Source organism: Vibrio sp. 378 (assembly GCF_033339435.1).
On sequence record NZ_JAWOUO010000011.1, the window covers coordinates 57,672 to 115,342 of the forward strand.

Annotated in this window: 44 protein-coding genes, 1 pseudogene and 1 other annotated feature (2 of these 46 cut by a window edge); of the genes and pseudogenes, 20 read left to right on the plus strand and 25 right to left on the minus strand. The window is 44.8% G+C overall.

Annotated features, from left to right (window positions below; genetic code table 11):
* Positions 1–480, plus strand: partial view of a flavodoxin FldB gene (gene fldB, locus R7Q48_RS18480; RefSeq protein WP_005381790.1) — the 3' portion only. The gene continues 39 nt to the left of window position 1, outside the view; only the last 480 of its 519 coding nucleotides appear in the window; the start codon falls outside the window, past its left edge; it ends in the stop codon at positions 478–480.
* Between the two features lie 85 nt (positions 481–565).
* Here fldB and brnQ read toward each other — a convergent pair whose 3' ends face one another.
* Positions 566–1,876, minus strand: coding sequence for a branched-chain amino acid transport system II carrier protein (gene brnQ, locus R7Q48_RS18485; protein WP_005381792.1), 1,311 nt, complete (start codon positions 1,874–1,876; stop codon positions 566–568).
* Between the two features lie 330 nt (positions 1,877–2,206).
* Here brnQ and R7Q48_RS18490 point away from each other — a divergent pair, with 330 nt between their 5' ends.
* Together R7Q48_RS18490 and srmB are read left to right on the plus strand one after the other, a co-directional pair.
* Positions 2,207–2,926, plus strand: coding sequence for a tRNA1(Val) (adenine(37)-N6)-methyltransferase (locus tag R7Q48_RS18490; RefSeq protein ID WP_017635070.1), 720 nt, complete (start codon positions 2,207–2,209; stop codon positions 2,924–2,926).
* Between the two features lie 107 nt (positions 2,927–3,033).
* Complete coding sequence (srmB, locus tag R7Q48_RS18495; protein ID WP_005381797.1) at positions 3,034–4,257, plus strand: ATP-dependent RNA helicase SrmB; 1,224 nt, start codon at positions 3,034–3,036, stop codon at positions 4,255–4,257.
* Between the two features lie 109 nt (positions 4,258–4,366).
* Here the strand turns inward: srmB and yaaA are convergent, their stop codons facing one another.
* Both yaaA and R7Q48_RS18505 read right to left on the minus strand, forming a co-directional pair.
* Positions 4,367–5,143: a peroxide stress protein YaaA gene (gene yaaA / locus R7Q48_RS18500; protein ID WP_017821506.1), complete on the minus strand. Its 777-nt coding sequence runs from the start codon at positions 5,141–5,143 to the stop codon at positions 4,367–4,369.
* Positions 5,144–5,253: 110 nt separating this feature from the next.
* Complete coding sequence (locus tag R7Q48_RS18505; RefSeq protein WP_005381800.1) at positions 5,254–6,687, minus strand: alanine/glycine:cation symporter family protein; 1,434 nt, start codon at positions 6,685–6,687, stop codon at positions 5,254–5,256.
* A 721-nt stretch (positions 6,688–7,408) separates the two neighbouring features.
* Here R7Q48_RS18505 and R7Q48_RS18510 point away from each other — a divergent pair.
* Positions 7,409–7,594, plus strand: coding sequence for a DUF3545 family protein (locus tag R7Q48_RS18510; protein WP_005381805.1), 186 nt, complete (start codon positions 7,409–7,411; stop codon positions 7,592–7,594).
* A gap of 236 nt (positions 7,595–7,830) precedes the next feature.
* Here R7Q48_RS18510 and R7Q48_RS18515 read toward each other — a convergent pair whose 3' ends face one another.
* From R7Q48_RS18515 to nfo, 3 genes are all read right to left on the minus strand, one after another.
* Positions 7,831–8,382: a hemerythrin domain-containing protein gene (locus R7Q48_RS18515; protein WP_017821507.1), complete on the minus strand. Its 552-nt coding sequence runs from the start codon at positions 8,380–8,382 to the stop codon at positions 7,831–7,833.
* A gap of 113 nt (positions 8,383–8,495) precedes the next feature.
* The gene (gene ung, locus R7Q48_RS18520; RefSeq protein ID WP_005382846.1) at positions 8,496–9,176 is read right to left on the minus strand and encodes a uracil-DNA glycosylase; all 681 of its coding nucleotides are present in this window, start codon (positions 9,174–9,176) and stop codon (positions 8,496–8,498) included.
* A gap of 289 nt (positions 9,177–9,465) precedes the next feature.
* Positions 9,466–10,350, minus strand: a complete 885-nt coding sequence (nfo, locus tag R7Q48_RS18525; RefSeq protein WP_017821508.1) for a deoxyribonuclease IV — start codon at positions 10,348–10,350, stop codon at positions 9,466–9,468.
* A 326-nt stretch (positions 10,351–10,676) separates the two neighbouring features.
* Here nfo and grcA point away from each other — a divergent pair, with 326 nt between their 5' ends.
* Positions 10,677–11,054 (plus strand): autonomous glycyl radical cofactor GrcA, encoded by a 378-nt coding sequence (gene grcA, locus R7Q48_RS18530; protein ID WP_005381814.1) that lies wholly within the window; start codon positions 10,677–10,679, stop codon positions 11,052–11,054.
* A 111-nt stretch (positions 11,055–11,165) separates the two neighbouring features.
* On the opposite strand, the gene R7Q48_RS18535 is transcribed toward grcA, so the two are convergent.
* The 5 genes from R7Q48_RS18535 to thrL all read right to left on the minus strand — a co-directional run bounded on the left by R7Q48_RS18535 (position 11,166) and on the right by thrL (position 16,864).
* The gene (locus R7Q48_RS18535; RefSeq protein ID WP_053350217.1) at positions 11,166–11,825 is read right to left on the minus strand and encodes an NADPH-dependent FMN reductase; all 660 of its coding nucleotides are present in this window, start codon (positions 11,823–11,825) and stop codon (positions 11,166–11,168) included.
* 139 nt (positions 11,826–11,964) lie between these two features.
* Positions 11,965–13,245 (minus strand): threonine synthase, encoded by a 1,281-nt coding sequence (gene thrC, locus R7Q48_RS18540; protein ID WP_005381818.1) that lies wholly within the window; start codon positions 13,243–13,245, stop codon positions 11,965–11,967.
* Positions 13,242–14,198 (minus strand): homoserine kinase, encoded by a 957-nt coding sequence (gene thrB, locus R7Q48_RS18545; protein ID WP_017635074.1) that lies wholly within the window; start codon positions 14,196–14,198, stop codon positions 13,242–13,244. The genes thrC and thrB overlap by 4 nt, the downstream gene beginning before the upstream one ends.
* Before the next feature lie 20 nt (positions 14,199–14,218).
* A complete protein-coding gene (thrA, locus tag R7Q48_RS18550) occupies positions 14,219–16,678 on the minus strand; it encodes a bifunctional aspartate kinase/homoserine dehydrogenase I (RefSeq protein WP_017821509.1) in 2,460 nt (819 codons plus the stop codon).
* Between the two features lie 53 nt (positions 16,679–16,731).
* Positions 16,732–16,851: a sequence feature (Thr leader region), on the minus strand.
* The gene (gene thrL / locus R7Q48_RS18555) at positions 16,787–16,864 is read right to left on the minus strand and encodes a thr operon leader peptide (RefSeq protein WP_074192076.1); all 78 of its coding nucleotides are present in this window, start codon (positions 16,862–16,864) and stop codon (positions 16,787–16,789) included. It overlaps the preceding feature by 65 nt.
* A gap of 423 nt (positions 16,865–17,287) precedes the next feature.
* On the opposite strand from thrL, the gene R7Q48_RS18560 reads away from it, so the two are divergent.
* A complete protein-coding gene (locus R7Q48_RS18560; RefSeq protein ID WP_017821468.1) occupies positions 17,288–17,758 on the plus strand; it encodes a hypothetical protein in 471 nt (156 codons plus the stop codon).
* Here R7Q48_RS18560 and R7Q48_RS18565 read toward each other — a convergent pair.
* On the minus strand, positions 17,755–18,237 hold the full coding sequence (locus tag R7Q48_RS18565; protein ID WP_005381822.1) for a putative 4-hydroxy-4-methyl-2-oxoglutarate aldolase: 483 nt from the start codon (positions 18,235–18,237) through the stop codon (positions 17,755–17,757). The two genes, R7Q48_RS18560 and R7Q48_RS18565, sit on opposite strands and share 4 nt — an antisense overlap.
* 64 nt (positions 18,238–18,301) lie before the next feature.
* On the minus strand, positions 18,302–18,709 hold the full coding sequence (locus tag R7Q48_RS18570; RefSeq protein WP_005381823.1) for a DUF3293 domain-containing protein: 408 nt from the start codon (positions 18,707–18,709) through the stop codon (positions 18,302–18,304).
* A gap of 361 nt (positions 18,710–19,070) precedes the next feature.
* Between R7Q48_RS18570 and arcA the strand changes: the two genes are divergently transcribed.
* Positions 19,071–19,787 carry a two-component system response regulator ArcA gene (gene arcA / locus R7Q48_RS18575; protein ID WP_005381824.1) on the plus strand — a complete coding sequence of 239 codons (717 nt, stop codon included), beginning with the start codon at positions 19,071–19,073 and terminating at the stop codon, positions 19,785–19,787.
* A gap of 85 nt (positions 19,788–19,872) precedes the next feature.
* Here the strand turns inward: arcA and R7Q48_RS18580 are convergent, their stop codons facing one another.
* The 4 genes from R7Q48_RS18580 to R7Q48_RS18595 all read right to left on the minus strand — a co-directional run bounded on the left by R7Q48_RS18580 (position 19,873) and on the right by R7Q48_RS18595 (position 25,656).
* Positions 19,873–20,322, minus strand: coding sequence for a hypothetical protein (locus R7Q48_RS18580; protein ID WP_005381825.1), 450 nt, complete (start codon positions 20,320–20,322; stop codon positions 19,873–19,875).
* A gap of 1 nt (position 20,323) precedes the next feature.
* Positions 20,324–22,678 (minus strand): aerobic respiration two-component sensor histidine kinase ArcB, encoded by a 2,355-nt coding sequence (gene arcB / locus R7Q48_RS18585; protein WP_005381826.1) that lies wholly within the window; start codon positions 22,676–22,678, stop codon positions 20,324–20,326.
* A 237-nt stretch (positions 22,679–22,915) separates the two neighbouring features.
* A complete protein-coding gene (locus R7Q48_RS18590) occupies positions 22,916–24,661 on the minus strand; it encodes a GGDEF domain-containing protein (RefSeq protein WP_033906101.1) in 1,746 nt (581 codons plus the stop codon).
* Positions 24,662–24,696: 35 nt separating this feature from the next.
* Positions 24,697–25,656, minus strand: a complete 960-nt coding sequence (locus R7Q48_RS18595) for a TIGR01212 family radical SAM protein (protein WP_017633631.1) — start codon at positions 25,654–25,656, stop codon at positions 24,697–24,699.
* A gap of 551 nt (positions 25,657–26,207) precedes the next feature.
* Between R7Q48_RS18595 and gltB (R7Q48_RS18600) the strand changes: the two genes are divergently transcribed.
* The 10 genes from gltB (R7Q48_RS18600) to R7Q48_RS18645 all read left to right on the plus strand — a co-directional run bounded on the left by gltB (R7Q48_RS18600) (position 26,208) and on the right by R7Q48_RS18645 (position 43,310).
* On the plus strand, positions 26,208–30,758 hold the full coding sequence (gltB, locus tag R7Q48_RS18600) for a glutamate synthase large subunit (protein WP_025768421.1): 4,551 nt from the start codon (positions 26,208–26,210) through the stop codon (positions 30,756–30,758).
* Positions 30,758–32,227, plus strand: coding sequence for a glutamate synthase subunit beta (locus tag R7Q48_RS18605; RefSeq protein WP_025768420.1), 1,470 nt, complete (start codon positions 30,758–30,760; stop codon positions 32,225–32,227). Before gltB (R7Q48_RS18600) ends, R7Q48_RS18605 begins: the two co-directional genes overlap by 1 nt.
* Before the next feature lie 448 nt (positions 32,228–32,675).
* Positions 32,676–37,139, plus strand: a complete 4,464-nt coding sequence (gltB, locus tag R7Q48_RS18610; protein ID WP_025768419.1) for a glutamate synthase large subunit — start codon at positions 32,676–32,678, stop codon at positions 37,137–37,139.
* A gap of 20 nt (positions 37,140–37,159) precedes the next feature.
* Positions 37,160–38,572, plus strand: coding sequence for an FAD-dependent oxidoreductase (locus R7Q48_RS18615; RefSeq protein WP_005381833.1), 1,413 nt, complete (start codon positions 37,160–37,162; stop codon positions 38,570–38,572).
* A gap of 91 nt (positions 38,573–38,663) precedes the next feature.
* On the plus strand, positions 38,664–39,092 hold the full coding sequence (locus R7Q48_RS18620; protein WP_025768418.1) for a DUF1499 domain-containing protein: 429 nt from the start codon (positions 38,664–38,666) through the stop codon (positions 39,090–39,092).
* A 63-nt stretch (positions 39,093–39,155) separates the two neighbouring features.
* Positions 39,156–39,851: a 5'-methylthioadenosine/S-adenosylhomocysteine nucleosidase gene (gene mtnN, locus R7Q48_RS18625; RefSeq protein WP_005381837.1), complete on the plus strand. Its 696-nt coding sequence runs from the start codon at positions 39,156–39,158 to the stop codon at positions 39,849–39,851.
* Positions 39,852–39,862: 11 nt separating this feature from the next.
* The gene (locus tag R7Q48_RS18630) at positions 39,863–40,816 is read left to right on the plus strand and encodes a cobalamin biosynthesis family protein (protein WP_025768417.1); all 954 of its coding nucleotides are present in this window, start codon (positions 39,863–39,865) and stop codon (positions 40,814–40,816) included.
* Positions 40,816–41,637 carry a vitamin B12 ABC transporter substrate-binding protein BtuF gene (gene btuF / locus R7Q48_RS18635; RefSeq protein WP_025768416.1) on the plus strand — a complete coding sequence of 274 codons (822 nt, stop codon included), beginning with the start codon at positions 40,816–40,818 and terminating at the stop codon, positions 41,635–41,637. The genes R7Q48_RS18630 and btuF overlap by 1 nt, the downstream gene beginning before the upstream one ends.
* Before the next feature lie 69 nt (positions 41,638–41,706).
* On the plus strand, positions 41,707–42,327 hold the full coding sequence (locus tag R7Q48_RS18640) for a TRIC cation channel family protein (RefSeq protein ID WP_005387377.1): 621 nt from the start codon (positions 41,707–41,709) through the stop codon (positions 42,325–42,327).
* A gap of 128 nt (positions 42,328–42,455) precedes the next feature.
* Positions 42,456–43,310, plus strand: coding sequence for a LysR family transcriptional regulator (locus R7Q48_RS18645; protein ID WP_064368983.1), 855 nt, complete (start codon positions 42,456–42,458; stop codon positions 43,308–43,310).
* On the opposite strand, the gene R7Q48_RS18650 is transcribed toward R7Q48_RS18645, so the two are convergent.
* The gene (locus R7Q48_RS18650; RefSeq protein WP_017821480.1) at positions 43,252–44,031 is read right to left on the minus strand and encodes a TSUP family transporter; all 780 of its coding nucleotides are present in this window, start codon (positions 44,029–44,031) and stop codon (positions 43,252–43,254) included. The two genes, R7Q48_RS18645 and R7Q48_RS18650, sit on opposite strands and share 59 nt — an antisense overlap.
* 249 nt (positions 44,032–44,280) lie before the next feature.
* Here R7Q48_RS18650 and R7Q48_RS18655 point away from each other — a divergent pair.
* Both R7Q48_RS18655 and R7Q48_RS18660 read left to right on the plus strand, forming a co-directional pair.
* A pseudogene (locus R7Q48_RS18655) lies at positions 44,281–45,196 on the plus strand (hypothetical protein).
* Positions 45,186–45,605, plus strand: a complete 420-nt coding sequence (locus tag R7Q48_RS18660; RefSeq protein ID WP_175413425.1) for a hypothetical protein — start codon at positions 45,186–45,188, stop codon at positions 45,603–45,605. Before R7Q48_RS18655 ends, R7Q48_RS18660 begins: the two are co-directional and overlap by 11 nt.
* Before the next feature lie 75 nt (positions 45,606–45,680).
* Here R7Q48_RS18660 and carB read toward each other — a convergent pair whose 3' ends face one another.
* From carB to secA, 5 genes are all read right to left on the minus strand, one after another.
* The gene (carB, locus tag R7Q48_RS18665) at positions 45,681–48,914 is read right to left on the minus strand and encodes a carbamoyl-phosphate synthase large subunit (RefSeq protein ID WP_256903131.1); all 3,234 of its coding nucleotides are present in this window, start codon (positions 48,912–48,914) and stop codon (positions 45,681–45,683) included.
* A gap of 16 nt (positions 48,915–48,930) precedes the next feature.
* Complete coding sequence (carA, locus tag R7Q48_RS18670; RefSeq protein ID WP_017821483.1) at positions 48,931–50,070, minus strand: glutamine-hydrolyzing carbamoyl-phosphate synthase small subunit; 1,140 nt, start codon at positions 50,068–50,070, stop codon at positions 48,931–48,933.
* Between the two features lie 481 nt (positions 50,071–50,551).
* The gene (dapB, locus tag R7Q48_RS18675; RefSeq protein WP_005381860.1) at positions 50,552–51,361 is read right to left on the minus strand and encodes a 4-hydroxy-tetrahydrodipicolinate reductase; all 810 of its coding nucleotides are present in this window, start codon (positions 51,359–51,361) and stop codon (positions 50,552–50,554) included.
* A 110-nt stretch (positions 51,362–51,471) separates the two neighbouring features.
* Positions 51,472–51,870, minus strand: coding sequence for an 8-oxo-dGTP diphosphatase MutT (mutT, locus tag R7Q48_RS18680; RefSeq protein WP_005387387.1), 399 nt, complete (start codon positions 51,868–51,870; stop codon positions 51,472–51,474).
* A gap of 156 nt (positions 51,871–52,026) precedes the next feature.
* Positions 52,027–54,756, minus strand: coding sequence for a preprotein translocase subunit SecA (gene secA, locus R7Q48_RS18685; protein ID WP_005387389.1), 2,730 nt, complete (start codon positions 54,754–54,756; stop codon positions 52,027–52,029).
* A gap of 407 nt (positions 54,757–55,163) precedes the next feature.
* Between secA and R7Q48_RS18690 the strand changes: the two genes are divergently transcribed.
* Positions 55,164–55,622 (plus strand): DUF721 domain-containing protein, encoded by a 459-nt coding sequence (locus R7Q48_RS18690; protein ID WP_005381869.1) that lies wholly within the window; start codon positions 55,164–55,166, stop codon positions 55,620–55,622.
* Between the two features lie 113 nt (positions 55,623–55,735).
* Here R7Q48_RS18690 and lpxC read toward each other — a convergent pair whose 3' ends face one another.
* Together lpxC and ftsZ are read right to left on the minus strand one after the other, a co-directional pair.
* Entirely contained in the window at positions 55,736–56,653 is a 918-nt protein-coding gene (lpxC, locus tag R7Q48_RS18695; RefSeq protein WP_005381871.1) for a UDP-3-O-acyl-N-acetylglucosamine deacetylase, read from the minus strand.
* Positions 56,654–56,754: 101 nt separating this feature from the next.
* Positions 56,755–57,671, minus strand: the 3' portion of a protein-coding gene (gene ftsZ / locus R7Q48_RS18700; RefSeq protein ID WP_005387391.1) for a cell division protein FtsZ. It continues 322 nt past the right edge of the window; 917 of the gene's 1,239 nt are visible here — the last part of the coding sequence; its start codon lies beyond the right edge, outside the window; it ends in the stop codon at positions 56,755–56,757.

Below are 57,671 nucleotides of genomic sequence, written 5' to 3' on the forward strand. Positions count from 1 at the left end.
ACAGAAATGGCAGCAGAGAAAATTCGTACCCTTATTGGTGAAGACCTTGTCGACATTCACAATGTGAAAGAGACACCGTTATCACTAATGGCGGACTACGACTTATTACTCCTTGGCATCTCAACTTGGGATTTTGGTGAAATTCAAGAAGATTGGAACGCGATTTGGCAAGACATCGCGACCACACCACTGAAAGGCAAAGTTGTAGCGCTGTTTGGTCTGGGTGACCAAGAAGGTTACGGAGAGTGGTATTTAGATGCGATGGGCTTACTTCACGATGAATTACAAGCCACAGGCGCAACCTTTATCGGTTACTGGCCAAATGAAGGCTACGAATTTGAAGCATCGAAAGCACTGATCGAAGATGGCAGCAAGTTTGTTGGACTTGCGTTAGATGAAGACTCACAGTACGAACTGAGTGATGAACGCATCGAAAAATGGTGTGAACAAGTTCTTGTGGAATTCCACGACACGCTTTAATAGCGCAAACACGTCATCATTAAAAAGTAAAAAGCCCGATGAAGTAATTCATCGGGCTTTTTATTATCTTGATAACGCGAAGTGATTACGCGGTTTCTTGTGCTAGTTCTGGGCGAGGTTTCGCGATGAAGAACATGCACACGATAGCCGCAAATGTTGGAAGCACCCAACCCATGCCGACTTCGAATAGTGGCAACATGTTAAACGCAGAAACATCAATACCCGATACTTTTGCCGCATCAACCAACGCAAACAACAGAGATACAAGCAGTACCGCGCGGTAAGCAAAACGTGGATTTGGCAGTTTGCTGCGCACAAATGTTAGTGCAACCAACGCAATCGCCACAGGGTACAGCGCAAACAATACTGGCACTGACAGAGAAATCAGCTGTGCAAGACCAACGTTTGCAACCAATGCACAAACAGAACCATTAATCAGTACCCATTGCTTGTATGACAGTGGTGTTTTCGAGCTGAAGAAATCTGAACACGCAGAAATCAAGCCAATCGCGGTTGTCAGACACGCTAGCAATACGATGACAGACAGAACGATTTGACCGTATGGACCAAACAACGCTTGAACGTATTGGCTAAGCACTAGGCCACCATTATCAGCACCAGCAGCAACCGTTGCACTCGTCGCACCTAAGTAAAATAGTGAGATGTAAACAAACGCAAGACCAGCAGCAGCAATACAACCTGCATAGATCAGATATTTAGTAGTTGCAGAGCGCTCAGTAATGCCTTTACCGCGCAGTGCATCAACCATCAGCATACCAAACATCAATGACGCGAACGTATCCATTGTGTTGTAGCCTTCTAAGAAGCCTTTGGTCAGAGGCTGCGTTAGGTATTCACCGTGCGCGCCAATCATATCGCCCTGAGGATCAAGGAAGACAGCGACAGCAAGAATGATCAAACCAACGAACAATGCTGGTGTCAGTACTTTACCGATAAGATCGATCAAACGGCCTTGGAACCATGAGAACATCATCGCTGCGATAAAAAAGATCACTGAGAACGCTGTCAGATGCGTTTGTGATGCCTCAAGGAAGAAAGGTTTCACCGCCATCTCGTAAGCCACTAGGCCAGTACGAGGCGCTGCAAACGCAGGACCAATGATGATGAAAATCAGTGCAGCCATAAGAACTGCCGCTTTTTTCGGAAGATCTTGCGTCAAGTGATCCCAAGAACCACCAGCAACAGCAATAGCAACGATAGTAATAAGAGGTAGACCTACCGCTGTTAGCAAGAAACCAAACATAGCTGGCATTAAGTTTTCACCCGCTAACTGACCCGCTAGAGGTGGAAAGATAATATTGCCCGCACCTAAAAAGAACGCAAATAGCATAAAGCCTACTGCGATAATATCTGTTAGTTTTAACGTCTGCTTCACAGATAACCCTTGTCTTTTAATTAATGAATGTTGTGTATGCTTAGACCACTTTTTGTATACCTAAAGTCAATAAGTACACGTGGTTCAATCTATAAAATTTTCGCCGCATAATGACGAAATACTCATCATTTGGCAACCTTTAAGAAAAAAACACCATATTAATTTAGTTTTCAAACTTAAAAGCAGTGGATATAACCAGATCCAAATAACAGACCAGTTCTTTATCTCGATCAATTAACAATACAATTTAATAACCAACAAAACAACAATCTATACAATTAATAAACAATAGAGCAATCCACTTAATTATTGAGCAAATATAAAACAATCATGAAGAACAAAAAACTGAAAACTAAAGGCTTCAATTTTAAGCAATTTTGTATTGAGGGCGGCGAGAGTGGTATGCCAGTCAGCACAGATGGGGTAATGCTTGGTGCTTGGATTCAAAGCCCTAACGACGCTAAAATTCTCGATATTGGCACTGGCACTGGCCTGCTTGCCCTGATGTGTGCTCAACGCTTTACAGAAGCTCAAATAACCGCGGTCGATATCGAATTAACAGCCGTTGCTGCCGCGCAAAAAAATATGGCCCAGTCTCCTTGGTCAGATCGTGTAAGTGTGCATCACACCGACATACTGCACTTTACGCCGACACATCCATTCCAACGCATCATTTGTAACCCGCCCTACTTCAACAGCGGCGAGCAATCGAAACACAGTCAACGTGCAACCGCGAGGCACACTGATACGCTAGGCCATAACGCATTGCTACAGCGTTGCTATCATTTGCTTGATGACGAAGGGAGAGCTAGTTTTGTGTTGCCAATCACCGAAGGCGAGCAGTTCATTGAGCTAGCATTAAACCAAAGTTGGTATCTATCGCGGATCTGTCGTGTGCAACCATCAGAAAAGAAACCAGTACACCGACTGTTATTTGAACTGTCAAAACGACCTTGCGATTTGCAGACGTCACATTTAATTATCCGTTCAAATGACGGCTATAGTGATGATTTCATACAGTTAACTCGCGAGTTTTATCTTAAGATGTGAAATAACATGTGATCCTTATCACCAATCACTTTATAATGTGCGACCTTTTTGTATTCTATGCTGTTGTGGCGAACCATTAACCAAGCTTTGCTTGTGGAGAACTCATTGTGATCAGAACCTTTGCTGAACTTGATCTAGACCAAAACCTACTTGAAGCCATTGAAGAGATGGGTTACGAACGCCCAACAAAAATTCAGGCAGAAGCGATTCCACAAGCGTTGGACGGTCGTGACATTCTAGCGTCAGCGCCAACAGGAACTGGTAAAACGGCCGCCTTCGTCCTGCCAGCATTGCAATACTTGCAAGACTTCCCTCGTCGTAAGCCTGGGCCTGCGCGTATTTTGATCCTAACGCCTACTCGCGAACTGGCGATGCAAATTGCCGATCAAGCACGTGCTTTGGCAAAAAATACCAAACTCAACATTTTCACCATCACTGGTGGTGTTCAGTACCAAGAGCACGCCGACATCCTTGCAACAACACAAGACATTGTGGTTGCGACACCTGGCCGTTTAAAAGAATACATTGATGCAGAACGTTTTGATTGTCGTGCAATCGAATGGTTAATCCTTGATGAAGCAGACCGCATGCTAGATATGGGTTTTGCTCCTACTGTCGATCGCCTATCTAACGAATGTCGCTGGCGTAAGCAAACCCTTCTGTTCTCAGCAACGTTAGAAGGGAAAGGCGTAGAAGGCTTTACCGCTGATCTGTTGAATGACCCAGCAGAGATTGATGCAAAATCGCCGCTGCGTGAGCGTAAGAAAATTGCTCAGTGGTACCACCGAGCTGATGATGCTGAACACAAACTGGAATTACTAAAACACATTATTACTCAACAAGCTGAGCGCACTATCGTCTTTTTAAAGACTCGTGAGCGTTTGGCTGAGCTACGAGCGCAGCTTGAAAGTGCACAGATTCCATGTTCTTGGATTCAAGGTGAAATGCCGCAAGATCGTCGTAACAATGCGATTTCTCGCTTCCGCGATGGAACTGTGAACGTGCTGCTCGCGACGGACGTTGCTGCGCGTGGTATCGATCTTCCGGATGTATCACACGTTATCAACTACGACATGCCGCGCACGGCTGATGTTTACCTTCACCGTATCGGCCGTACGGCTCGCGCAGGTAAGAAAGGTAACGCTATCTCAATCGTAGAAGCACACGACCAACCAATGATGGATCGCGTTGCACGTTATGTGAAAGAAGACATCAAAGAGCGTTTCGTGAAAGAGATGCGTCCTAAACACAAAAAGCCTGTGTTTAAGAAGAAAAAGAAAAAAGACGACAAGAAAAAAGTAGCGAAAAAGAAAACCGCTAAGAAGAAGTAATCTTGTTGGGGCCAAGTAGCTCAAGCTAGAAAATAACAAAGGGTTGGCAATGCCAACCCTTTTTCGTTTGTGCTGATAGAGATTAACGTAGACTACGTCTCAATCAGCTTTATTTTTGCTCTTCGCGTTTAAATACTAACTCTGTTGGCGTCGATTCATCTTCCACAAAGTAGTAACCCACCGTATCAAACTTAGTCAGGTCTGCAACGCTCTCAACACGGTTTTCAATGATGTAACGCGCCATCATACCGCGCGCTTTCTTCGCGTAAAAACTGATGACCTTGTATTGACCATTCTTACAATCTTTGAATACTGGCGTGATCACTTGCGCATCTAAATTCTTTGGCTTAACCGCTTTAAAGTATTCATTTGATGCAAGGTTGATAAGGACATTATCACCTTGAGCAGAAATCGCTTCGTTAAGCTTGTCCGTAATAACATTGCCCCAAAACTGGTACAAGTTCGTACCTTTGTCGTTTGCAAGCTTGGTACCCATTTCAAGACGGTATGGCTGCATCAAATCAAGTGGTTTTAGTAAACCATAAAGACCCGATAGCATACGCAGATGATCTTGAGCATATTCGAAGTCCGCTTCAGATAAACTTTCGGCGTCTAGCCCTGTGTAAACGTCACCTTTAAATGCAAGAATGGCTTGTCGTGAGTTTTCAGTGGTAAACGTTTCACTCCACTCTTGGAATCGACCTACATTTAAATCGGCAATCTTGTCGCTCACTTTCATTAAAGAGGCAACATCAGCAGGAGTCAGTTTGCGGCAAACATCGATAAGCTCTTTTGAGTATTCGACCAACTCAGGTTGAGTAAATTTTTCTGTCGCTAACGGAGACTCGTAATCAAGAGTCTTCGCTGGAGAAACTACGATAAGCATGACTTTCCCTTCTCTAATTTTGTTTTTAATAGGGTACAAAAAAAGCCATGCATTGTCTGCATGGCTTTTTACATCGTACTAATAGCTTTCAACTATGAGTGATAGCTCACTTAGTCTTTTTTATCGTTGTACCAAATGCCTTCTTCAAGCTGAGATTTCAGCTCTGGGAAATCATTCGCATCAAATGTTGGCACTTTGCCTTCACCAAGCTGGCGATTGTAATCTTTGGCCAGTTTAATCACGATGCCAGATAGCAAGATGATCGCCACCAAGTTGACTATCGCCATCAGACCCATAGAGACGTCAGCAAGCGACCATACGACTGGTAACGAAGCTAGTGCACCAAACATCACCATACCAAGAACAATAACGCGGAAAATGCTTAAGCCCGCTTTATGATTGTGCTCTAGGAAGATTAAGTTCGTTTCAGCGTACGAGTAGTTTGCAATGATTGAAGTAAACGCAAAGAAGAAGATTGCCACAGCAACAAAGATGCCGCCCCAATCGCCAACTTGTGAGCTCAATGCACGCTGAGTTAGCTCGATACCCGTCACTTCTGTTGCTTGACCGACATACTCACCAGACATCAGGATGATAGCCACTGTTGCAGAACAGATAACGATCGTATCCATGAACACGCCTAGCATCTGTACGTAACCTTGAGACGCTGGGTGTGGTGGGTAAGGTGTTGCTGAAGCTGCCGCGTTAGGTGCAGAACCCATACCTGCTTCATTCGAGAATAGACCGCGCTTGATACCGTTAATCATTGCCTGTGCAATTGCGTAGCCAAGACCACCTGCTGCTGCTTCTTGCAGACCAAATGCACTCTTAAAGATAAGCATCAATACATCAGGTAATTTCTCTAGGTTAGAGAACATGATGAACAGCGCTAGAGCTAGATAAAGTAGTGCCATGATCGGAACGATCATCTCAGCAACTCTTGCGATACGCTTGATGCCACCAAAAATAACAATTGCAGACAGTAAAACAACGGCAATACCGACATACAGGTTATTCCAACCAAATGCGTTGCTCATTGCATTGGCAATTGAGTTAGCTTGTACGGCGTTGAATACCAAACCAAAAGCGATGATTAGGAAAACTGAGAACAACACGCCCATCCAACGCATGCCCAGGCCTTTTTCCATGTAGTAGGCAGGGCCACCACGGTAGTTGCCATCATCATCTTTGGTTTTGTATAGCTGCGCCAGTGTGCTCTCAGCAAACGATGTTGCCATACCAAGCATTGCAATCAGCCACATCCAGAAGATCGCACCAGGACCACCCGCAGTCAATGCAACTGCAACGCCCGCCATGTTACCTGTACCAACACGTGCAGCAAGACTAGTACAAAGCGCTTGGAAAGAGGAAATACCAGCTTTGTCTGCTTTACGGCTGTTCTTAAGAACAGAGAACATGTGGCCGAAATGGCGGAACTGAATGAACCCTAATCGAACGGTGAAGTAAATACCAACACCAACAAGAAGATAAACCAGAATCGAGCCCCAGAGGAGATCGTTCATCAAATTGATTAAGTCTGTCATGTGTACCTCAAAGTGAGTTGCGCCAGTCTATGCGTCCTAGCCATCCACCAAATTGCCTGCTAAGTGTCAAAGTGTGCTTAGCTTTTTAAGTAATGTTTATGGGCAATCTAGAATCGTAAACGTCGCTTCATGCATCCATTTTACGTACCAGCGTATTTTTTGACGGGCGGATAATGCAACCTAGGAGCGCAAAAATCAATATGCAACAACAAGAATAACATTGTTATTTTTCACTATAAAGTCACCAAAAAATAACATAAATAGAAGACTTAACACTCAAACTGCGCAACATTTCAATTACCAAACGCCAACATAAATAATTATTCTTCATTAAATGGAATGGTAAACCGTATAAACAAGAACAAGCTAGTATTCACAAGGTGTTACATAAATTTACGCTAGTGACTTACCATCTAATTGAACACTATTTCATCAAACTGATTTTATGCAACTTTAACCTTTGCGCAGTGCACCCATTCATCAAATCGAATTAACATAGAAAATCTCTCTATTTAATCGTTTTCTTGAGATCGTTTGTGCATTTTTTATCCACATAGTTGCAATAAAAAGTGTGATTTTGAGAATATTTTTGCACGAAAATGTCATGCTACCGACACAAATGCGAAATATATCATGGTTATTCTCACGGCTATTGTGGTACTTAAAAAACTCCACAAGGACTGGTTACAACAGTTTAGCTTAAGAAAGGTAAAGGTGGCTTATGGAAGGCTTTCAACTAGATGACATTTTTAATCTGGATACTACCTCAACAACCAAATCTCGTGCCAAACCAGTAAAGCGAAAGTGGCGTGAAATAGAAGAGATGAACGACAGACGCAATTTGCTTAAAGAGCTGCGCGAACTTGATGTCTGTACCGATTATAACTTGGAAGACATTAAACTCTAATTCAAACAAAAGGCACCTTACGGGTGCCTTTTGTTTTTTGTTTACAGTGAAAGTAAACACCGTGAGTTTATGTACCAAGGTTTAAGTATGAATACCATTATTACTCAATGAGAATCTTCCGTACTTTTTGCCGAGAAATATGCACACGAAATTTTCGTTTGATTCCCAATAAATAAGAAGTGTATCTCACAAACCCGAGAGACGACTTTCGCTCGCTCAGGTTTCATCATTCAGTCTTAAACATACTCAGTATCACTTTGACGAACACGTTCGGCCAACTGCTTATAACGATCAGCAATCGTGTCACCAAATACAGGGTCATCCTCACTGACGCTCCATAAGCTCTCGACATGCTGCCAATCTTCTGTGGTAAATAACTCTTCAATGAGAGGCAAAATTTTTCGCTCTTCTAGCTCCAAGTGGCGCCTTTGCGATTCAATGAAATCTTCTAGGTGAGCGACGAACATGTCTTGTGGCACAACAGCATCCTGAAGGATCATCTCTATCACGGATGAAAACTCTCTGGTTTTACTCGCTAACTCTAGATGTTCTTTCTCTAAATTTTCCATGGTTTGTTGCTTACCATAGTGTTCAAGAAAGTGGTGATAGAGGATATCTTCTTTCGGGTGGTGTACTTTCTCCGAATGATTAGAGAGGTAATCAACAATCTCGCTTACTAACGCATAGTTGATTACACGTTCTTTTTTTATCTCATTAAGCTTATGGCGCAGTATCGCCAACAGACGAACCATATAACCATGTTCGCGTCGAATTCTTTCGATCATCATAGCGTCTCTCCTTAACACCTACTTTTAGTAAGTGTACATGAGAAATTTACTATCAGCCTCGAGCGTGCTCAAAAAAACAGCGATCATAGCATCCATGATCGCTGTCTCTTCATTTATACAGTTAATGGCAAATGCCAGTTAATTGGTGCTTTTTCTTGTGATGTAAGCAACTGGTTTGCTTGAGAGAAATGCTTACAACCGAAAAAGCCTCGATGTGCAGAAAGTGGCGATGGGTGTGGGGCAGCTAACACATGGTGCTTGTTGCGATCGATAAAGCGCCCTTTCTTCTGCGCGTGTGACCCCCACAGCAAGAACACTACACCTTCTTGATGCTGATTAATGGCTTCAATCACTCGGTCAGTAAACGTTTCCCAACCTGTCTTTGAATGTGAATGCGCTTTACCTTGCTCCACCGTTAATACCGTATTGAGTAACAATACGCCTTGTTCAGCCCAGCTTTGCAAAAAACCATGCTGAGGGATTTGGAAACCTTCAATATCTTGCGCCAGCTCTTTATACATATTAACCAGTGACGGTGGCGTTTTAATGCCAGGAAGTACAGAGAAACACAGGCCATGCGCCTGATTTGGGCCGTGGTATGGGTCTTGTCCTAGAATCACGACCTTAACGTCTTTGAACTCGGTAAAACGAAACGCGTTAAAGACATCTTTTGCGGGAGGAAAAATAGCTTTGCCTGCGGCGCGTTCGGCTTCAACAAAATTCAAGGTGTCTACAAAGTAGCTCTGCTTTTTCTCTTCGCCGATCACATCGTGCCAAGTGGGTGACTGATTCATGGAAAGTTCCTGTCCTAAATTTTGCTTCTATTCTAACGAGCGAAACTCAAACAAACAAAAACTTACCACGAACTTGAGACAAGTAATAAAAGACTAATGCTTCTGTGGCGTTCGAAAATGCCCCTGTCCGGTAATGTGACGATTAGGCATCGGTAAGCGAAGCACACGACGAGTGTAAGTATAAGGAGTAAAAGAGAATGGTCGAGACATGTTGGCATCCTTCTTTGCTAATTCAGAGATTGATGTTCAATGACTAAGAAAGAAAGGTGCCAACTTTGTGGTTACGCCATTAACTGTCAATGGCCGCTAAATGGAATTGACGCAACGTGTTGATCTCTTGCTGCCAAATATCTGGATCAATTGTTTCCAAAATCAGAGGGATACCATCAAAACGAGGGTCTTTCGCGATGTACTCAAAGCAATCCCACCCGATCTCTCCTTTACCTAGAGAATGGTGGCGATCTACTTTGCTGGCAAACTCTACTTTTGAATCATTTAGATGCATTGCTCTTAAATAGTGCATACCTACGATACGGTCGAACTCTGCAAAGGTGCGCTCGCAATCTTCTTTTGTACGTAAGTCATAACCAGCCGTAAAGGTATGGCAGGTATCAATACAAACGCCGACACGATCTTTATCTTCCACTTGCTCGATGATTTCAGCTAGGTGCTCAAACTTCCAGCCTAAGTTAGTGCCTTGACCTGCCGTATTCTCGATAACAGCGATCACATTCGGCACCGCTTTATGCGCAAGATTGATCGACTCGGCGATCGTCGCGAGACACTCCTGTTCAGAGACTTTCTTTAGGTGACTGCCCGGATGGAAGTTAAGCAAAGTCAGCCCCAACTGATTACAACGCTCCATTTCATCAATAAATGCCGCGCGGGATTTATTCAGCTTTTCTTCTTCCGGCGCACCCAAGTTAATCAGATAAGAATCATGGGGAAGAATATGCTCTGCTCCGAAACCCAGCATTTTACAGTTCGCTTTAAACGCACTGATGGTTTTTGCTTCTAAAGGCTTCGCCACCCACTGGCGTTGGTTTTTTGTAAATAGTGCGAAGGCATTCGCGCCAATTTCACGAGCTCTCAACGGAGCTTGATCGACCCCACCAGCAGCAGAGACATGTGCACCAATGAGTTTATTCCCAAGCTTGTTTTTCATGTTTGTCATTTAATCACTTTAGACTTTCAGTATTGCTACCTAAATACAGATAGTTGCGTTAACCAGTTTAAACTTTAATCTCAATTTGTAGTAAATTTACAACAAAACCAGTTATTAAATATTTTTTATATTCTCAAATAAATTGTAATTAGTTTGTTTTCAAAGGTTTTATTGATTTAACTCAATAAAATCACCTTAATAAAAATAATGTTTTTGGTTGTTTTTTGACTTAAATCAATATTAAAATAGTGGATATTAGCTATATAATACTCAGCTCAACGAAAATTCGAAAATTAACACCAATAATCACCACGTAAGTGGTCTAGGAGATAGTGATGATCCAAGGTATCCAAATTACAAAAGCGGCAAACGACGACCTACTAAACTCTATCTGGCTATTAGATAGCGAAAAAAATGAAGCTCGCTGTGTTGCTGCAACTGCTGGCTACGAAGCAGACCAAGTTATCGCAATCAGCGACCTAGGTGAATACGAAAGCCGTGAAGTTGCAATCGAAACTGCTCCTCGTATCGAAGGCGGCCAACACCTAAACGTGAACGTGCTTAAACGCGAAACACTAGAAGATGCAGTTGCACACCCAGAGAAATACCCACAACTAACTATTCGTGTTTCTGGTTACGCAGTACGTTTTAACTCGCTAACTCCAGAGCAACAACGTGATGTAATCGCTCGTACTTTTACTGAGACTCTATAATCTCTCAGTAAACTAGCTCGCTAGAATTTAAAAAGCTTGGTCTGCAATGACCAAGCTTTTTTTGTTTCAGAATCCTTCTAAACCCTTTCTATAATGGAAAGCAACTCGCCTCTAAGGTGCATTTCTTTGCGAAGGATCTTTCTGAAACGCTTGCGCTAAAGAGGTTGGATCACGCCTATCTCTTTGCAGTGACGCCCCTTCAGCCCACCAAATCAATTGATGCATAGTGCGATTCATATAGTTATCCCACTGCGTCTGCTCCGACTCATCCTCAGCAACGCCCTGTTCATCAAACACTTCTTGCGCTTTCGGAATGTGGATCATCGCAGAGACAGGTAGACATCCAAGTTCAGATAAGAAGGTACGCATAGAAACGGCAGCTCTAACACCACCCCATTGTCCGGCAGAATAGGTCACGATAGCACTCGGCTTGTAAGAAAACAGCGAACTGCCGAAATGGTTAAGCGTGTTCGCCAGAGCAGGACTCATCGAATGGTTATATTCCGGGCTAACCATCACATACCCATCCGCATGTTTGATTTTGTCTGCCAGCTCACTTAGGTTCTGCGGAACTTTAGAGCGGTGATAAGCAAACTCGGGCTTAAACACATCACCAAAGTCGTAATTCAAAGGGTCGATGATTTCGACCGTATGTTGCGAATGTTGACTCGCGATGAGTTTTTCACACGCTTTACTGACTCGCATTCCTAAACGGGCTGGTCGTGGTGGCGTGCTGTCTCTCACTGAGCCAAGAAAAATCAAAAAATGCATGCTTCTCTTTCCATCTCATTTAATTAAGTTCGTTTCTCAATCATAAAGAGAGTCAAAACTTACCGACAATAAAAAAGGTGAATGATTACTCATTCACCTCTCGTTATTTCTGTTTTTGATACTTACTATACTTTGAAGCTTACTGCACGCGGCGCAGTACTTGTTTCAATGCGTCAAAGTCTGCGTCGAGCTCTTCCGATAGCAGCTCCATCGCAGCGTGCTTCGCTAGTGGCGCAGGAAGCTCGATATCGGATTCTAGAATATCATCCACGACTTCTTTGAACTTCGCAGGGTGAGCAGTACATAGGAACAGACCGGTTTCACCGTCTTGCAATTGTTCTTCAAGCACTCGGTAAGCAATCGCACCATGCGGTTCGCATAGGTAGCCTAGAGCATGTAAATCTTTCACTGACTGTGCGCTTTGCTCATCAGATACTGCGCCTTTACCTAACGTCTCCAAGCCCCACTCTTTCACGCGGCACAGCTCTTCAATACGAGGCCAGTTGTTTGGTTGGCTCACGTCCATCGCGTTCGATGTTGTTGCGACTGTTGGTTTTGGCTCCCACTTACCTGTTTCTAGGTAGCGAGGAACAGTGTCATTGGCATTAGTTGCCGCGATAAAGCGTTTGATAGGCAAGCCCAGCGCTTTTGCCAGTAGACCAGCAGTTAGGTTACCAAAGTTACCACTTGGTACTGATACCACTAGGTTTTCACGCTCTTGCTTGCTCATTTGCGCAGCTGCTTCAAAGTAGTAACAGATTTGCGCCATCAAACGGCTGATGTTGATTGAGTTTGCAGAGTTCAGACCGATCTCTTCACGCAGTGCTGAATCATCAAAAGCTTGCTTAACCAGTGCCTGACACGCATCGAAGTCGCCATCGATCGCGACAGTGTGAATGTTTTTACCAAGCGTACAGAATAACTTCTCTTGCAGTGGGCTGATTTTTCCTTTCGGGTAAAGAATCACAACATTGATGTCTTCCATACCGTAGAAAGCATGCGCAACGGCTGCGCCAGTATCGCCAGACGTTGCCGTCAGAATGGTGATCTTGCCGCCGTCCGAAACCGCAGCAAGAGATTGCGCCATAAAGCGACCACCAAAGTCTTTAAACGCAAGCGTTGGACCATGGAACAGTTCCAGTGCATAAACACCGTCTTTTACTTGGTTGATAGGCGCAGGGAATTGAAACGCAGCATCAACAAGGGCATTCACTTGCTCCTCTGTAAGTTCATCTCCAATTAACGCCGATAGAATCTTAGTGCTACGAGAGACAAAGTCTTCTGCAAGCAGCGCATCGATATCTTCAAATTTTGGTAATTCCGATGGAAAAAATAGACCTTGGTTACGGCCTAACCCTTGGCGAACGGCTTGGCCAAAGGAAACTTGTTCATCATTTTCTTTTATATTGTAAAGCTTCATAGCTCACTTCCTGTTACTTTCGAACCCTGCTTATCTAGACGACAAACGTGGACGAATCCTTCTTCGTTTTGTACGTAGTTTTGTTCTAACCAGCGAGCAACTCGCTCAGCGACATCTTTCTCTTTGCAAATACTGAACAGTGTCGGACCACTGCCAGAAATACCGGTTGCCAATGCACCCGCAGACGCTGCGTATTGACGTGCATTCGCAAAACCTGGAAGCAGTTTCTCACGATACGGTTCTGCGATCACGTCTTTGATCATTTTTGCAGCAAGTTCTGGCTGACCAGAATGACACGCATGAATAAAGCCCGCAAGGTGGCGACCATGAGCAATGATATCTTGTCGGCGGTATTGAGATGGTAGGATCTCACGCGCTTCCGCCGTTGATACCTTGATACCCGGATACGCCATCACCCAGTACCAATCATCAAAGCAAGGTACTTCTTGACTGATGATACCCAACTCTTCAAGCATCAGTTGCACACCACCAAGGTAACATGGCGCAACGTTGTCGTAGTGAATACCACCAGAGATCTTGCCTTCCATCTCTCCCATCAGCGCTAGTAATTCTGTCTCGTTAAGTGGCTGTCCATGGAATCGGTTCAATGCATCTAATGCAGCAACGATAGAACATGCACTTGAGCCTAAACCAGAGCCAATTGGCATGTTCTTTTCTAGCGTCATCTCAAGTGGTTTTAGCTCAACGCCTTTTTTGTCTAACTCACGAGCAAACACAAGCCAACAGTCGTAGACGATGTTCTCTTTTGGTTCAGTTGGCAATTTCTCAACAAAATCACCCGCCGTTTTAAGGCTGAACGGGTCAGCCCCAGATTTCACCAATACACGGTCACCCAATAGTGTGCCATCCACTGGAGACACGGCAGCCCCCAGCACATCAAAGCCAACGCTTACATTACCAATTGATGCTGGGGCATAAACCACTACATCCATATCACTTGAACTCATTATTGTTATACCCCTAGTTTCCAACCTAAAGTACGCATCACGTCAGAAAATACACCCGCAGCCGTTACTTCGGTGCCTGCACCATAGCCACGTAACACTAGTGGGATTGGCTGATAGTAACGGCTGTAAAATGCCAGTGCGTTTTCACCGTCCTTGATTTTATACATTGGATCGTTTTCATCCACCGCAGCGATGCTTACTGTGCACTTGCCCTCATTAATCTCACCAACGTAGCGCAGTACTTTGCCTTCTTCCGCTGCCTTTGCAGATAATTCTTTAAAGTAGGCGTCTGCTTCAGGTAAACGCGCCATAAATTCATCAACGCTACCAGAATCATCAAAACCTGGTGGCAGTGCTTGATCAACCACAACGTCTTCTAGTTCTAGAGACATGCCTGCTTCACGAGCTAGGATCAGAAGCTTACGCGCGACATCCATACCAGAAAGGTCATCACGAGGATCCGGTTCAGTAAAACCATTTTCTTTTGCGATATTAGTTGCTTCACTTAGGCTCATACCTTCATCTAACTTACCGAAGATGTATGACAGAGAGCCAGAAAGAATACCGCTGAAGCGCTCTAGCTCATCACCCGCTGAGATTAGGTTTTGCAGGTTTTCGATTACCGGTAGACCCGCCCCCACAGTTGTTTCGTACATCAGCTTGCGACGAGAGCTGCGCGCAACATCGCGAAGCTGATGGTAGTAAGCCATGCTTGCTGTATTTGCTTTTTTATTTGGTGTAACGACATGGAAACCAGCAGCTAGGAAATCAGCGTATTGATTCGCAATATCTTCACTTGATGTACAGTCAACCAATACTGGGTTGATGATGTGGTTACGTTGAACCAAAGAAATCAAACGCGCTAGGCTGAACTCTTCTGTCGCTGCCGACATACGATCACGCCAATGATCGAGTGGCAGACCTTCACTATCAAGCAGAAGACCTTTGCTGTTTGCCAAGCCACACACGCGAATAACGATGCCTTTTTCCGCAAGCTTCGCCTGTTGACGCTCGATCTGATCCACCAGCTCACCACCAACGCCACCAATACCAACCACGAATACGTCTAAGAAGTGCTTAGAGTTGAATAGGTTTTCGTGACACGCTTTGATCGCTTCAGAGATTTTATCTTCAGGAATCACGGCTGAGATAGCACGCTCAGATGAGCCCTGTGCGATGGCTACAATGTTTACGTTCACTTCAGCAAGAGATGAGAAGAAGCGAGATGCAACACCGCGCGATGTACGCATGCCGTCACCAACCAACGTTATGATTGAAACATTATCAATAAACTCGACCGGCTCTAATAAGCTATCTTTCAGTTCCAACTCAAACGCATCGGCCAGTACTTGTTGCGCTTTTGCTTTATCTTCTGCCTCAATACAGAAGCTAATGCTGTACTCAGAAGAAGACTGAGTAATAAGAACAATAGACACACCAGCGGAAGACATTGCGCCAAATACGCGGCTTGCCATGCCAACCATACCCTTCATACCTGGGCCGGAGACGTTAACCATAGTTAGGTCGTTTAGCGTCGTGATACCTTTGATCGCCAGATTGTCTTCACCAGTGTCTTGCCCAATCAAAGTTCCTGCACCTTGTGGGTTAAAGCTGTTTTTGATCAGACATGGGATGTGGAACTGTGCGATTGGGGCGATGGTTTTCGGGTGCAGAACGGAAGCACCGAAGTAAGAAAGCTCCATCGCTTCTTGATAGCTAAGAGATTTAAGTAGGCGAGCATCTTCGACTAAGCGAGGGTCACAGTTGTACACACCATCTACGTCTGTCCAGATCTCACAGCAATCTGCGCGCAGACACGCCGCAAGAACCGCCGCCGAATAATCAGAGCCATTGCGACCAAGTGTTACCAATTCACCTTTCTCGTTACCTGCGGTAAAGCCAGGCATGATGTTCACATGACCTTGAGGAAGAGGATTCTGGCGGAAGTTCTGAGTCGAAACTTCAACATCGACCATGGCTTCAAGGTGATCACCTTTTGCGTATAGGTATTCAACTGGGTCGATAAGATGTGCAGGCTGGCCTTTGGCTTCTAACACCGCTTTCATCAATTGAATCGAAACGCGTTCGCCTTTGCTAATAATACGTGCATTAACATTGTTTGGGCACATGCCAAGAAGATTGATGCCATGAACGAATTGGCGTAATTGAGAGAGAGAAGTTTTCACTTGGTTATCGAAAGCTGAACCATCGATATTGGGTAGTACTGCTTGGACTTGAGTGAAGAGCGTTTTAAACGACTCCTCCAACTCTTTGATTTGTAGTTCTGCTTCACCATTGCGCAATGCGCCTTCAATGACCGCAACCAATTTGTTTGTTGTTTTACCAGGAGCGGAAAGAACAACCGCCACTTCTTCTTGTTGAGCGTTATTGGCAATAATGTCTGCCGCTCTCAAAAAGCGATCTGCATCAGCTAGTGATGATCCGCCAAACTTCAATACTCGCATCCCTTCCTCCGGTATATCTTCTTAAATTTGTCTAAATTCTGGATAAAAAAGCATAAAAAAAGGCCTGTATCTTGTTGGATACAGGCCTTTTTTGTGAATTTCTTTCGCTCAGCAGCCTGCCCCAACATGTGTCGTGTCGGTAATAATAATGGTCGTGGTCATTACTACTAGGCTGTTAGATGGCATAAATAAATATTCAACGTTAATTGTGTTTGCTTAACTCTACGTTTACCGAGTTTCTGATACATAGTCAACAAAAAATTGTTTGTTTTTCCATCTTTCAGAGAATTCTGCTAAGCAATGTCATTGATATTTATAGTTAATTACACATTATTGATCATTTAAAAATCTACAGTTAGTTTTTGTAAAGGACTTAACCATCATCACCAGTTCGGTTTTTTATCTAATAACTAGTCTGATCTTTGCCATAAAACGTACGATCAAATAATTCGAGAGGGTTGTGACACATAACAACAACTTAACTGTGACTTATGTTCATAGGATCGAATTATTTAGAAAATAGGTGAGCTAGCTTTCATATTCTATGCTTTAATAGTGAGAAGCTTTGGGCGCATACTAATAAAAAAGTTGACACAAGGAGTGGTGAACATGAAAAGAGGGCTTTTTCTGTTGCTGTTTTTTGTGCCTGGTGTTTGTCTAGCAAACGAGCTTCCGCCGCTTCCAGGTAAAATATCCCCTTCTCCTCATAAACTATTCATTTCCAGCGACAGTTATCAGTCTGACAGTTTTGATGTTTGGAATATCGATACGGGTTACGCTTACGAACTTTTTGATTCGGTAGACGTTTATGTCGGTGCGCGAGTCAATAACTCTCCTACCAAAAATCAAAGTGGTTTTTTGAGTGGGATCAGCTATCACTTTAATGATCGTGTCACGCTGAAAAGTACAGTTCGCTCTTACAAGAATGAAACAGCGGAAGGTATTCGCCAAGACGACAGTAGCCTCGCGGCTGAAGTATCAAGTCGCGTAAAAATTACCGATAAACTGGATCTTCACGCGACTCTTGATTACCAAGATTGGCAACAAGGCTTTGAGGTTGGTTTAGGCTTTCGTTTTTAGAAGTCCAGCTTTTGCTTAGAAATCAACACACCGTTCCAGTCCGCGTAAACGTAGTGCTTAGGTTGAACGATTTGGTTTTGCATCGTTAAGGTTACGTTTACCTCTCCTATCCCGCGTTTCTCTGTTTTAAACGGGTTAGTTCCAAGAGCTTGAACACCAATGTCCATTTGAGATATTTGTGCTACGTCGCGTATTGCACCATAGACAATGATACCTTCCCACCCATTTTCTATTCCGAGTATCGCTAATTGATCGCCGAGTAATGCTCTCTGACACGATCCATGTCCGTCAACAATCAATACTTTACCCGTTCCATCTTCGCCCAGTACTTCACGCACTTTCGAGTTATCGTGATAGCAGCGCACCGTAACGATTTCACCGTAAAAAGCGCTACGTTGACCAAAGTTCTGCAATGGTAAAGTAAGCAAGCTCACTTGGTCTTCAAATTGGTCACAAATATCGGGTGTAATGTCTCTCATATTTCCTCCGTGAATTTTCTCACCCAAGCGGTGCTTCAGTGAGCAGTATCCTTTTCTATACCTTCTATACGAGCCGAGGTTTAATGGAGCCTAACGTATGAAAAACTTTCGGCTGCGAGCACGCAATAAGATAAAGTTGGTCATTAATGACGTAATAAATCGCGTTTTGTTGAAAGTCACTCGCCAATTCAACGGCTACCTCTGGCGACAACTCGACGGCAAAGCTTTCCTCATACCATGTAAAAGCGCTATCACCTACCGTGACAGGCGCGTAATTAACGTGCTGTAGCTGTTTTTCTAACGCGTGATTGTTTATGCTGTTCTCTTCTTTGGACCTCAAGTTACTGTATGGGTTCCAAGCGGTTATCACAGCATAGTTTGAAACACGCCACTCGGCTTCGAATCTGAAAAAAGATTCTGAATAAGCATTCCATAACGATGCGTCTATGTTCTTATTACTTTTTTCTATCATAAGTCTTAAACGATTAATAACAGTTACATTTCATCAATTGATATAAATCAACAAACTGAATGGAATTAACATTTGAGCATTGTTAGCATGCTGTTAACAATATAAAATCCGCTCAATATCTTAGGGTGTTTACGTTTCAGGCCCCACTGAAAGCAGGAAATGAAAGGTAAACAAGCCCTTTAGAATAAACGTCGCCATTGGATACTGGTGAGTTGGCAAAATTCCATGGAGGGCGGATAACTGAAAGAAGTGTTTTTTTGATCAACTTGATTTATTATCAAAATCACATTACCTGTATGTTATATTTTTGCCTAGAATTTATTCTATTAGCACAATTTTGTCACAAATTTAGGTACCGCCAATGCAAACCCCGCAGATTCTTATCGTTGAAGATGAGCAAGTAACTCGTAACACTCTTAAGAGTATTTTTGAAGCAGAGGGATACGCTGTTTTTGAAGCCAGTGACGGTGAAGAGATGCACCAAGTGTTGTCTGATAACTCAGTCAACTTGGTTATTATGGACATTAATCTTCCAGGCAAGAATGGCCTTCTACTAGCGCGTGAATTACGCGAGCAAGCGAACATTGCTTTAATGTTCCTGACAGGCCGTGACAATGAAGTAGACAAGATCCTAGGTCTTGAGATTGGTGCAGATGACTACATCACTAAACCATTCAACCCACGTGAACTAACTATTCGTGCACGTAACCTACTTAGTCGCTCAATGAGCTCTAACGCGGTGCAAGAAGAGAAGCGCTCGGTAGAAAAGTATGAATTCAACGGTTGGGTACTAGACATCAACAGCCGCTCTCTAGTAAGCCCTGCTGGTGATAGCTACAAGCTACCTCGCTCTGAGTTCCGCGCATTACTGCACTTCTGTGAGAACCCGGGTAAGATTCAAACTCGTGCAGATCTTCTTAAGAAGATGACTGGTCGTGAACTTAAGCCACACGACCGTACTGTAGACGTAACGATTCGTCGTATCCGTAAGCACTTTGAGTCTGTTTCAGGTACGCCAGAAATCATCGCCACTATCCACGGCGAAGGTTACCGCTTCTGTGGCGATCTAGAAGATTAGATTTAACCGCTAATATGCAAAGGGCTTGCTCATTGAGCAAGCCCTTTTTGTTTTAGGTCTAACGACTAATGCAACATCATTGCGGTTAATAAACCTTGTTAATCTTCACGTACTTTTCGACTAACCAACGCTGTTTACCCGCATCGTCTAGAAGCACTGCGATATCAACCGATTTTTCTGTGTTCACATCAATGTGAGACGAGAACGCCACCTCCCATCGGCTTTCACTGTGCGTTCGAGTATCTAAAGACGCACTGTCCACCAACCACTCTTTTTGCCCCTGTTTAATAATAAGAGCTTCTGCCGTTAGATTTGCAGGAAGTAACTGATCTCCTTCGAGGTAAAGTGCACCTTGAATACTTTGCTCTTCCACGTCCCCAATATTCGGCATGAGGTTCACCCATAAATTACTTTTGAGCTCAACATTAACCTCATTAATCGTAATCTGACTGTTTTGTTGCCAATTCACATTTGGAACGGAACTACAGCCTGCCATCAATGCCATGGCTAATGCCAATGGTGCGATTCTTTTCATGTTATTTCCTTTGTTCCAACCAACTTTTGAGGACTTGAATATCGTTTTGGTATTCATTTTTGATCTCTTCAACCCAGTCTGAAATGTTTTCCCACCATGCTGGCATATCGGGCGATTGCGCTTTTTGCGCCACACTTTGGATACGTTTCAGGCCAATTGAACCTGCAGCACCTTTGATTTTATGCGCTTCAGAAACAATCCCATCTTGATCTTTCGCTGTCATGTTCGAATCTAAGACATCGATATAGTCTGGCATCATATCTTCAAACATTTTTATGCTGTCGTAGACAGGTTTTGCACCAACAATGTCGACGTAAGACTCTAACATATCCATATCGAGCAAATGTGTCTCAATCACAGGAGAAGGCACTGGCTCTTCCACTGTTTCGGGACCGCTCACCACTTCCTTAGGCTGTTCTAACTGGTGAGCGAAGAATTTATCAATCACTGACTGAATAGCATTCACTGCCAGCGGCTTACTGATCGCATCATCCATGCCGTTATCTAAGTATTCACGACGATCTTTCATTACATTAGCAGTTAAGGCGACCAATGGAGGAAGATTGTTATAATGCTTGCGGTAATAATTGGCGACATCAAAGCCCGTCATATCAGGCAGTTGGATATCCAACAACGCTAAGTCGTATTTTTCTGGCACAAAGTTCACTAACGCTTCTTGGCCCGTCATTGCCACGGTGACAGAGTGCCCTAGGCTCTCTAGTAACGATTTAGCCACAGTTACGTTAAGCTCGATGTCTTCGACCATAAATATGTTGAGGCGCACATTGTCGCGTTTCGCATCAATGACTGGCTCAGCTAGTTCAACAATCGGAACGTGGATCGATACAGTAAAAGTGCTACCAAAGCCTTCCTCACTGGTAACCGTAATGTCACCATCCATCATATTGATCAGTTGCTTAGATACCGCCAAACCAATACCTGTACCGACCGCATGCAGGTTGTCCTTGCCTGATTTCACTTGGTAGTACATCGCAAAGATCTTATCTAGCTCTTCGTCTGGGATACCAATACCTGTGTCTTCCACTTCCATAATAATGGTCGCAAAATCGTCTTCGACATCCGCGCTCACTGTCATCACAACGCCACCTTCCTTGGTGAACTTCATTGCGTTGCTGACCAAGTTCCAAATCACCTGACGTAGACGGGTTGCATCCACTTCAATTGCTTTTGGCAAGTCGCTTAAACGTTCTAAGTCAAAGCGTAACCCTTTTTGTTCCGCCATCAGAGCTGAGATACTCTCAATCTCTGCGACGAAGTCTTCGAAGTTAAGTGGCGCAGGTAATAGTTCTAACTTACGGCGATCAAATTTATCCATATCGATAATATCGTTGAAGATGTTACCTAGAGTAATCGCACTCACATTGATGGTCTGCATGTGTTTACGCTGCTCTTCTGTCAACGGACTATCTAGAAGCATACGACTTAAGCCTACAATGCCATTCAGCGGCGTTCGCAGCTCATGACTGATGGTTGAGATGAAGGTAGTTTTGTCGCGGCTTGCTTTCTCTAACGACTCTTCATGGCGCTTACGTTCAGTGATATCACGACCGAACCCAACGAGACCAAGGTGGCGGCCATCTTTGCTGTAAAATGGCACTTTACGCAGCTCAAAGTAATGCTTGCGACCATCTGGGTATTCGAGCCATTGCTCGTAAGTAATTGCTTGATTATCGGCAAAAACCTTTTGGTCAGTATCAACGATATGCTCGGCGATTTCTTTGCTATACACATCCCAAGGGCTTAATCCGACTAACTGGTGCTCTTTCTTGCCCGTTAGCTCTTCCATCGCGCGGTTACAGCCAGAGAAAACACCATCCGCATTGCGGTAGTAAATTAAGTCTGGTGAGGCATCAATAAATGAACGCAGTAATGCGGTACGTTCTGCCAACTCTAATTGAGTACGTTCGCGTTGGAACACCTCATTTTCGAGGTCTTGCATCGCCTCTTCACGTGCTTCTTCCGCTTTAATACGCTCTTCAATTTCTTGGTTAAGCTTTTCAATGTTTTGTTGAAGTTGGTAATTCAGCTCTTGATCTCGCGAACGCATGTCCTTCAGTTTGGACACCAGCTTAGTTAAACGCTGGCGAGACTCTTCTAGTTGATCGACAACCACAGAGAGGAAGTAAACCGCCCAAGGGGTGATCAATAGACCAAAAAACACCGAACGGACAATGTCGATATCATCTACTCGCCCTTTGAGAGCTAAAGTAATCCCTACCTGCACCACAACAGCTAATGCCACCAGCGCAAGGGCTAGCAAAATAGAGAAGCGAACAATCCCCAGTTTGACTAGCAAGTCGACATAATACTGGGCGAGATTTTTCATGGGTTTCATTAACTACTCCATGGTGGTGGCTAGATAGCGCCATTCGATGATGAAAAACAGGTAAATGCACTCGACCTAACGCAATTTAGGTCTGTTTGATTAGTGAAAAACACACGGTGCGATCTGCTCTTGTGATACGAGATAAAAAGATAAACCAACGAGCGCACAGGCTTGTGTAAGTTTAACGTGTTTAATACGGTGATTTAAACAATCAGCTATCAACTTAGAGCAAGCGGTCACAAAGCGTTAGCAAGAACTGGGGTGAATACAAGTGCGATTACGTCCATCAGCTTTAGCTTGATATAACGCACTGTCAGCCATAGCGATGCCCATTTCGGGTTCATCACCATGCTGAGGAATGTAAGAGACTAGACCGATACTGACGGTAAGGCGTTCAGATGCTTCTGAACTGTCGTGTTCCATATCAAGCTGTAGAATTTTCTCATGAATACGCTGTGCTACGTTGCGCGCACCTTCCGTGGTGGTATTCGGCAAGATAAAACCAAACTCCTCGCCACCATAACGCGCAACACAATCCGAAGAACGATTGATGACTTGTGTAAACACGGTAGCAACACTGACTAACGCTTCATCACCTTGTTGGTGACCGTAACAGTCGTTGTAATCTTTGAAAAAGTCGATGTCACATAACATGATGGTGAGCGGCAGCTTTTCTCTAGCATGGTGGTACCACAATACCTGCAGTTGTTCATCGAAACGGCGTCGGTTCGATACTTGAGTTAAGCTATCCATAAAGCTCAATTTTTCTAACTCTAGGTTGGCTTTTTCCAACTTTTGTTCTGCAAGATAACGCTCAGAAATATCACGCGCCATGATCAGCACACCATTCGTTCCTGATGCTTTATCTTTAAAAGGCGATTTCACCACATCAAACCACGTACTTTTACCATCACTACTCACGACTTTATCTATGTATCGAACTGGCTCTAACTGGCGTAATGCTTCTAAGTCACTGTCTGCTAAGCGCGCGTACATCTCTTTAGGAATCACGTCTTGGAGGCGCTTACCTATCAAATCAGAAATTTTTGAAATTCCTAACGCCTTAACAAAAGGCTGATTACACGCTTGATAGACCATGTTCTCATTGAAAATACCAATAGAGTCCGGACTGGCATCCAGAATCGTTTGTAAGATAGTATCTCTTTGCGCTAGCGCCACCTCTGTATCTTTGCGACGCTCCATTTCATCTCGCAGATTCTGTTGCATCTTGTGCCATTCAGTCACGTCATGACTAATAGACAGCGTACCGATAAGCTCACCACTCGGCGAAACAAGAGAGTTTTGATTGACTTCCAGTAAGCAACTTCGACCTTGTGGATCCGTTGTCCATTTACGTTCGCTTTTTCTGGTCATCTCACCCAAGGTCTTGGATGCGCAAGCTTCTTCCCTTCGCCCTTGCCAGAATTGATCAAATGCTCGATTGGTCGTTAACAGATTGCCTTGGCGGTCTTGGGTACAAATCAGCTCTGAAAGTGAGTCTAATGCCGAACGTGCGATGATTAATTGTGCAAGTTCTTGTTGCTGCTCTTGGTGAGTGGCTTGATATGGCTGAGCATAAAGAATCCAAACTCGATGATTGCGCAATAAACTCTTTCTGCCTGACAGCTCCACTTTAATAGATTCACTATCAGATAGTCGCCAGTCAAAAGCCTGCTGACGAAAATGACGACTAGAGAAGCGATCGAGAAACTGCTCAAGCTCATGAATATCGAATAAAGCAGGATACAAATACCCCGTTCCCAAAGAGCGAATGCCTAATAACTGCATCGCAGCCTGGTTAGATAGCAAGAGCTGAGCATGGCTAGTGTCCACCACTATGACTGGATAGGGAGAATCCGTTACTAGTTGCTTAAGTGATGTCTGAAAGTGCAAATAGATCAGTGCTAACGCGCACACGCCTGCGATTAACAACAAGACGACATAGCCATAACCGCCTTGACCACCCCAAAGCCAATTGAGTAACTGATCCATCGTTTAAACCTTCAAAGAACACTGGTTAAAATATATCAGTTATTTATTGAGCGATCTGCTATTAATTCCGGTTTAGTATAGATAAAGGTATTCCCCGTAAGACTCCCTTGAGCACCATGAGCACTGAGATCTCGACCAATTTCCGTCATCGCTAGCCAACGGTTTTCACACCACAGAGGCGATAATAACGTGGGCCTCCTAGCTGCTGATGAAACGCGATGATAAATCACATCTGGTGGTGTCATACGAATCATTTCACTGGCGATCGCAACATATTCTTCTAATTCAGGGGCTTCTAGCTTTCCAGCACGCCAAGCTTTCGCCATGGTGCTACCTTCGACAATATGCAAGCCATGTAACTTGATGCCATCCGTTCCCACGGCTAACACTTTTTGCAGCGTTTCAATATTTTCGGCGCGGGTTTCTTTGGGTAAACCCACAATTAAGTGAGTACAAACCTTGATTCCGAGTGTTCGCGCACGCTTAGTGATTTCGGCATAACACTCAAAGTCATGACCACGATTGATACGTTTTAGGGTGTCATTGTTGGCGGTTTGAAGACCTAGTTCTAGCCAAATTTCATAACCTTGCTGTACATAGCCCGACAGTAAATCCAATACCGCATCAGGGACGCAATCAGGACGCGTCCCCACACAAAGACCAACCATGTCTGCAGCCTTTAGTGCTTCCTCATACATGTTTTTGAGAACTTGTACTTCTGCATAGGTACTGGTGTAGGCCTGAAAATAAGCGAGATACTTCTTCGCTCTGTGAATTTCACCTGCGCGATCTTTTAACTGTTCGTGAATGCTTTTTATCTGGACTTCTTCATCTGCAAACGAAGCCACATTGCAAAATGTACATCCTCCCCGCCCAATCGTGCCATCGCGGTTAGGGCAACTAAATCCACCGTGCAATGTTAACTTATGAACCTTTTCACCGTATCGACGCTGAAGATCTTGGCCGATTGTATTGACCAACTCATGTAACTGCATAAATTCTCACCAACAATAAATCGTAATCAATCTCACTACGATCTGTGTAAATAAATTACATCCCTGCAAGAAAAAACACACAATATTAATCAATTCAAACACCCATCATGCGGGTCAAAATCAATAAACTTGCATAATTAAAGACAAAAAACGTTCATGTTGCGTAAATGTTAAACTAAAAATGCATAATTAAACGAAAAAATTGGGTCACAACGCCGACTTTTTCATTGCATTCTGAAGTGACAAAATTGTAGGATACTTACACAACCCCGTTATTTTTGTGACTTTTATTACAAAGCACACTGCGGGATTTGTCGGTGTTATCCCACTCCTACCTATATAAATCACTAGATAGTGATAATAAATAAAGGGATACCACCAAGGATTGTTTTTCTCGCAAAACTTTTCCTGCGAGATACGGAAAGGAATCAAGACCGGTCAACCTAGATCGGTGGCGATAATAAATATAAAGGACAAGACGTAATCAATAGTCTAGGTAGTATTTTCTGCCCGGTACTTTTGCGTCGACATTGAACTGGAAGGATGTATCTATGGTAGATAGAGAGCAAAATCCACAGGGTCTGTACACTCCGGAACTGGAGCATGACGCTTGTGGTATCGGTTTTGTTGCTCACCTTAAAAACCGTAAATCTCATGAAGTAGTGACTCAAGCATTGGATATGCTGGCTCGCATGGAACACCGTGGTGGTCAAGGTTGTGACCCATGCAGCGGTGACGGTGCGGGTATCTTGCTACAAAAACCTCATGAATTCCTATTAGAAGAAGCCGTTAAGCTAGGCATTAAACTGCCTTCGTTTGAAAAGTATGGTGTTGGTGTCGTTCTTTTCCCGAAAGACGAATACAAACGCGAGCAATGCCGTGACATTCTAGAACGTAATGCACAACGTCTAGACCTTGAAGTTATCGGCTACCGCGTATTGCCAACCGATAACTCAATGATCGGTGCAGACCCACTAAGCACAGAACCTCAGTTTGAGCATGTGTTTATCTCTGGTGGCCCTGGCATCACACCTGAAGAGCTAGAGCGCAAACTGTACGTACTTCGTAACTACACTGTACGTGTTTGCCTAGAAAGCGTTTCGAACATTGGTGACGACTTCTACATTAACTCAATGTCTTACAAGACATTGGTGTACAAAGGTCAGTTAACGACCGAGCAAGTACCTCAGTACTTCCTTGATCTGCAAAACCCGACCATGGTGACTGCACTAGCACTGGTACACTCTCGCTTCTCTACCAATACCTTCCCGAAATGGCGTCTTGCACAGCCTTTCCGTTACATTGCCCACAACGGTGAAATCAATACAGTTCGCGGTAACTTGAACTGGATGAAAGCCCGTGAAGCAATTCTAGAATCAGACCTGTTTACTCAGGCTGAAATCGACATGCTTCTTCCAATCTGTCAGGAAGGCAGCTCAGATTCATCTAACTTTGACATGGCACTTGAGCTCCTAGTTCTGTCTGGTCGCAGCCTGCCACACGCATTGATGATGATGATCCCGGAAGCATGGCAAGAAAACAAAAACATGGATCCTAAACGTCGCGCGTTCTATCAGTACCACGCGAACATCATGGAACCATGGGATGGTCCTGCTTCAGTATGTTTTACTGATGGTGTTCAAGTTGGTGCGACACTAGACCGTAACGGTTTGCGCCCTTCTCGCTACACAGTGACCAAAGATAACTTCCTAGTGATGGCATCTGAATCTGGTGTTGTGGATATAGAACCAGAGAACGTTGAGTTCCGTGGTCGCCTACAACCGGGTCGTATCTTCGTTGCAGACCTAGAGCAAGGTCGCATCATCTCCGATGAAGAAGTGAAAGACACCATCGCAACAGCACAGCCTTACGAGAAATGGGTAGAAGAAAACCTACTGAGCTTGAAGAAGCTGCCAGATGCGAGCAACCAGTTCAGCCAACCTAAGCCAGAACACCTTCTACACCGCCAACAAGCGTTTGGCGTAAGCACTGAAGAAGTGAACGAAATCATCGTTCCAATGGCGAATGATGCGAAAGAGCCATTATCAGCAATGGGTGCCGACTGGCCTCTTGCGGTTCTATCTCATCAATCTCAGCATCTTTCAAACTACTTCAAGCAGCTGTTTGCACAGGTAACTAACCCACCGATCGACCCGATCCGTGAGCGTATGGTTATGTCGCTGAACACTTACTTGGGTAAAGACCAAAACCTTCTGACTGAAACACCACTTCACTGTCAGAAAGTAGAATTGGAATCACCTGTTCTAGCCAACTCAGAGCTTGAAAAGCTGCGTGCGATCGATAACGAGCACCTACAAGCGAAGACGCTGGATATCGTGTTCCAAGCCAATGAAGATCAAGGCAAGCTTGAGCGTGCACTAAAACGTATCTGCCAATACGCAGAAGACGCGGTTATCGATGGTTACTCAATCATCCTACTCACTGACCGTGCAGTGAATTCAAACCACGCGGCGATCCCAGCAATGCTGGCAGTTGGTGCGGTACACCACCACTTGATCCGTAAAGGTCTACGTGCGAAGTGTGACATCGTGGTTGAAACTGGTGACGCGCGTGAAACGCACCACTTTGCAACGCTACTTGGTTACGGTGCGAATGCGGTTAACCCTTACCTAGTGATTGAAACCATCATTGAACTTCAACGTACGAAGAAGTTGGATCCAGAAGCGAACCCTCGTGATCTGTTCAACAACTACCGTAAAGCGATCAATGGCGGTCTTCTGAAGATCTTCTCGAAGATGGGTATCTCAACGCTACAGTCGTACCATGGTGCGCAAATCTTCGAAGCCTTGGGCATCCATAAATCCGTGGTAGACAAATACTTCACAGGTACAGTTTCTCGTATCCAAGGTCTAACCCTTGATGATATCGCCAAAGAAGTGCTGATCCGTCACCGCATCGGTTACCCACAACGCGAAATCCCAATTCAAATGCTGGATGTTGGTGGTGTTTACCAATGGAAACAGCGTGGTGAGAAGCACCTATTCAACCCAGAAACCATTTCTCTACTGCAAGAGTCTACGCGCAACAAGAACTACGATCAGTTCAAGCAATACGCGACTGCAGTAGATAAGCAAGGTGACAACGCGGTAACTCTGCGTAGCCAACTTGAGTTCATTAAAAACCCAGCAGGCTCTATCTCTATCGATGAAGTCGAGCCAATTGAAAGCATCGTGAAACGCTTCGCGACAGGTGCAATGTCATTCGGTTCTATTTCTTACGAAGCACACTCCACACTGGCAGTTGCGATGAACCGTCTTGGCGCGAAATCGAACTCTGGTGAAGGTGGTGAAGACCCAATGCGTTTCGAGCGCAAAGAGAACGGCGATTGGGAACGCTCTGCAATCAAGCAGGTGGCTTCAGGTCGTTTCGGCGTAACCTCTTACTACCTAACTAACGCTGAAGAGCTACAAATCAAAATGGCTCAAGGTGCGAAGCCAGGTGAAGGTGGTCAGCTACCAGGCGATAAAGTAGATGACTGGATCGGTGCAACGCGTCACTCGACTCCGGGCGTTGGCCTTATCTCTCCACCACCACACCACGATATCTACTCAATCGAAGATTTGGCTCAGCTTATCTACGACTTGAAGAACGCGAACCGCGCAGGCCGTGTAAACGTGAAGCTGGTATCAGAAGCAGGCGTAGGTACGATCGCTTCTGGTGTCGCGAAAGCGAAAGCGGACGTTGTACTAATCGCAGGTTTCGACGGCGGTACAGGTGCATCACCAATGTCTTCAATCCGCCATACAGGTCTTCCTTGGGAACTTGGCTTGGCAGAAACGCACCAAACGCTACTGAAGAACGGTCTACGTAACCGTATCGTGGTTCAAGCGGATGGTCAGATGAAGACACCTCGCGACCTTGCAGTGGCAACACTACTTGGTGCTGAAGAATGGGGCGTAGCAACCGCAGCATTAGTGGTTGAAGGTTGTATCATGATGCGTAAGTGTCATAAGAACACTTGTCCTGTTGGTATCGCGACTCAGAACAAGACGCTTCGCGAGCGCTTTGATGGTCGCGTTGAAGACGTCGTAACCTTCTTCCAATACATGGCACAAGGTCTACGTGAAATCATGGCTGAACTTGGCTTCCGCACTATCGATGAAATGGTCGGTCAAGGTCAGAAGCTGAAGATTCGCCAAGACATTTCTCACTGGAAATACAAGAACCTAGATCTGTCTCCTGTTCTCCACGTTGAGCAACCACGTGAAGCTGATGGTGTATTCAACCAAGCTCAACAGAACCACAACCTAGAAGAAGTGCTAGACCGTAAGCTGATTCAAGCAGCGATTCCTGCACTAGAGAAAGGCGAAGCGGTGAATGCCGAGTTCCCTATCGTCAACACGGACCGCTCTGCAGGTACCATGTTGTCGAACGAAATCTCGAAAGTGTACAAAGATGCGGGTCTACCTCAGCCAATGAACGTGAAGTTCAAAGGTTCTGCGGGTCAGTCATTCGGTGCATTCCTAGCTAAGGGCGTGAAGTTCGAAGTGGAAGGCGACGCGAACGACTACTGGGGTAAAGGCTTATCTGGCGGTACCTTAGTACTTTACCCAGATGCAAAATCAAGTATTGTCGCGGAAGACAACATCGTGGTTGGTAACGTGTGTTTCTACGGTGCAACCTCGGGTGAGTCTTTCATTCGCGGTATGGCTGGTGAACGTTTCTGTGTTCGTAACTCAGGCGCGAAAGTAGTAGTAGAAGGCGTCGGTGACCACGGTTGTGAATACATGACGGGCGGTGCAGCAATTATCCTAGGTTCAACAGGTCGTAACTTTGCCGCAGGTATGAGTGGCGGCGTGGCATACGTATGGGATAAATCAGGTGACTTTGAGTCGAAACTGAACCCAGAGCTAGTAGACCTAGATCCAATCGAGCAAGAAGACAGAGATCTATTACTCGACATGCTAACTAAGCATGTTCAATTCACAGGAAGTGAAGTCGCTCAGTCTTTCCTAGACAATTTTGAAGCTAGCCTAGCCTCTATGGCTAAGGTAATGCCGCGTGACTACAAAGCGGTTCTTCAAAAACGCAAAGCTGAAGCACTGTCTCAAGGAAACGAAACTCAAGTGGAGGCCGTATAATGGGTAAGCCTACTGGATTTTTAGAGCATGGTCGTGAACTACCACAGAAGATTGACCCAGCTGAACGCATCAAGAACAACAAAGAGTTCGTTCTGAACGAGGAGTTTGGTGACAAGATCAATACTCAAGCTTCTCGTTGTATGGATTGTGGCGTGCCGTTTTGTCATAACGGCTGCCCTATCGGTAACATCATCCCAGAATTTAACGACGCGGTTTATCGTGATAGCTGGGAAGAAGCTTGGAACATCCTAAGCTCGACGAACAACTTCCCAGAGTTTACTGGTCGTGTTTGCCCTGCTCCATGTGAAAGTGCTTGTGTTCTTGGTATCAACCAAGACCCAATCACTATCTGTAATATCGAAAAAACTATCGTAGAAACGGCGTATCGTGAAGGGTACGCCAAACCAAAAACGCCACGTTCTCGCACTGGTAAAACGGTGGCGATCATTGGCTCTGGACCTGCTGGTCTTGCGGCTGCTGAGCAGCTAAACAGCGCAGGCCATACCGTGACAGTATTCGAGCGAGACGAGAAAGTGGGCGGTCTGCTACGTTTTGGTATCCCAGACTTTAAACTGAGCATGGAAGTCATTGATCGCAAGATCAATCTAATGGCAGAAGCTGGCATTGAGTTTAAAGTAAACCAACACGTCGGTGTTGATGTAAATGCTCAACAATTGCGTCAAGAGTTCGATGTGGTTCTACTAACCGGTGGCTCAACGGTTCCACGTGATTTGCCCGTTCCGGGTCGTGAACTAAAAGGCGTTCACTTCGCGATGGAGTTCCTAGGTCAAAACAACCGTCGCGCCAATAACATGGACCTGAAAACGGAAGAAATTCACGCTGCGGGTAAACATGTTGTGGTTATCGGTGGTGGTGATACGGGTTCAGACTGTGTGGGAACATCAAACCGTCACGGCGCAGCAAGTGTAACTCAAGTGGAAATCATGCCGATTCCACCAGAAAAGCGTCCTGCTAATATGCCTTGGCCTCAATATCCAATGATCCTGCGTACTTCGACATCTCATGAGGAAGGTGTCGATCGTCACTGGAACATCCTCACCAAAGAGTTCATCGGCAATGACAAAGGTGAAGTTACTGGTCTTCGTTTGGCTGATATCGTTTGGCAAGATGCGAAACCAGGCGAGCGCCCAAGCTTCAAAGAAGTAGAAGGCAGCGAGCGTGTGATTCCATGTGATATGGCATTTCTAGCGATGGGCTTCCTACACCCTGAACCAACAGGCGTACTTGCTCAACTGGATATCGCACTAGACGATCGCGGTAACGTAGCAACTCAAGATTTTGCTACTAACCAAGAAGGCGTATTTGCTGCTGGTGATATGCGAACAGGCCAATCTTTGGTGGTTCGTTGTATCAATGAAGGCCGCGAATGTGCCCGTGCTATCGATGATTATCTAATGGGTGGCACAAACCTAGAAGCAAAAGCAGATTCACTGATGCTTTCTGCTTAACGAAGCAGTCATGCTTCTCTCTTTCAATTGCCTAATAGCCATCAGCAATATCGATGGCTATCGGTGAAGAAAGAAAACAATTCCTTCCAATCTTTCTATTTTGACCAGCATTTTATGCTGGTCTTTTTTATCTCCCACAGAATCAAATGTTACTTTTTTGTAACAATCAATTTTCTATCTATTTGAAATTATTAAACTATTTTAGCTTATTAAATGGTAAATCGTATATTCACGTGATGATCCACTAATAACTTGACCTTTTTTACAATAAGCTATAGCTTGTGAAGTTGATGAAAATAAAACACTCAAAAAATGTTAAATATTTCACAACTTTTACTGAATAATTATACATAAAGCTATAAAGATGACGCATAGTTAGTCATCGATATCAACGTAAGCAGTGTTGATATATCTGTCGGGATGACGGATAAGCAAAGGGAGAATTGCAATGGCTCTTTATGATCCAAGTCTTGAGAAAGACAACTGTGGATTTGGCTTGATCGCGCATATGGAAGGCGAACAAAGCCACAAGCTGGTACGTACAGCAATTTCTGCACTTGACCGCATGACTCACCGTGGTGGTATCGCCGCCGATGGTAAAACTGGTGATGGTTGTGGTCTTCTATTACAAAAGCCCGATTCCTATTTACGTCTTATTGCCGAAGAAAATGGTTTCAACCTTGGCAAGCAATACGCCGTAGGGATGATTTTCTTCAACCAAGATCCAGTCAAAGCTCAACTCGCTAAAGACATCGTCAACAAAGAACTGGCGCAAGAGACGCTAACTGTGGCTGGTTGGCGTGAAGTACCAACTAATTCAGAAGTACTCGGTCCAATTGCGGCCAACTCGCTTCCAAATATTCAGCAAGTCTTTGTCTCTGCACCGGCAGGTTGGCGCGAACGCGACATTGAACGTCGTCTCTACATCGCACGCCGTCGCATCGAGAAACAAATCACCGAAGATCCGGATTTCTACATCTGTAGCTTATCGACTCAAGTTTTGGTGTACAAAGGCCTATGCATGCCTGCGGACTTACCGCGCTTTTATCTTGATCTTGCCGATCTACGTATGGAATCTGCTATCTGTCTGTTCCACCAGCGTTTTTCTACCAACACTCAACCGCGTTGGCCATTAGCTCAACCGTTCCGCTACCTTGCTCATAATGGTGAGATCAATACCATTGAAGGTAACCGACAATGGGCACGCGCTCGTGCTTATAAGTTCTCGTCACCACTGCTGCCTGACCTGCAAACTGCAGCACCGTTTGTGAACGAGACAGGCTCAGACTCGTCTAGCTTAGATAATATGCTAGATCTCTTTTTAGCTGGCGGCATGGATATCTTCCGTGCCATGCGTATGCTCGTACCGCCAGCATGGCAAAACCACCCGGATATGGATCCGGATTTGCGTGCGTTTTACGATTTCAACTCCAAACACATGGAACCATGGGATGGCCCAGCAGGTATCGTACTGTCCGATGGTCGTTATGCTGCTTGTAACCTAGACCGAAACGGTCTACGTCCTGCGCGTTATATAATTACCAAAGACAAGCTGATCACTCTGGCATCTGAGGTAGGGATTTGGAATTACGCCCCAGATGAAGTTGCCAAAAAAGGTCGTGTAGGTCCGGGGGAATTGCTCGTCATCGACACTCGTAAAGGTAAGCTTTGGCAGTCTAGCGAGATCGATAATGACCTGAAATCTCGTCACCCTTATCGCGAATGGATGGAGAACAACGTTCGCAAACTAACACCGTTCTCTCAGCTGCCTGAAGATCAAGTAGGTGAGCGCAGCTTTGATGAAGACTTGCTTAAGACTTATCAAAAGCAGTTTGCCATGAGCAATGAAGAAGTCGATCAAGTATTGCGTGTCCTCGGTGATATGGGGCAAGAAGCCGTCGGTTCGATGGGTGATGACACCCCGATGGCGGTTCTTTCTTCGAAAGAGCGCTTGGTGACTGATTACTTCCGTCAGAAGTTCGCGCAGGTCACCAACCCACCAATCGATCCGCTGCGTGAGAAACACGTCATGTCGCTGGCGACCAGCATCGGCCAAGAGATGAACGTCTTCTGTGAAACCGATGGCCACGCGCATCGTGTAACCTTTGATTCTCCAGTACTGCTCTATTCAGACATGCAGCAACTACTAGAGCTGAGTGACGATCATTACCGTAATACCATTCTCGATATCAACTACGATCCACAACAGAAAGATCTCAAACAAGCCATTGATGATCTGTGTGAGCAAGCAGAGCAAGTCGTTCGTGAAGGCACGGTTTTAGTGGTTCTTTCGGACAGAGCCTTGATCAAAGGTAAGTTACCAATTCCGGCAGCAATGGCAGTCGGCGCCGTTCAAACTCGTCTGATTGACGCGAACTTACGTTGCGATGCCAACATTGTTGTCGAAACCGCAACAGCCCGTGATCCACACCAATTTGCCGTCTTGCTTGGTTTTGGTGCCACTGCGGTTTACCCATACCTTGCTTATGAAGCGTTAGGTAAACTGATTGATGATAAAGCACTAGAGAAAGACTACCGCGATGTGATGCAAAACTACCAATACGGCATCAACAAAGGCCTGTACAAGATCATGTCGAAAATGGGGATCTCAACCATCGCCTCTTACCGCTGCTCACAACTGTTTGAAGCAGTTGGCTTGAGCCAAGATGTGGTCGATCTGTGTTTTAAAGGCGTCACAACTCGAATTGAAGGCGCGAATTTTGACGACTTCCAGCAAGATCTTACAAACTTATCTCGTAAAGCATGGGCGAAACGCAAATCGATTGATCATGGCGGCTTGTTAAAGTACGTCCATGGAGGTGAGTATCATGCTTACAACCCGGATGTCGTTGGCACGCTGCAACAGGCCGTTAAATCTGGCGAAAGTAACGACTATCAGAGCTTTGCTAAGCAGGTAAACCAACGCCCTGTTGCCATGCTGCGTGACTTAATGTCGCTGAAAAAATCAGACTCACCGCTGCCACTTGAGCAAATAGAACCACGCACTGAACTGTTCAAACGCTTTGACTCAGCGGCAATGTCCATTGGCGCACTTAGCCCAGAAGCGCATGAAGCACTTGCAACGGCGATGAACCGTCTTGGTGGTTACTCTAACTCGGGTGAAGGCGGTGAAGATCCTCGCCGTTTCGGTACTGAGCGTAACTCACGTATCAAACAGATTGCTTCTGGCCGATTTGGTGTAACGCCGCATTACCTAACTAATGCGGATGTACTACAAATCAAGGTGGCACAAGGTGCGAAACCGGGTGAAGGTGGACAGCTACCAGGACACAAAGTCACCGCAGAAATCGCAAAACTGCGTTATTCGGTACAAGGCGTGACTCTGATCTCCCCTCCTCCGCACCACGATATCTATTCGATTGAAGATTTGGCCCAGCTGATCTTCGACCTTAAACAAGTCAACCCGAATGCGCTGGTTTCGGTAAAACTCGTCTCCGAGCCAGGTGTCGGCACCATCGCAACGGGCGTAGCCAAGGCTTACGCTGATCTTATTACCATTTCGGGTTACGACGGTGGTACCGCAGCAAGCCCATTAACTTCGGTAAAATACGCTGGTAGCCCTTGGGAGTTGGGGTTGGCAGAAACACAACAAGCACTGGTAGCTAATGGTCTGCGTCATAAGATCCGCCTACAGGTAGACGGTGGTCTAAAGACTGGTTTAGACGTAGTTAAAGCCGCAATTTTAGGTGCAGAAAGCTTCGGTTTTGGTACTGCGCCAATGGTCGCTATGGGTTGTAAGTTCCTACGAATTTGTCACCTCAACAACTGTGCAACTGGGGTTGCGACTCAAGACGAGACACTGCGTAAAGAATACTTCAAAGGTCTACCAGAAATGGTGATGAATTACTTCATCGGCCTGGCAGACGAAGTGCGCGGATTACTCGCAGAACTTGGCGTTGAAAAGCTGACGGACTTGATTGGTCGTACCGATTTACTTGAGGCAGTAGAGGGATTTACAGCGAAACAGACCAAGCTGGATCTATCCAATATTCTAGAAGCTCCAGTATCACCTGAGGGTCATCCGCTATTTTGGACAGAGCCAAACAAACCGTTTGATAAAGCTGAGCTCAACCAAAAGATCATTGATGATGCCATGCATGCGGTCGAAAACGGTCAATCGGCAAGTTTCTTCTACAATGTCATCAACACTGATCGTTCTGTTGGTGCACGCTTATCTGGCGAAATAGCAAAACGCTATGGCAACCAAGGATTGGCGGCTTCCCCTATCAAAATCTATCTTGACGGCACCGCAGGTCAGTCCTTTGGTGTTTGGAACGCAGGTGGTGTAGAGCTTTACCTCACGGGCGATGCGAACGACTACGTGGGCAAAGGCATGGCGGGTGGTAAAGTGGTTATCAAACCTCACCTTGGCACCGCATTTAAATGCAATGAAGCAACTATCATTGGTAACACCTGCCTGTACGGCGCGACCGGCGGTAAACTATTTGCAGCCGGTAAAGCAGGTGAGCGTTTCGGCGTACGAAACTCAGGTACGATAGCCGTCATTGAAGGTGCTGGCGATAACGCTTGTGAGTACATGACTGGCGGTATTGTTGCCATTCTTGGTGCGACAGGTGTGAACTTTGGCGCGGGTATGACTGGAGGCTTTGCCTATGTTCTGGATGAGAACCAAAGCTTTGAAGGTCGAGTTAATACTGAGTCTGTCGAAGCCATCTCATTGTCCGATCTTTACATCCACCAAGAACATTTGCGTGGCCTAATTGCGGAACACCTTGAAGAAACAGGGTCGAGTCATGCAGAAAATATTTTGGCGAACTTTGATGAATGGATTCCAAAGTTCTATTTGGTGAAACCACAAGCGGCAGATCTTCGCACGCTACTTGGTCACCAGAGCCGCAGTGCCGCAGAGCTGCGTGTTCAAGCACAGTAATCATGGAGGATGTTTGAATCATGAGCCAGAACGTTTATCAATTTATCGATGTGCAGCGTGTAGATCCTGCGAAAAAGCCTATAAAAGTTCGTAAGATCGAGTTCGTTGAAATCTATGAACCGTTCACTAAACAACAGGCGACTGCACAAGCGGATCGCTGCTTAGATTGTGGCAACCCATATTGTGAATGGAAATGCCCAGTCCACAACTACATCCCTCAATGGTTAAAACTTGCCAATGAAGGTCGTATTCTTGAAGCGGTTGAACTATCGCATCAAACCAATAGCCTACCGGAAGTATGTGGGCGCGTTTGTCCTCAAGACCGCCTATGTGAAGGTTCATGCACGCTTAATGATGACTTTGGTGCCGTCACCATCGGTAACATAGAAAAGTACATTACCGACAAAGCGTTTGAAATGGGCTGGAAGCCAGATATGTCCAAGGTGGAGTGGACCGATAAAAAGGTTGCAATCATTGGAGCAGGCCCAGCTGGCTTGGCTGCCGCGGATATCCTAGTGCGCAATGGCGTTAAGCCAGTCGTGTTTGACCGCTACCCTGAAATTGGAGGCCTTCTGACCTTCGGTATTCCTTCCTTCAAGCTTGAAAAAGGCGTGATGGAAAACCGCCGCCGTGTGTTCACTGAAATGGGCGTCGAGTTCCGCATGAACATGGAAGTAGGCAAAGATGTCCAAATGCAAGAGCTGCTTGATGAATACGATGCTGTTTTCTTGGGCGTTGGCACCTATAAATACATGCGTGCAGGTCTAGATAATGAAGATGCGCCGGGTGTGTATGACGCGCTGCCATTTTTAGTTTCGAACACCTACAAAGTCATGGATCTTGAGAGTAACCAACCCTTTATCGATATGGCAGGAAAGAAAGTCGTCGTACTGGGTGGTGGTGATACAGCAATGGACTGCGTTCGTACCTCAATTCGCCAAGGTGCCTCCAACGTAGTTTGTGCTTATCGTCGTGATGAGGCCAACATGCCGGGCTCTCGTCGCGAGGTAAAAAACGCAAAGGAAGAAGGCGTGAAGTTCATGTTCAACCTTCAGCCTTTGGGAGTTGAAGTGGATGCGTCAGGCAAAGTCTCGGGGGTCAAAGTGGTGAAAACCGCACTTGGTGAACCTGATGAAGCGGGTCGCCGACGTCCAGAGCCCGTTGAAGGCAGCGAGCACGTTCTACCAGCAGACGTTGTTATCATGGCGTTTGGTTTCCAGCCGCACAAAATGGACTGGTTAGCACCGTTTGATGTCGATTTGGATCAATGGGGTCGTATCAAAGCCCCAGCTAAGCAAGAGTTCCAGTTCCAGACCAGCAACGAAAAGATCTTCGCGGGTGGCGATGCGGTACGAGGTTCTGATCTTGTCGTAACCGCAATTGATGAAGGACGAAAAGCGGCAGAAGGCATTCTCGATTACCTCGAAGTTTAATCACTGTTAACGTCTCAAAAAGGATCCTACTATTGGATCCTTTTTTCTTTTATTACATATAATTAAATTCCTATGATAAGGGATAAAACCAATGAAAAAAGCCGCTCTCCTTTCCATTACTTTGCTCGGCTTAACCGCTTGTAGCCAAGGAGTCACAACCATGACGGATCGTTCTCAATCACCTTGTGGTGACAAACCAAACTGCGTCTCCACCCAAGACACGCGAGAAAAATACAACCTAACGCCATTCATCTTAGTGGATTCAGCGAACATCGACGCTATTGAGCAAGTTGCGCTTGAACTGCCAGGCGCGAAAACCGCGGTGAAAGAAAGCAACTACCTTCGTATCGAGTGCACATCTAAAATCATGCGCTTCGTGGATGACCTCGAACTAAAAATAGCAGGAGACCAACTGATTGTGCGCTCGGAATCTCGTGTGGGCTACTCTGATTTTGGCGTAAACAGAAAGCGCGCCGATCAATTACGAGAAAAGCTCACTCAAGCTAAGCTCATCAAATAGAAAACTGCCAACGGGGAGTGCTATACTCTCGGCCAACTAAAATATTTACCTAAAGAGAGTGTTATGAAAGTTGGTATCATCGGTGCGATGGAACAAGAAGTGACCATCCTGAAGCAAGCAATTACAAACTGCAAAACTGTAAATAAAGCAGGTTGTACGTTTTTCTCTGGTCAAATTAACGATGTTGAAGTCGTCGTACTACAATCGGGCATCGGTAAAGTTGCAGCGGCAGTGGGCACGACAATCCTTCTTGATGAATACCAACCAGACGTTGTGATTAACACAGGCTCTGCTGGCGGTTTCGATTCAAGCTTAAACCTTGGCGATGTAGTTATCTCTACAGAAGTTCGTCATCACGATGCAGACGTAACCGCTTTTGGTTATGAGATTGGCCAAATGGCCGGTCAACCAGCTGCATTCAAAGCGGATGACAAGCTAATGGACTTAGCCGAAAAAGCCCTAGCACAAATGGAAAACACTCATGCGGTTCGCGGCCTAATTTGTACTGGCGATGCGTTTGTTTGTACTGCTGAGCGTCAAGAGTTTATTCGTAAACACTTCCCGTCAGTTATCGCTGTAGAAATGGAAGCATCTGCTATCGCTCAAACTTGTCACCAATTCAACACACCGTTTGTTGTTGTGCGTGCAATCTCTGATGTCGCTGATAAAGAATCACCAATGAGCTTTGATGAGTTCCTGCCTCTAGCAGCAAAAAGCTCTTCCGAAATGGTATTCAAAATGCTGGAACTCATTAAGTAAACGACTCATTCATGGAAGAAGTTTTTCAGTCATTTTATGCCAACGGTGCGCTCCTCATTATGTGGGGTGCACTGATCTTGCACCTTTTAGTGCCAATCCCCCATTCAGCGCACCCCATCACTTTATGGCGAAAGCTAGCAGAGCAGCTAGCTAACAAAGTGAACAATAATCACAATTACTCACAGAGTGTAATCTCAGGCAGTCTTGCATTAGGCTTGATGCTGTTTCCTTGCTTGATATTACTGATTGCAGTAAAGCCATTTGTTTGGCAAATCCCTTTATATGAACTGGTTCTATTGATCCTTGCGCTAGACTGGCGCAACAGCGAAACGTTAACGAAACAGCTCGTCACAAGTATCTCTTCGGAAGACAAAGCCCAATGTCGAGCATTACTGCAACCATATCTTAATCGCGATACTGGTAGCCTCTCGCTCGTTGGCATAGGTAAAGCTGGCTCAGAAACCCTGATTATGGCATACAGCCGCAACGTGATCGGTGTGCTATTTTGGTACGCACTAACAGGTGGTATTGGTGCGTTAATGTATCGACTCACAACAGAATTAGCGCGAGTGTGGTCCCCTAGCCGACGCCAATATTTGCCCTTTGGTAAACCTGTGGTTCAACTGGTTGCTACTCTGGATATTATTCCACTTCGTCTCTTTGCCATACTTTTAGCTGCCGGAAAGAATACAAGTAATGTGCTCTCTGGAATACAACAGCAAGCGAAGTCTTGGCCCTTACCAGGACCTAGTTGGGTGTTATGTACTATCGGACACAAACTACAACTGTCTTTATGCGGCCCTGCTATCTATCAAGGTGTGCGTGCAGAGCGCGCAAAAATCGGTGGGCGCATTGCGCCATCGGCTATTCACCTTTCACAAATACATACGCTGCTCGTTTGGCGCGTCCTGGCTTGGATCGCAATCCAAAGTTTGCTTTTAGGAATAATTTATCAAGGATTATGATGAATAAATTATGCTTCGCATTAACGCTGTTTGTTTCGACAGCGACCGTCGCTCAACCCGCTCAACGCATTATAAGTTTAGCTCCACATGCCACCGAAATTGCCTTTGCTGCAGGGCTAGGAGACCAGCTTGTTGCTGTCAGCGAAATGAGCGATTATCCAGAACAGGCAAAGCAGCTAGAAAGAGTCTCAAATTATCAAGGAATTAAATTAGAGCGCATTATTGCTCTTCAACCGGACTTAGTGATTGCTTGGCCAGCCGGAAACCCCGCTAAAGAGTTGGAGAAAATTAAACAGTTCGGTATTCCTATCTATTACTCCACTACAGGTTCATTAGAAGATATCGCCAATAATATCGAGCAACTCAGCCAATACAGCGAAACTCCACAAGTAGGAAAAAAGGCCGCTGAAGATTTTAGAACGCAGCTGAGTACACTAAAAGAACAGTACAACACGAACGAGAAAGTTCGTTACTTTTATCAGTTGAGTGAAAAGCCTATCATCACTGTCGCTGGAAAGAACTGGCCAAGTGAAGTCTTTACTTTTTGCGGTGGTGAGAACATTTTCGCCGCATCCAGCGCGCCTTATCCTCAAGTTAGCATCGAGCAAGTCATTACTCGCCAGCCAGAGGTTATTTTTACTTCTCGTCACGCAATGAGTAACGATGGTATGTGGGCTGAGTGGAGTAATGAGCTTCTTGCCCTTAAAAACAAACACATCTGGTCCCTAAACTCTGATTGGATTAACCGTCCGACACCACGCACATTGAACGCGATCAAGGAAGTGTGTGAGCACTTTAAAAGCGTTCGTCAAAAACGCTAACGATTTCGTGGCAAATACCGTACAATTTCCGACCATTTTTTCTCACACTATTTAAAGGTACTAAGTAACATGGACTCCATGCTGCTTTATATGATCGATTTGTTCGGTACCGCTGTTTTCGCTATCTCTGGCGTATTACTGGCGGGCCGTTTAAAAATGGATCCATTCGGCGTTATCGTGCTCGGCAGTGTGACTGCTATAGGTGGCGGAACAATCCGAGACATGGCGCTTGGTGCCACTCCCGTATTTTGGATAACAGATACGACTTACTTATGGGTGATATTTGTTACGTGTCTACTAACCATGCTTGTTATTCGAAGACCCAAGCGACTCTCATGGTGGGTATTACCCGTTTGTGATGCCATCGGTCTCGCTGTATTTGTGGGAATAGGAGTAGAAAAGGCACTCGCCTACAATGCATCTGGGATGGTCGCGGTGATAATGGGGGTTATTACTGGCTGTGGCGGTGGCATTATACGAGACGTGCTGGCTCGCGAAGTTCCTATGGTATTAAGAAGTGAAGTCTATGCTACGGCATGTATTATTGGCGGCATCTTCCATACGATGGCGGTAAACATGGGTTATGACCACTCAACGGCTTTGCTCGCTGGTGTAATCTCAACGCTCATTATACGTCTCGGTGCGATTCGTTGGCATCTATCCCTGCCAACTTTCGCCATTAACCGTTAAACACCAACAACATCACTCATCATGGAGTCGACCAAGTGTCGACTCCTCTCATTTATGCTCATTTGATTCGCCAATTCTTGGGCAATTCGCTAAATTATCTCAACCATTCCTAACTTTCATTAATCATTATGTTGCTTGAAGGTATTGAAACGTTACTTGTCCTCAGTAAAGAAAAAACCATGAGCCGCACGGGCAGTCAACTCTATATTAGTCAGTCTGCCGTGAGTAAACGTATTTCAAATCTAGAGAAGAAGTTAGGAAAAAAATTGATAGAGCCAAATGGTCGGCACATAAAGCTGACCTCCGATGGCCTTGCGCTCATCAACACGATCGAGCCAACGTTCAATGAGTTAAGAGGAAAAATCTACGATCAACAACAAATAGAAGATACTTCTTTGATCAAGATAGACTGCTCTGAAACCTTAGTCGCTGGATACCTCAGTATGATCATGGCAGAACACTTTGCCCATGATCAGTACATACGAATATCGACCAATCATACGCCACGCATTATTGAGAATGTGAAATCAGGCAAAGCAACATTGGGATTTTGTGCTGGCTATCTACCACCTCATCATGGATTAATGAGCCTTCACCTCGCCGATGAACCTTTCTCAATTGTCAGTCGACATTCACTTTCACAACTACCTAAAGCTATTTTGACCAATGACCTAACTAACCCTGCCAACACATATCAACAAGCTATTTTATCCAAACACGGAATCGAACCTTTGATGGAAATGGATTCGTATACTGCGGCAGCACAACTGGCTTTGGGAGGTATGGCTCCCGCTTTAATCCCTAAATCTATCCTAACGACACTTAATATCACATCTAAGTTCTGCTATGACTTTGAAGAGCTAGATCAGTTAGTTCGACCAATACATATCTGCTTACGTCACAGCACATATCGTAGCGAACGAGTTAAAGCACTGACAGAATCCATTGCTGATGTTGTTGCCAAAGAAGTTTCGTTGCCATGAGCATCGACATTACTATAACTAGAGGACGAATCCATTTTTGCCCTTTACTTACCACGACCTTCGCCCCTAACTGAGCACCAAGAAAACCGCCAACAGCCATAGTTAAGCCAAGCTTCCACACTGGCAACCCAGCTAAGATAAAAAAGAGTAGTGCCGCTATGTTTGACGTGAAATTGAGGATTTTGGTTCTAGCTGTGGCTTCGACCAAAGAAAAGTGACCTAGTGCAACAAAACAAACAGTAAAAATAGATCCAGTCCCAGGGCCAAAAAAGCCATCATAGAAGCCGATCCCACCACCAATGCATAGCGCAAACATCGCTTCAGATAACTTTGGTTCTCCATCGATTTTTCGCGTACTTGGCGCGAGTAAAAAATAGAGGGAAATGGCTATCAAAAGAACAGGGATCAAACTGGTGAGTACGCTAGCATCAATAAACTGCACAGCCTCGGCACCGATTGCAGCACCTATAAAAGTGCAGAGTATCGCAAAACGCATTTCCTTTAAGCTGACAATACCGTTACGCACGAAATACCAGCTAGCAGAGAAACTGCCAAACGAACTTTGTAACTTATTGGTTGCTAGAGCTTGAGTCGGACTCAACCCCGCAGCCAAAAGCGCAGGGAGCGTAATGAGCCCTCCCCCACCAGCCATCGCATCAATAAAGCCTGCGGCAGTCGCAACCAAAAATAAGGCCAACAAAATCTCAACCGTGATTTCCACTACACTTCCTTTTTGAAGAGGTATCAAAGAGGAAGAAACGGTAGCACTTATTCACAAAACTACCAATGGAAAGTCAAGACACCAATCTATTCCTAATTTTCATCAGTTAATAAATCTAGAGAATGATACATTAAAAATATCAATTACATCCAAATATAGAGCCTCACCTCAAGAGCCTCTTAATATTTTGATAGAAAAAGAAAATGCTGTCTTAATAGGAAATATTTAATCTGATAAAAAACGAAAATAATGGAAGCCTTACTGACTCGACCATCAATAAAAGAACAGCAATTACGCTTAAAAATCGAACAGATAGTGAATATTAATCAGCTATTCAACGTTATTGACGCTAAACCAGAGACTAGCGGTGCGGGTGTAATTTATATTGATAACAAATTCACCGTTGTACGCTTAAGAGACTTTAAATCCACATGCCATATCAATCCTACATTTATCATTCTACGAGAACCGATAAAATTACAATCATCTCAAGAATTTGCAAAAAAAAATAAAACAGGAAGAATCAAAATCAAGATTCAATCAAGAGCTTCTATCAGCGAGCATTAGCTGTATTGGTGCAGCAATTGGCTGGATTGGAGTAGTTGGTTCGGGGCTAACAATACCAGTAAGTGGTCCTGTGGGCGTAACTATGTCCTATATCTCACACGCCGCTACTGTTGCTGCCACAGCTCAATGTGCTATTGGAGTAGCAAGAACCCGTATGGTATCTAAATCACCAGATAAATTATCGGATATAGACAGTAATGAGTGGTATCAAAATACAACTAAAGCTTTAGATTACATATCCTTAGCTGGAGCGGGTGCTAGCGGATATCAAACGATAAAAATGGTTCAATCTCTTAAGCAAACCACTAAGAAAGGCGTTCCCGAGATTCTAAAAGGCTTAAACAGACAAGAGAGAACAAGATTAACTAAAGAAATCATCCGTAAAAACCTTCCGAGTATTTCGAATAAAGCTCGTAAACAGCTAATGTTGTCAGGAGAAATTCCTAAGAGGTATTCACAAGCAACAATATCCGCATCCATTTCTCATCAGCTTCTAGATGCAATTGGAGGCTCAATTAGCATAGTAGGAAGTGGTTATTCGGGAGAGTTAAGAAATCTTGCAATTGGAATCTATGAGGAATTGAAAGTTGAATACTAAATCAATTAGCATAGCAAACATCTCACTAAGTATATGTTTATACTTGGCATTGACTATTGGTCTGGCTATTAGCTTAAGCATTTGGAATGACTGGTTTTCTTTCACTCAACACATTGCTCTAGATACTTACCTTCTTACATTGGGAGCTATTACGGTTGTTGTTGTATGCATTCCAAACATTCTGACAATAAGCAAAGGATTAAGTGTTGCTGCAAAAATAAACTTACTTACTATCTCTTTTATCATTCTCACTTGCAGCATTAATTTTGTTGTAGCAAGTGGTAGTACTATTTCTTCCTCTTTGGGCACATTGCTTGCCATCATTAGCTTGATGATCTTCAAAAGCGAAGCATACCAATCGTTCCTAGCACACTTTAATGCTCTTCATTTTAGAAAAACCTCGATATAAAAAAGCCCGCTCAAATGAGCGGGCAATGAGGTTGTCATGTAAGCCCTGATTAATGAGCTTACTGATTTTTATCTGTTACGCGTCTAGACTCGCTTTCACTTTAGCGTGTAACTCTTGAACCGAAGTTACTGACGCTTTTGCGTCTGCAGTATGAGACATACATGTAGCGAACGCTGCATTCAGTGTCGTTGTGTAGTTCACTTTTTCTGCCAGTGCACCACGTCGTAGAACTTTCGAATCTTCAATCGCTTGACGACCAGCAGCCGTGTTTACGATGTAGGTGTATTCGTTGTTCTTGATGCGGTCAAGAATGTGTGGACGACCTTCGTGTACTTTGTTTACCAAACGTGGGTTAATACCCGCTTCGCCCAGAATTACAGCAGTACCGTGTGTCGCATCCAACTGGTAACCCAGTTTCACTAACTTAGAAGCTAGGTCAACAACACGCTCTTTATCACCTTCACGTACAGACAGTAGCGCACGACCACCTTCAGGATAAACCGCACCACAACCTAGCTCTGCTTTCGCGTAAGCTTCTGCGAACGTTGCACCCACACCCATTACTTCACCTGTTGAGCGCATTTCAGGGCCCAATAGAGGGTCAACACCAGGGAATTTGTTGAACGGCAGAACCACTTCTTTCACTGAGTAGTAAGGAGGGATAATCTCTTTAGTAAAGCCTTGTGACTCTAGAGATTGACCCGCCATTACACGTGCAGCGATTTTCGCTAGAGGAGCGCCTGTCGCTTTCGATACGAATGGTACCGTACGAGCAGCACGAGGGTTCACTTCAATTAGATAAACGTCGTTATCTTTCACAGCAAACTGCGTGTTCATCAAACCGCGTACACCGAGTTCGAATGCTAACTTCTCAACTTGCTCACGCATCTTGCCTTGAATTTCCTGACTTAGCGTGTATGCAGGCAGTGAACATGCAGAGTCACCAGAGTGAACACCCGCTTGTTCGATGTGCTCCATGATACCGCCGATAACGACGCGTTCACCGTCACAGATAGCATCAATATCAACTTCGGTTGCATCATCCAAGAAACGGTCTAGCAGAACTGGAGACTCGTTCGATACGCTTACTGCTTCGTTGAAGTAGCGACGCAGGTCTTGCTCGTCGTACACGATTTCCATCGCACGACCACCGAGTACATAAGATGGACGAACAACTAATGGGAAGCCAATTTCTTTCGATTTCTCAACCGCTTGCTCCATCGTTGTTACTGTCGCGTTTTCTGGCTGAAGTAGACCTAAACGGTCAACAGCGGCCTGGAAGCGTTCACGGTCTTCCGCACGGTCGATAGCATCTGGGCTAGTACCAATGATTGGCACACCAGCCGCTTCTAGAGCACGAGCCAGTTTAAGTGGCGTTTGACCACCGTACTGAACAATCACACCTTTTGGTTTTTCAACGCGAGCGATAGACAGTACATCTTCCAGAGTTACTGGTTCGAAGTACAGACGATCAGACGTATCGTAGTCAGTAGATACCGTTTCTGGGTTACAGTTAACCATAATGGTTTCGTAACCGTCTTCACGCAGCGCAAGTGATGCATGAACACAACAGTAATCGAATTCGATACCTTGGCCGATACGGTTTGGACCGCCACCAAGAACCATGATCTTATCTTTGTCTGTTGGGTTTGCTTCACATTCTTCATCGTAAGATGAGTACATGTAAGCCGTGTCAGAAGAAAACTCTGCTGCACATGTATCCACACGTTTGTAAACCGGATGAATATCAAACTGCTCACGAGCACGGCGAATTTCACTTTCAGCGACACCAAGCAATTTAGACAAGCGAGCATCAGAGAAGCCTTTGCGTTTCATCTGACGAAGCACTTCTTTGGTCAAACCTGCGTAGCCGCCCGCCTTGACTTGTTCTTCGAGTTTTACAATTTCTTCGATTTGAACCAGGAACCAGCGGTCGATTTGAGTCAAGTTGAACACACCGTCGACTGACATACCCGCTCGGAATGCATCGGCGATGTACCAGATACGCTCTGCACCTGCTTCTTTAAGTTCGTGACGAATCTTAGTCAGTGCATCTGGCGCTTCCAGATCGACCATCTCATCAAAACCACTTGCGCCAACTTCTAGGCCACGCAGTGCTTTGTGAAGAGATTCTTGTTGGTTACGACCAATCGCCATTACCTCACCAACCGATTTCATCTGAGTTGTCAGACGATCGTTTGCACCAGCAAATTTCTCGAAGTTAAAGCGAGGGATCTTAGTTACGACGTAGTCGATAGTTGGTTCAAATGACGCAGGTGTTGCACCACCTGTGATGTCGTTTTGTAGTTCGTCTAGCGTAAAGCCAACAGCCAGTTTCGCGGCAATTTTCGCGATTGGGAAGCCTGTTGCTTTTGATGCTAGCGCAGAAGAGCGAGATACACGCGGGTTCATCTCGATGATGACCATACGACCGTCTTTCGGGTTGATACCAAACTGTACGTTTGAACCACCTGTTTCAACACCAATCTCACGTAGAACGGCTAGCGATGCATTACGCATAAGCTGGTATTCTTTGTCAGTCAGTGTTTGTGCTGGAGCAACCGTGATTGAGTCGCCCGTATGGATACCCATTGGGTCAAAGTTCTCGATTGAACATACGATGATACAGTTGTCCGCTTTGTCACGAACGACTTCCATTTCGTACTCTTTCCAACCGATTAGTGACTCATCGATAAGAAGTTCGTTGGTCGGAGATAAGTCCAGACCGCGACGACAGATTTCTTCGAACTCTTCTTTGTTGTACGCGATACCACCACCAGTGCCACCCATGGTGAACGATGGACGAATGATACAAGGGAAGCCAACCATATCTAAAACTTTGTAAGCTTCTTCCATGCTCTTCGCTGTATCTGCGCGAGGACACTCAAGGCCGATAGACTTCATCGCTTTATCAAAACGAGAACGGTCTTCCGCTTTGTCGATTGCATCAGCCGTTGCACCAATCATCTCTACGCCAAACTCTGCGAGAACGCCGTGCTTCTCTAAATCTAACGCACAGTTAAGTGCTGTCTGACCACCCATAGTTGGCAGAACTGCATCAGGACGTTCTTTCTCGATGATCTTGCGTACAACTTCCCACTGAATCGGCTCGATGTAAGTCGCATCTGCCATCTCTGGGTCAGTCATAATCGTTGCTGGGTTAGAGTTAACCAGGATAACTCGGTAGCCTTCTTCACGAAGAGCTTTACACGCTTGTGCGCCAGAGTAGTCAAACTCACATGCCTGACCGATAACAATCGGACCAGCACCAAGAATTAGAATACTTTGAATGTCAGTACGTTTTGGCATTATCTACTACTCCGAATTAAGCGCTGTGTTTTTTGATTAGTTCGATAAAGTGGTCAAATAGCGGTGCCGCGTCATGTGGACCAGGGCTCGCTTCTGGGTGACCTTGGAAGCTAAATGCTGGCTTGTCTGTGCGGTGGATACCTTGCAAAGAGCCATCAAATAGCGATACGTGAGTAGCACGTAAGTTTTCCGGTAATGTTGCTTCATCTGCCGCAAAGCCGTGGTTTTGCGAAGTGATCATCACAACGTTACGCTCTAAATCTTTTACTGGGTGGTTTGCACCGTGGTGACCAAACTTCATTTTCACCGTTTGCGCACCTGATGCTAGCGCCAGAATTTGGTGACCTAGACAAATACCAAAAATTGGCAGGCCTTTTTCTAGGAACACTTTGGTTGCTTCAATCGCGTAAGTACATGGTTCTGGGTCACCAGGGCCGTTCGATAAGAATACGCCATCTGGATTTAGTGCCAGAACTTCTTCCGCTGACGTTTCTGCAGGTACAACCGTTAAGCGGCAGCCGCGGTCAACCAACATTCGTAAGATGTTGCGTTTTGCGCCGAAGTCGTAAGCGACAACGTGGTATGGCAGCTCGCTGTCATCTTTCGCCTCTGGAAGTCCACCTTCAAGCGTCCACGAACCTTGCTTCCATTGATACGCTTCTTTTGTTGTAACTTCTTTCGCAAGGTCCATTCCTTTTAAGCCTGGGAATTCTTTTGCTTTCGCTAGTGCCAAAGCTTCGTCTAGGTTGTTGCCCGCAACAATACAGCCGTTTTGAGCACCTTTTTCACGCAGGATACGAGTGAGCTTACGAGTATCGATATCAGCGATGCCAACGATATTTTGAGACTTAAGATAATCAGAGAGGGATTGTTCGTTACGGAAGTTAGAGGCGATTAGAGGAAGATCGCGAATCACAAGGCCTTGTGCATGAATGGAAGAGGATTCTTCATCTTCGGAAGTGGTTCCGGTATTGCCAATGTGAGGATAAGTGAGAGTGACGATTTGCTGAGAATAGGAAGGATCAGTGAGGATTTCTTGATACCCCGTCATCGAGGTATTAAAAACGACTTCACCAACGGAAAGACCATCTGCCCCTATGGACACTCCGCGGAACACTGTCCCATCTTCTAGGACCAACAGTGCTAATTTACCCAAGACAACCTCCAGAATAAAAATGCAAAAAAAATAAATCAAACTGCAAACATGCCTTCCTTTACCTATAAAATCTACATAAATAGGTATTTCAGACAAATTGGCGGTATTCTAAAGTTGGACTCGAAACCTGTCAACCTACAATCAAAAATAAATGATTAATTTCTAGCGAGTAAGGTCATTTTGAATCAGTAAGGCCCAAAAAGATAACTTTTACATGCTATTACATAGAGAGGCATAGAGGTTTAATGAATTTTACAAATTTGAACTTTTTAGAGATCACAAAAAAGTATGAGTTTTTCACGCAAACGTTCACTCGACAAAAAAGACATTGGTTTTTAGACATCAAAACCCAAAACACCCACAAAACAACCAAAACAACAACAAAAGTAAGCACCAAAATACTTTCTGTTAGAATCATTTCATTTACAAATAATTCTATAGATATAAAAAAGCCGGCTACCGCCGGCGAATAATTATGTATTTAGAGTTCATTCAATCCCAAAACATCTGTCATGGTATAAAAGCCCGCTGGTTTGGCACTCAACCAAACAGCGGCCTTGACGGCGCCATTAGCAAACGTCATACGATCGGTCGCTTTGTGCGTTATCTCCACTCGTTCCCCGATATCAGCAAACATGGCTGTGTGCTCACCGACGATATCGCCAGCGCGAATTGTAGCAAAGCCGATCTCATCTTTAGTACGTTCACCTGTGATACCTTCTCGCGCATAGACAGCTACATCATTCAGCTTGTTGCCCATCGCACCAGCAATGGCTTCGCCCATCCCGATAGCGGTACCAGAAGGAGCATCAACTTTATGACGATGATGTGCTTCGACAATCTCAACATCACAGTAGTCGCCCATCACTTTGGCTGCTTTCTCAAGAAGCTTAAATACTAGGTTCACACCAACAGAGTAGTTAGGAGCCATGACAACAGGCACTTGCTTAGCGGCTTCGTCAATCAGTTCACGCTCTGCATCACTGAAACCAGTCGTCCCAATCACAATACTCTTTCCATGCTTCTTACACAGTTCAAGATTCGCCAACGTACTTACTGGGGCAGTAAAATCGATGATTACATCAAAATTATCGACGTCTTTAGCAAGATCATCCGTTAAGAACACATCGAATTTGCCTTCACCACAAAGTTCACCGATATCGACACCGACAAGTGAGGACTCAGGTCGTTCTGATCCCGCGCTCACTGTCGCCTCTGGGTTAAGGTGTGAAGCTTTAACCAAATTACGGCCCATTCGGCCTGCTGCTCCTGCGATTGCAATACGAACCATTGCGCTTTCTCTCCTTCTCTGGATAACGAGGTTTGCTCTCGTTCTCTCGTTTCGCTTAATCTGTTTAAACTAACAACATACCGTGGTTACCACAAGCAAGTTCATCAGGCTTAAGCGAACTCTTTTACGACACGCTCCAAGATAGGCACGTTCGCTTCAGGAAAGGCATAGTTACCCAATTCTCTTATCTCAACCCAGCGACCTTCTTGACCTTCTCGGCCGTAAGGCTCATTACTGAACTTAGATACCGTAATAAAATCAAACTTAAGTGATTTGTCTGGATAGTCATATTCCAAATGCTCGAAAAGGGCTTGCTCAGTAACTTCAATTCCTACCTCTTCTTCAAGTTCTCTTGCTAGAGCATGTTCAATACTTTCTCCTGACTCGACTTTCCCGCCGGGAAACTCCCAAAACCCGCCTTTATGCTTGTCGTCTGGACGCTTTGTAATAAAAATTTTTGATTTGTCTTGGTTAAAAATAATAGCCGCGACTATGTGAATTCTTTTCATAGGGGTTCCTAACTCTCAAGCCGTTACACTTCAACGGTCTTTGCATCTCTAAAACTATCCGATGCTATCAAAACTTATGAAATTCGACAGCCACAGAATTTGCTTAAAAAAAAGAGCCGCCTAGGCGACTCTTTAAAAAATTATCTGACTAATACGTTAGTCGATTTTGCCGTGGCACTGTTTATACTTCTTACCACTACCACAAGGGCAAGGCTCATTGCGACCTACTTTACGTTCATCACGTACCATTGGCTGACTTGAACCTTCTTCAGATTCTTCACCTTCAGAAAGAGGGTTTTGTGCTGCTGCGTGTTGCGCTTGAGCACGACGAGCGGCCTCTTCAGCTTGCGCACGACGTTGCTCTTCCATACGTTCAACTTCTTCTTGTTGCTGAACTCGAACGCGAGATAGAACAGTAATCACATCAGTTTTCAGCGCTTCTAGTAGACCTTCAAACAGTTCAAACGATTCACGCTTGTATTCCTGTTTCGGGTTCTTCTGCGCATAGCCGCGTAAGTGAATACCCTGACGCAAGTGATCCATTGCTGCCAAGTGCTCTTTCCAAAGCGTATCCAGAGTTTGAAGCATAACCGATTTCTCGAAGTTACGAAGCACTTGCGCACCCACCACTTCCTCTTTCTCTTTGTACACTTCAACGGCTAGATTGATGATCTTCTCGCGTAGCGCCTCTTCGTAAAGCTTATCGTCTTCTTCAAGCCATTGCTTCACTGGCGCATCAAGATCGAAGTCTGCTTTCAAGCGCTCTTGCAGACCTTCAACGTCCCACATATCTTCTAGTGATTGTGGCGGGATGTACTCATCAATAACCGCTGTTAGCACATCTTCACGGTTTTGCTCGATCATACCGCTGATGTCTTCAACGTTCATCAATTCGTCGCGCAGCTCGTAGACAACCTTACGCTGATCGTTCGCCACATCATCGTATTCTAGTAGCTGCTTACGGATATCAAAGTTACGACCTTCCACTTTGCGCTGTGCTTTTTCAATTGAGCGAGAAAGCATTTTCGATTCAATAGCTTCACCTTCTTCCATACCACTTTGAATAAGGCTCGCCATACGATCAGAAGTGAAAATACGTAACAAAGAGTCTTCCATAGATAGGTAGAAGCGCGATGAACCCGCATCACCTTGACGACCAGAACGACCACGTAGCTGGTTATCAATACGGCGAGATTCGTGGCGCTCAGTACCAATGATGTGTAGACCACCAGCATCTAGTACTTGATCATGTACCACTTTCCACTCTGCTTTAATCGCATCGATTTGTTCTTGAGTTGGGTTCTCCAAAGCTTCCACTTTTGATTGCCAACTACCGCCAAGCACAATATCCGTACCACGACCGGCCATGTTGGTCGCGATAGTTACCGCACCAGGCATACCCGCTTCAGCAACAATTTCCGCTTCCTTCTCATGGAATTTCGCATTCAATACGTTGTGTTTGATCTTCGCTTTCTTCAATGCGTTAGAAAGAAGTTCTGATTTTTCAATCGATACGGTACCAACCAATGTTGGCTGACCTTTCGCAACGCGCTCTTTGATATCTTCAATGATTGCAGCAAACTTCTCAGCTTCGGTACGGTACACGACATCCGGCATATCGTTACGAATCATTGGTTTGTTGGTTGGGATAACCACCGTTTCCAAGCCATAAATAGATTGGAACTCAAACGCTTCAGTATCCGCAGTACCTGTCATACCAGACAGTTTTTCGTATAAGCGGAAGTAGTTCTGGAAGGTAATCGAAGCCAAAGTTTGGTTTTCGTTTTGAATCTTAACGCCTTCTTTCGCTTCTACTGCTTGGTGAAGACCTTCAGACCAACGACGACCTGGCATTGTACGACCAGTATGTTCATCAACAATTACTACTTCACCTTCGTCAGTAACGATGTAATCAACGTTGCGCTCAAACAACACATGAGCACGCAAAGCGGCATTCACGTGATGCAACATGCTGATGTTAGTCGGTGAGTAAAGTGTGTCACCCTCTTCCATAAGACCATTTTTCACCAACAGTTCTTCAACGTACTCTTGGCCCGTTTCTGTGAGGTATACTTGCTTTGATTTCTCATCAACAGTGTAGTGACCATCACCACGATATTCTTCAGAGTCTTCTTTGTCTTGCTTTTTAAGATGCGGGATCAAAAGGTTGATTCGGGTGTATAGCTCAGAGCTATCTTCAGCAGGACCAGAAATGATTAAAGGGGTACGAGCTTCATCAATTAGGATTGAGTCCACCTCATCGACAACTGCAAAGAAGCGTTCACGTTGTACGCGATCTTCGCTACGGAAAGCCATATTGTCACGAAGGTAGTCAAAACCAAATTCATTGTTCGTTCCGTACAAGATGTCAGCTTGGTACGCTTCTTTTTTCTCTTGAGGAGGCATGTTTGGCACGTTTACGCCAACAGTCATACCTAAAAATTCAAATAGAGGGCGGTTTGTCTCTGCATCACGTTTAGCTAGATAATCGTTCACTGTTACAATGTGAACGCCTTTACCAGCCAGGGCATTTAGGTAAGCAGGAAGCGTTGCCGTCAGCGTTTTACCTTCACCCGTACGCATTTCAGCGATTTGACCCGCATTTAGAACCATACCGCCGATAAGCTGGACGTCGAAGTGGCGCATACCGTAGACACGCTTAGATGCTTCACGAACCGTAGCAAAAGCTTCTGGAAGTAGTTTATCAAGAGTTTCACCTTTCTCTAGGCGCTCACGGAATTCAACCGTCTTTGCTTTTAACTCTTCATCACTTAGAGCCTCGAATGTTGGCTCATAGTTATTAATTTCTTTTACAATTTTTCTAAGGCGGCGCAGTGTTCGGTCGTTGCGACTGCCAATCACTTTTGTCAGTAGCTTAGTTATCATTTTTCGTGAATCTCTCTTTATTCAGACCGTTCCCGATCTACTCATAATGCCTTCAGTCTCTGCCAGTTTGGAACTAAGAATACTGAGATAAATCATTTATCAAAGATATTGAGTTCAAACATCCATATTTCAAGGCTAAGTTTTGAAACAATGTGGCTTAGTGTAAGGATTTTTAATCGATACAACCATAAATAGACGTATTTGTTTGAAGCACTCTGAAGTTTTTACTTAAAGTGGTGACTGATTAGCCGATATTGCATACCGCAATATGTGTAATCCATCCAGAGCAAACTTTGCTTTTTACCTTGCTATATTGTAAAACTGAAGCTAAAGACGTTAATGTAAACTATACCTTGATAGAAAGCTGCTCTAGAATAGCTATATCTCAACAAAATTAGATTTTACCTATGCGTGATCACCGTCCAACCTCGACTGAAGATGTTATTGCTGAGTCACAGTTCAAGCAGATTCAAGAACATGCTGGAGAAATCTTACAGCTTAACCAAGCTTTGCAAGAGGTCTTACCCATGGGGACGGCCGATCATTGCCGAGTAGCGAATGTTCGTAACGGCCATCTATTGATCGATGTCTCTAGTGCCGCGATCAAAATGAAGATCGATTACGATCGCCTCATGATCCTAAATAAACTTCGTACTCAAGGCTTTGCCAAGCTGATGAGCGTTGAAGTGAGGATCAATCCTTCACTATATAGAAACCGCTTTCAACAAGACGACAGACCTAAGCGTCCACCACTAACAGAATCTGCAGCAAAGTCATTAATGACGATTGCCGACATGGCGCCACCTAAAATTCAAGAGCGTTTAAAACGATTAGCCGATATGGCAGAAAAGGAAGATCGTAAGTGAACGTTATTTCAATATGCTGAAAGCTTGAATGTTATTGATAAGTCGAAGATTAAAGCCAAATAGCAAAAAACCAGGCATAAGCCTGGTTTTTTATTAATTCTAATGCCAAGTATTTACGCAAGCACCATATTTGGTTCTGCGAATGCTACTGGTGAGCCGACTTCTTCTTCGAATGTAGTCCACTCCCACGCTTCCTGATCTGCAAGAACAGCACGTAACAGTTGGTTATTTAAACCGTGGCCAGATTTAAAGGCACGGAATTCACCAATGATTGGGTGGCCACACATGTAAAGGTCACCAATCGCATCCAACACTTTGTGAGTCACAAACTCATTTTCAAAGCGTAGACCTTCTTCATTAAGAATACGGTAATCATCCAAAACGATAGCATTGTCAAAACTACCACCCAAAACTAGGTTTTGAGATTGTAGATATTCGATATCACGCATAAAGCCAAACGTACGTGCTCGAGAAATCTCACGAACAAAGCCTTTTGACGAGAAATCAAACAGCAAACGTTGCTCGTCTGATTCAATCGCTGGGTGATTAAACTCAATTTCGAAGTCCATACGGAAGCCGTTAAATGGTACAAATTCTGCCCATTTATCACCATCTTCAAAACGAACTGGCTTTTTGATACGGATGAAGCGTTTTGGCGCATTTTGCGTTTCGATACCTGCTTGTTGTAGCAAGTATACAAATGGGCTTGCACTACCATCCATGATCGGAATTTCAGGTGCGTCTACTTCGACAACAATGTTATCGATGCCCATACCAGCAAGTGCCGCATTCAAGTGCTCAACAGTTGAAATACGCACACCTTCATCGTTTACCAATGCAGTACAAAGCATGGTGTCACGAACCGAAGCTGGATCAGCTGGAAAATCTACAGGTGGATTTACATCTGTACGACGGTAAATGATACCTGTATTTGCAGCAGCCGGGCGCAGAGTAAGTGTGACTTTACGACCAGAGTGGAGACCCACACCAGTTGTTTTCACTATTTCTTTCAGAGTACGTTGTCTGATCATCTGCTTGCCTCTCAAAAATTTGCTACAAAACACGGCCGTCTGTAACGTCGACCGTGAATGCTACCATAATTTTGAGCCATGTCAAATTTATGGGTTAAAGATTAATCAGCCTGACGACGCAAAAATGCCGGTATATCTAAATAACCACTTTCCTTTTCTTGCTTTGGAGCCGCAGAACTTTGACTCGACGAAGCTGGAGAAGAAGAAGCAGTGTTTGTCGGCTGAGGAGTTACCTGTGGCTTCTCTTGCACTTGATTATTTTGCAAGGTCTGTGCCGGTTTTTCTTCAGCTTGCGTTGCCGCTGCTTGTTGCTGTGGTTGAGCTTGCGGCGTCGGTGCCACTTTCGCTTTACCACCCGCAACTAGCGTGATATCTGGCTTTTTCTCATTACCAATACCTGTCGCTACAACTGTTACGCGGATTTCGTCAGTCATATCAGGGTCTAGAGAAGTACCGATAACAACAGTCGCATTGTCAGAAGCGAATGCCTTCACTGTATTACCAACAGTCTCAAACTCGTCAAGACGCATATCCAGACCAGCAGTAATATTGACAAGAACACCACGAGCGCCCGCTAGATCGATGTCTTCCAGAAGTGGGCTAGAAATTGCCATTTCAGCCGCTTCTTCAGCTCGGTCTTCACCTTTGGCGATGCCGCTACCCATCATTGCGTGACCCATTTCAGACATTACAGTTCTTACGTCCGCAAAGTCGACGTTGATCATGCCAGGGCGAGTAATTAGCTCAGCAATACCTTGAACGGCATTCTTAAGAACATCGTTAGCGCTTGCAAAAGCTTCTAGTAGTGTTACACCACGACCAAGTACTTTAAGTAGCTTTTCGTTTGGAATCGTGATCAAAGAGTCAACATGCTTAGAGAGCTCATCGATACCTTGCTCAGCAAATGCCAAACGCTTTTTACCTTCAAAACTAAACGGTTTAGTTACTACCGCTACTGTTAGAATGCCAAGCTCTTTAGCCACTTCAGCAATAACAGGCGCTGCACCAGTACCGGTAC

Bases quoted from the DNA above. Each gene is read 5' to 3' on its own strand.
- R7Q48_RS18490 (WP_017635070.1), top strand. From the start codon at position 2,207: ATGAAGAACAAAAAACTGAAAACTAAAGGCTTCAATTTTAAGCAATTT.
- yaaA (WP_017821506.1), bottom strand. From the start codon at position 5,143: ATGCTTATCGTAGTTTCTCCAGCGAAGACTCTTGATTACGAGTCTCCG.
- R7Q48_RS18505 (WP_005381800.1), bottom strand. From the start codon at position 6,687: ATGACAGACTTAATCAATTTGATGAACGATCTCCTCTGGGGCTCGATT.
- R7Q48_RS18510 (WP_005381805.1), top strand. From the start codon at position 7,409: ATGGAAGGCTTTCAACTAGATGACATTTTTAATCTGGATACTACCTCA.
- R7Q48_RS18515 (WP_017821507.1), bottom strand. From the start codon at position 8,382: ATGATGATCGAAAGAATTCGACGCGAACATGGTTATATGGTTCGTCTG.
- ung (WP_005382846.1), bottom strand. From the start codon at position 9,176: ATGAATCAGTCACCCACTTGGCACGATGTGATCGGCGAAGAGAAAAAG.
- nfo (WP_017821508.1), bottom strand. From the start codon at position 10,350: ATGACAAACATGAAAAACAAGCTTGGGAATAAACTCATTGGTGCACAT.
- grcA (WP_005381814.1), top strand. From the start codon at position 10,677: ATGATCCAAGGTATCCAAATTACAAAAGCGGCAAACGACGACCTACTA.
- R7Q48_RS18535 (WP_053350217.1), bottom strand. From the start codon at position 11,825: ATGCATTTTTTGATTTTTCTTGGCTCAGTGAGAGACAGCACGCCACCA.
- thrC (WP_005381818.1), bottom strand. From the start codon at position 13,245: ATGAAGCTTTACAATATAAAAGAAAATGATGAACAAGTTTCCTTTGGC.
- thrB (WP_017635074.1), bottom strand. From the start codon at position 14,198: ATGGATGTAGTGGTTTATGCCCCAGCATCAATTGGTAATGTAAGCGTT.
- thrA (WP_017821509.1), bottom strand. From the start codon at position 16,678: ATGCGAGTATTGAAGTTTGGCGGATCATCACTAGCTGATGCAGATCGC.
- thrL (WP_074192076.1), bottom strand. From the start codon at position 16,864: ATGCCATCTAACAGCCTAGTAGTAATGACCACGACCATTATTATTACC.
- R7Q48_RS18560 (WP_017821468.1), top strand. From the start codon at position 17,288: ATGAAAAGAGGGCTTTTTCTGTTGCTGTTTTTTGTGCCTGGTGTTTGT.
- R7Q48_RS18565 (WP_005381822.1), bottom strand. From the start codon at position 18,237: ATGAGAGACATTACACCCGATATTTGTGACCAATTTGAAGACCAAGTG.
- R7Q48_RS18570 (WP_005381823.1), bottom strand. From the start codon at position 18,709: ATGATAGAAAAAAGTAATAAGAACATAGACGCATCGTTATGGAATGCT.
- arcA (WP_005381824.1), top strand. From the start codon at position 19,071: ATGCAAACCCCGCAGATTCTTATCGTTGAAGATGAGCAAGTAACTCGT.
- R7Q48_RS18580 (WP_005381825.1), bottom strand. From the start codon at position 20,322: ATGAAAAGAATCGCACCATTGGCATTAGCCATGGCATTGATGGCAGGC.
- arcB (WP_005381826.1), bottom strand. From the start codon at position 22,678: ATGAAACCCATGAAAAATCTCGCCCAGTATTATGTCGACTTGCTAGTC.
- R7Q48_RS18590 (WP_033906101.1), bottom strand. From the start codon at position 24,661: ATGGATCAGTTACTCAATTGGCTTTGGGGTGGTCAAGGCGGTTATGGC.
- R7Q48_RS18595 (WP_017633631.1), bottom strand. From the start codon at position 25,656: ATGCAGTTACATGAGTTGGTCAATACAATCGGCCAAGATCTTCAGCGT.
- gltB (WP_025768421.1), top strand. From the start codon at position 26,208: ATGGTAGATAGAGAGCAAAATCCACAGGGTCTGTACACTCCGGAACTG.
- R7Q48_RS18605 (WP_025768420.1), top strand. From the start codon at position 30,758: ATGGGTAAGCCTACTGGATTTTTAGAGCATGGTCGTGAACTACCACAG.
- gltB (WP_025768419.1), top strand. From the start codon at position 32,676: ATGGCTCTTTATGATCCAAGTCTTGAGAAAGACAACTGTGGATTTGGC.
- R7Q48_RS18615 (WP_005381833.1), top strand. From the start codon at position 37,160: ATGAGCCAGAACGTTTATCAATTTATCGATGTGCAGCGTGTAGATCCT.
- R7Q48_RS18620 (WP_025768418.1), top strand. From the start codon at position 38,664: ATGAAAAAAGCCGCTCTCCTTTCCATTACTTTGCTCGGCTTAACCGCT.
- mtnN (WP_005381837.1), top strand. From the start codon at position 39,156: ATGAAAGTTGGTATCATCGGTGCGATGGAACAAGAAGTGACCATCCTG.
- R7Q48_RS18630 (WP_025768417.1), top strand. From the start codon at position 39,863: ATGGAAGAAGTTTTTCAGTCATTTTATGCCAACGGTGCGCTCCTCATT.
- btuF (WP_025768416.1), top strand. From the start codon at position 40,816: ATGAATAAATTATGCTTCGCATTAACGCTGTTTGTTTCGACAGCGACC.
- R7Q48_RS18640 (WP_005387377.1), top strand. From the start codon at position 41,707: ATGGACTCCATGCTGCTTTATATGATCGATTTGTTCGGTACCGCTGTT.
- R7Q48_RS18645 (WP_064368983.1), top strand. From the start codon at position 42,456: ATGTTGCTTGAAGGTATTGAAACGTTACTTGTCCTCAGTAAAGAAAAA.
- carB (WP_256903131.1), bottom strand. From the start codon at position 48,914: ATGCCAAAACGTACTGACATTCAAAGTATTCTAATTCTTGGTGCTGGT.
- dapB (WP_005381860.1), bottom strand. From the start codon at position 51,361: ATGGTTCGTATTGCAATCGCAGGAGCAGCAGGCCGAATGGGCCGTAAT.
- mutT (WP_005387387.1), bottom strand. From the start codon at position 51,870: ATGAAAAGAATTCACATAGTCGCGGCTATTATTTTTAACCAAGACAAA.
- secA (WP_005387389.1), bottom strand. From the start codon at position 54,756: ATGATAACTAAGCTACTGACAAAAGTGATTGGCAGTCGCAACGACCGA.
- R7Q48_RS18690 (WP_005381869.1), top strand. From the start codon at position 55,164: ATGCGTGATCACCGTCCAACCTCGACTGAAGATGTTATTGCTGAGTCA.
- lpxC (WP_005381871.1), bottom strand. From the start codon at position 56,653: ATGATCAGACAACGTACTCTGAAAGAAATAGTGAAAACAACTGGTGTG.